General features: G+C 66.3%; 52 protein-coding genes and 3 tRNA genes (2 of these 55 running past the window's edge). 20 read left to right on the top strand and 35 right to left on the bottom strand.

Translation table 11 applies throughout. From position 1 onward, the window contains the following. Positions 1-237, top strand: the final stretch of a protein-coding gene (locus AC3EO7_RS19985; protein WP_431962642.1) for an ESX secretion-associated protein EspG. 483 nt of this gene lie to the left of the window's left edge; only the last 237 of its 720 coding nucleotides appear in the window; its start codon lies beyond the left edge, outside the window; it ends in the stop codon at positions 235-237. A gap of 25 nt (positions 238-262) precedes the next feature. Here AC3EO7_RS19985 and AC3EO7_RS19980 read toward each other — a convergent pair whose 3' ends face one another. Together AC3EO7_RS19980 and AC3EO7_RS19975 are read right to left on the bottom strand one after the other, a co-directional pair. After that, on the bottom strand, positions 263-421 hold the full coding sequence (locus AC3EO7_RS19980) for a hypothetical protein (RefSeq protein WP_431962640.1): 159 nt from the start codon (positions 419-421) through the stop codon (positions 263-265). A 204-nt stretch (positions 422-625) separates the two neighbouring features. Then, entirely contained in the window at positions 626-1,276 is a 651-nt protein-coding gene (locus AC3EO7_RS19975; protein ID WP_431962638.1) for a peptide deformylase, read from the bottom strand. A 256-nt stretch (positions 1,277-1,532) separates the two neighbouring features. Here AC3EO7_RS19975 and AC3EO7_RS19970 point away from each other — a divergent pair, with 256 nt between their 5' ends. Next, positions 1,533-2,021 (top strand): FBP domain-containing protein, encoded by a 489-nt coding sequence (locus AC3EO7_RS19970; RefSeq protein ID WP_431962636.1) that lies wholly within the window; start codon positions 1,533-1,535, stop codon positions 2,019-2,021. Positions 2,022-2,244: 223 nt separating this feature from the next. On the opposite strand, the gene AC3EO7_RS19965 is transcribed toward AC3EO7_RS19970, so the two are convergent. Next, positions 2,245-2,321, bottom strand: a tRNA-Pro gene (locus AC3EO7_RS19965). 46 nt (positions 2,322-2,367) lie between these two features. Beyond that, a tRNA-Gly gene (locus tag AC3EO7_RS19960) sits at positions 2,368-2,438 on the bottom strand. A gap of 708 nt (positions 2,439-3,146) precedes the next feature. Here AC3EO7_RS19960 and AC3EO7_RS19955 point away from each other — a divergent pair. Then, entirely contained in the window at positions 3,147-4,103 is a 957-nt protein-coding gene (locus AC3EO7_RS19955; RefSeq protein WP_431962634.1) for a diguanylate cyclase domain-containing protein, read from the top strand. A 59-nt stretch (positions 4,104-4,162) separates the two neighbouring features. On the opposite strand, the gene AC3EO7_RS19950 is transcribed toward AC3EO7_RS19955, so the two are convergent. Further along, positions 4,163-4,963: an Fpg/Nei family DNA glycosylase gene (locus AC3EO7_RS19950; protein ID WP_431962632.1), complete on the bottom strand. Its 801-nt coding sequence runs from the start codon at positions 4,961-4,963 to the stop codon at positions 4,163-4,165. A 14-nt stretch (positions 4,964-4,977) separates the two neighbouring features. After that, positions 4,978-5,451 (bottom strand): ribose-5-phosphate isomerase, encoded by a 474-nt coding sequence (locus AC3EO7_RS19945; protein ID WP_431962630.1) that lies wholly within the window; start codon positions 5,449-5,451, stop codon positions 4,978-4,980. A gap of 509 nt (positions 5,452-5,960) precedes the next feature. Here AC3EO7_RS19945 and AC3EO7_RS19940 point away from each other — a divergent pair. Then, complete coding sequence (locus AC3EO7_RS19940) at positions 5,961-6,899, top strand: M48 family metallopeptidase (protein WP_435592057.1); 939 nt, start codon at positions 5,961-5,963, stop codon at positions 6,897-6,899. A gap of 44 nt (positions 6,900-6,943) precedes the next feature. Here the strand turns inward: AC3EO7_RS19940 and AC3EO7_RS19935 are convergent, their stop codons facing one another. Next, positions 6,944-7,585, bottom strand: coding sequence for a mycothiol-dependent nitroreductase Rv2466c family protein (locus AC3EO7_RS19935; RefSeq protein ID WP_435592045.1), 642 nt, complete (start codon positions 7,583-7,585; stop codon positions 6,944-6,946). Positions 7,586-7,765: 180 nt separating this feature from the next. Between AC3EO7_RS19935 and AC3EO7_RS19930 the strand changes: the two genes are divergently transcribed. The 4 genes from AC3EO7_RS19930 (at position 7,766) to AC3EO7_RS19915 (ending at position 11,465) form a co-directional block, all read left to right on the top strand. Next, on the top strand, positions 7,766-8,998 hold the full coding sequence (locus AC3EO7_RS19930) for an NAD(P)/FAD-dependent oxidoreductase (protein ID WP_435592044.1): 1,233 nt from the start codon (positions 7,766-7,768) through the stop codon (positions 8,996-8,998). 106 nt (positions 8,999-9,104) lie between these two features. After that, positions 9,105-9,506, top strand: coding sequence for a YciI family protein (locus AC3EO7_RS19925; RefSeq protein ID WP_431962622.1), 402 nt, complete (start codon positions 9,105-9,107; stop codon positions 9,504-9,506). Then, positions 9,503-10,735: an RNA polymerase sigma factor gene (locus AC3EO7_RS19920; RefSeq protein ID WP_435592043.1), complete on the top strand. Its 1,233-nt coding sequence runs from the start codon at positions 9,503-9,505 to the stop codon at positions 10,733-10,735. The genes AC3EO7_RS19925 and AC3EO7_RS19920 overlap by 4 nt, the downstream gene beginning before the upstream one ends. A gap of 190 nt (positions 10,736-10,925) precedes the next feature. Beyond that, entirely contained in the window at positions 10,926-11,465 is a 540-nt protein-coding gene (locus AC3EO7_RS19915; RefSeq protein WP_431963565.1) for an NUDIX hydrolase, read from the top strand. A gap of 31 nt (positions 11,466-11,496) precedes the next feature. On the opposite strand, the gene AC3EO7_RS19910 is transcribed toward AC3EO7_RS19915, so the two are convergent. After that, entirely contained in the window at positions 11,497-12,327 is an 831-nt protein-coding gene (locus tag AC3EO7_RS19910; RefSeq protein WP_435592042.1) for a phosphoribosylaminoimidazolesuccinocarboxamide synthase, read from the bottom strand. Between the two features lie 633 nt (positions 12,328-12,960). Between AC3EO7_RS19910 and pepN the strand changes: the two genes are divergently transcribed. Further along, a complete protein-coding gene (gene pepN, locus AC3EO7_RS19905; protein ID WP_431962616.1) occupies positions 12,961-15,567 on the top strand; it encodes an aminopeptidase N in 2,607 nt (868 codons plus the stop codon). A gap of 265 nt (positions 15,568-15,832) precedes the next feature. Here the strand turns inward: pepN and AC3EO7_RS19900 are convergent, their stop codons facing one another. The 7 genes from AC3EO7_RS19900 to AC3EO7_RS19870 all read right to left on the bottom strand — a co-directional run bounded on the left by AC3EO7_RS19900 (position 15,833) and on the right by AC3EO7_RS19870 (position 20,596). Then, positions 15,833-16,033: a DUF6186 family protein gene (locus AC3EO7_RS19900; RefSeq protein WP_431962614.1), complete on the bottom strand. Its 201-nt coding sequence runs from the start codon at positions 16,031-16,033 to the stop codon at positions 15,833-15,835. Further along, the gene (locus AC3EO7_RS19895; protein WP_435592041.1) at positions 16,030-16,446 is read right to left on the bottom strand and encodes a hypothetical protein; all 417 of its coding nucleotides are present in this window, start codon (positions 16,444-16,446) and stop codon (positions 16,030-16,032) included. The genes AC3EO7_RS19900 and AC3EO7_RS19895 overlap by 4 nt, the downstream gene beginning before the upstream one ends. 249 nt (positions 16,447-16,695) lie before the next feature. Beyond that, positions 16,696-17,499 carry an NAD(P)H-binding protein gene (locus tag AC3EO7_RS19890; protein ID WP_435592040.1) on the bottom strand — a complete coding sequence of 268 codons (804 nt, stop codon included), beginning with the start codon at positions 17,497-17,499 and terminating at the stop codon, positions 16,696-16,698. Between the two features lie 143 nt (positions 17,500-17,642). Continuing rightward, entirely contained in the window at positions 17,643-18,107 is a 465-nt protein-coding gene (locus AC3EO7_RS19885; protein WP_431962608.1) for a DUF5130 domain-containing protein, read from the bottom strand. Next, complete coding sequence (gene ctaJ / locus AC3EO7_RS19880; RefSeq protein WP_431962606.1) at positions 18,094-18,372, bottom strand: aa3-type cytochrome oxidase subunit CtaJ; 279 nt, start codon at positions 18,370-18,372, stop codon at positions 18,094-18,096. The genes AC3EO7_RS19885 and ctaJ overlap by 14 nt, the downstream gene beginning before the upstream one ends. Before the next feature lie 102 nt (positions 18,373-18,474). Continuing rightward, positions 18,475-20,106 carry a glycoside hydrolase family 13 protein gene (locus AC3EO7_RS19875; RefSeq protein WP_435592039.1) on the bottom strand — a complete coding sequence of 544 codons (1,632 nt, stop codon included), beginning with the start codon at positions 20,104-20,106 and terminating at the stop codon, positions 18,475-18,477. An 85-nt stretch (positions 20,107-20,191) separates the two neighbouring features. Continuing rightward, positions 20,192-20,596 carry a globin gene (locus AC3EO7_RS19870; protein WP_431962602.1) on the bottom strand — a complete coding sequence of 135 codons (405 nt, stop codon included), beginning with the start codon at positions 20,594-20,596 and terminating at the stop codon, positions 20,192-20,194. 238 nt (positions 20,597-20,834) lie between these two features. On the opposite strand from AC3EO7_RS19870, the gene AC3EO7_RS19865 reads away from it, so the two are divergent. Next, positions 20,835-21,551: an HNH endonuclease gene (locus AC3EO7_RS19865; protein ID WP_431963563.1), complete on the top strand. Its 717-nt coding sequence runs from the start codon at positions 20,835-20,837 to the stop codon at positions 21,549-21,551. 3 nt (positions 21,552-21,554) lie between these two features. Here AC3EO7_RS19865 and AC3EO7_RS19860 read toward each other — a convergent pair whose 3' ends face one another. Then, positions 21,555-22,121, bottom strand: coding sequence for a helix-turn-helix domain-containing protein (locus tag AC3EO7_RS19860; RefSeq protein WP_435592038.1), 567 nt, complete (start codon positions 22,119-22,121; stop codon positions 21,555-21,557). Between the two features lie 79 nt (positions 22,122-22,200). On the opposite strand from AC3EO7_RS19860, the gene AC3EO7_RS19855 reads away from it, so the two are divergent. Both AC3EO7_RS19855 and AC3EO7_RS19850 read left to right on the top strand, forming a co-directional pair. Next, positions 22,201-23,025, top strand: a complete 825-nt coding sequence (locus AC3EO7_RS19855; RefSeq protein WP_435592037.1) for an AzlC family ABC transporter permease — start codon at positions 22,201-22,203, stop codon at positions 23,023-23,025. Beyond that, positions 23,022-23,333, top strand: coding sequence for an AzlD domain-containing protein (locus AC3EO7_RS19850; protein WP_435592036.1), 312 nt, complete (start codon positions 23,022-23,024; stop codon positions 23,331-23,333). The genes AC3EO7_RS19855 and AC3EO7_RS19850 overlap by 4 nt, the downstream gene beginning before the upstream one ends. Before the next feature lie 208 nt (positions 23,334-23,541). Here AC3EO7_RS19850 and AC3EO7_RS19845 read toward each other — a convergent pair whose 3' ends face one another. The 7 genes from AC3EO7_RS19845 to AC3EO7_RS19815 all read right to left on the bottom strand — a co-directional run bounded on the left by AC3EO7_RS19845 (position 23,542) and on the right by AC3EO7_RS19815 (position 33,732). Further along, positions 23,542-24,207, bottom strand: coding sequence for a DUF8185 domain-containing protein (locus tag AC3EO7_RS19845; protein ID WP_431962594.1), 666 nt, complete (start codon positions 24,205-24,207; stop codon positions 23,542-23,544). 45 nt (positions 24,208-24,252) lie between these two features. Then, positions 24,253-24,678, bottom strand: coding sequence for an acyl-CoA thioesterase (locus AC3EO7_RS19840; RefSeq protein ID WP_431963561.1), 426 nt, complete (start codon positions 24,676-24,678; stop codon positions 24,253-24,255). Positions 24,679-25,078: 400 nt separating this feature from the next. After that, on the bottom strand, positions 25,079-30,028 hold the full coding sequence (locus AC3EO7_RS19835) for an NAD-glutamate dehydrogenase (RefSeq protein WP_435592035.1): 4,950 nt from the start codon (positions 30,026-30,028) through the stop codon (positions 25,079-25,081). 462 nt (positions 30,029-30,490) lie between these two features. Further along, positions 30,491-32,167 (bottom strand): energy-dependent translational throttle protein EttA, encoded by a 1,677-nt coding sequence (ettA, locus tag AC3EO7_RS19830; RefSeq protein ID WP_431962590.1) that lies wholly within the window; start codon positions 32,165-32,167, stop codon positions 30,491-30,493. A 113-nt stretch (positions 32,168-32,280) separates the two neighbouring features. Continuing rightward, positions 32,281-32,667 carry a single-stranded DNA-binding protein gene (locus tag AC3EO7_RS19825; protein ID WP_435592034.1) on the bottom strand — a complete coding sequence of 129 codons (387 nt, stop codon included), beginning with the start codon at positions 32,665-32,667 and terminating at the stop codon, positions 32,281-32,283. 390 nt (positions 32,668-33,057) lie between these two features. Beyond that, positions 33,058-33,519, bottom strand: a complete 462-nt coding sequence (locus tag AC3EO7_RS19820; protein ID WP_435592033.1) for a hypothetical protein — start codon at positions 33,517-33,519, stop codon at positions 33,058-33,060. A gap of 66 nt (positions 33,520-33,585) precedes the next feature. Continuing rightward, the gene (locus tag AC3EO7_RS19815; RefSeq protein WP_435592032.1) at positions 33,586-33,732 is read right to left on the bottom strand and encodes a hypothetical protein; all 147 of its coding nucleotides are present in this window, start codon (positions 33,730-33,732) and stop codon (positions 33,586-33,588) included. A 553-nt stretch (positions 33,733-34,285) separates the two neighbouring features. Between AC3EO7_RS19815 and AC3EO7_RS19810 the strand changes: the two genes are divergently transcribed. From AC3EO7_RS19810 to AC3EO7_RS19785, 6 genes are all read left to right on the top strand, one after another. Beyond that, entirely contained in the window at positions 34,286-34,615 is a 330-nt protein-coding gene (locus AC3EO7_RS19810) for a hypothetical protein (protein WP_435592031.1), read from the top strand. Continuing rightward, entirely contained in the window at positions 34,605-35,105 is a 501-nt protein-coding gene (locus tag AC3EO7_RS19805) for a DUF6879 family protein (protein ID WP_435592030.1), read from the top strand. The genes AC3EO7_RS19810 and AC3EO7_RS19805 overlap by 11 nt, the downstream gene beginning before the upstream one ends. After that, positions 35,102-35,950, top strand: coding sequence for a helix-turn-helix domain-containing protein (locus tag AC3EO7_RS19800; protein WP_435592029.1), 849 nt, complete (start codon positions 35,102-35,104; stop codon positions 35,948-35,950). The genes AC3EO7_RS19805 and AC3EO7_RS19800 overlap by 4 nt, the downstream gene beginning before the upstream one ends. A gap of 667 nt (positions 35,951-36,617) precedes the next feature. Continuing rightward, entirely contained in the window at positions 36,618-37,595 is a 978-nt protein-coding gene (locus AC3EO7_RS19795) for an AAA family ATPase (protein WP_435592028.1), read from the top strand. A gap of 2,213 nt (positions 37,596-39,808) precedes the next feature. Beyond that, positions 39,809-40,588 (top strand): hypothetical protein, encoded by a 780-nt coding sequence (locus tag AC3EO7_RS19790; RefSeq protein WP_435592027.1) that lies wholly within the window; start codon positions 39,809-39,811, stop codon positions 40,586-40,588. Positions 40,589-41,734: 1,146 nt separating this feature from the next. Continuing rightward, complete coding sequence (locus tag AC3EO7_RS19785) at positions 41,735-41,977, top strand: hypothetical protein (RefSeq protein WP_435592026.1); 243 nt, start codon at positions 41,735-41,737, stop codon at positions 41,975-41,977. Positions 41,978-42,045: 68 nt separating this feature from the next. Here AC3EO7_RS19785 and AC3EO7_RS19780 read toward each other — a convergent pair whose 3' ends face one another. The 6 genes from AC3EO7_RS19780 to AC3EO7_RS19755 form a co-directional block, all read right to left on the bottom strand. Next, entirely contained in the window at positions 42,046-42,411 is a 366-nt protein-coding gene (locus AC3EO7_RS19780) for a hypothetical protein (protein WP_435592025.1), read from the bottom strand. Further along, positions 42,408-44,105, bottom strand: coding sequence for a recombinase family protein (locus AC3EO7_RS19775; RefSeq protein WP_435592024.1), 1,698 nt, complete (start codon positions 44,103-44,105; stop codon positions 42,408-42,410). Before AC3EO7_RS19775 ends, AC3EO7_RS19780 begins: the two co-directional genes overlap by 4 nt. Before the next feature lie 14 nt (positions 44,106-44,119). After that, a complete protein-coding gene (locus AC3EO7_RS19770; protein WP_435592023.1) occupies positions 44,120-44,284 on the bottom strand; it encodes a single stranded DNA-binding domain-containing protein in 165 nt (54 codons plus the stop codon). 177 nt (positions 44,285-44,461) lie between these two features. Continuing rightward, positions 44,462-47,014 (bottom strand): beta-glucosidase family protein, encoded by a 2,553-nt coding sequence (locus AC3EO7_RS19765; protein WP_435592022.1) that lies wholly within the window; start codon positions 47,012-47,014, stop codon positions 44,462-44,464. A 106-nt stretch (positions 47,015-47,120) separates the two neighbouring features. Beyond that, positions 47,121-48,098, bottom strand: a complete 978-nt coding sequence (locus AC3EO7_RS19760; RefSeq protein ID WP_435592021.1) for a serine/threonine dehydratase — start codon at positions 48,096-48,098, stop codon at positions 47,121-47,123. Positions 48,099-48,150: 52 nt separating this feature from the next. After that, positions 48,151-50,193 (bottom strand): bifunctional copper resistance protein CopD/cytochrome c oxidase assembly protein, encoded by a 2,043-nt coding sequence (locus tag AC3EO7_RS19755; RefSeq protein ID WP_435592020.1) that lies wholly within the window; start codon positions 50,191-50,193, stop codon positions 48,151-48,153. Between the two features lie 91 nt (positions 50,194-50,284). On the opposite strand from AC3EO7_RS19755, the gene AC3EO7_RS19750 reads away from it, so the two are divergent. Continuing rightward, positions 50,285-50,659, top strand: a complete 375-nt coding sequence (locus tag AC3EO7_RS19750) for a DUF4345 family protein (RefSeq protein WP_431962582.1) — start codon at positions 50,285-50,287, stop codon at positions 50,657-50,659. 102 nt (positions 50,660-50,761) lie between these two features. Beyond that, a tRNA-Arg gene (locus AC3EO7_RS19745) sits at positions 50,762-50,835 on the top strand. A 699-nt stretch (positions 50,836-51,534) separates the two neighbouring features. Here the strand turns inward: AC3EO7_RS19745 and AC3EO7_RS19740 are convergent. From AC3EO7_RS19740 to AC3EO7_RS19715, 6 genes are all read right to left on the bottom strand, one after another. Further along, positions 51,535-52,029 carry a flavin reductase family protein gene (locus AC3EO7_RS19740; protein ID WP_435592056.1) on the bottom strand — a complete coding sequence of 165 codons (495 nt, stop codon included), beginning with the start codon at positions 52,027-52,029 and terminating at the stop codon, positions 51,535-51,537. A 243-nt stretch (positions 52,030-52,272) separates the two neighbouring features. Further along, positions 52,273-53,028: a sterol desaturase family protein gene (locus AC3EO7_RS19735; protein WP_435592019.1), complete on the bottom strand. Its 756-nt coding sequence runs from the start codon at positions 53,026-53,028 to the stop codon at positions 52,273-52,275. Between the two features lie 391 nt (positions 53,029-53,419). Then, positions 53,420-54,643 carry an acyltransferase family protein gene (locus tag AC3EO7_RS19730; RefSeq protein ID WP_488186279.1) on the bottom strand — a complete coding sequence of 408 codons (1,224 nt, stop codon included), beginning with the start codon at positions 54,641-54,643 and terminating at the stop codon, positions 53,420-53,422. A gap of 71 nt (positions 54,644-54,714) precedes the next feature. Further along, entirely contained in the window at positions 54,715-56,406 is a 1,692-nt protein-coding gene (locus AC3EO7_RS19725; protein ID WP_435592017.1) for an FAD-dependent oxidoreductase, read from the bottom strand. Positions 56,407-56,453: 47 nt separating this feature from the next. Then, entirely contained in the window at positions 56,454-57,053 is a 600-nt protein-coding gene (locus tag AC3EO7_RS19720; protein WP_435592016.1) for a class I SAM-dependent methyltransferase, read from the bottom strand. Between the two features lie 83 nt (positions 57,054-57,136). After that, positions 57,137-57,671, bottom strand: partial view of a type I polyketide synthase gene (locus AC3EO7_RS19715; RefSeq protein ID WP_435592015.1) — the 3' end only. It continues 7,208 nt past the right edge of the window; the window shows 535 of its 7,743 coding nt (coding positions 7,209-7,743); its start codon lies off the right edge, out of view; it ends in the stop codon at positions 57,137-57,139.

Here is a 57,671-nt window from a genome sequence, read left to right as displayed (position 1 = left end):
GCGCTGCGCGCCGCCGCCCTGCGCCAGACGCTGCACCGGCCGATCGACGCCCGCGGCTTCATCACCGTCACCGTCGCACCGGAAGACCCGATGTCGCCACCGACCCGCCACCGCACCTGGCTGGACTTCACCGACGACGGACGCTACCTGCTGACCACCAGCACCGATCTCACACTGGCCCCCGTCACCCAACCCGCCCTCGCCGGCCACCTGACGCGGTTGGCCGCCATCCGCTGAGGGCGGATCGCGCGCCGCGTGCGGCTCAGGAGTCGCCGATTCCGAGGTCTTCTCGTGCTTGGCCGAGGAAGGACGCCAGGAACTCTTGGACCCCGGTGATCATCCGGTCGATCTCGGTGATCAGCGCGGGGCCGTCTTGGCGCAGGCCCTCATCGCTCCCACCGGGCCCGCCGAAGTTTCGCACGTTGAATACTTTGAGGTGATCCATCGTGAAAGGCCGATCCGGCGACACCGGGTGGCCGGGTCATCTCGGTGGCGGTTCGGCACCGACGTACGGGTGCCTTGACTGAGCCCGCGCCGCAGGGCGGCTCGGCGTATTCGAGGATACCCCGCCAGAACGCCGACACAGGCGGTCGAAAGTGTTGCACGCGAATCCGTTACGGGTGACTCACCCAGGGAGGTCGAAGCCGAGGGATTCGGCGGCGGAGTGCGGGGTGGGGTGCGGCCAGCGGGTGGCGACGGCGTCGTTGGTCGACAGGGAGCGGAGTTCGGCGCGGTCCAGGTAGAGGGTGCCGTCGAGGTGGTCGGTTTCGTGCTGGACGATGCGGGCGGGCCAGCCTCGGACGATCTCGTCGATCGGGTGGCCGTGTTCGTCGTGGGCGGTGAGGTGGATTTCGGCGGGACGGGCGACGACGGCCTGCCAACCGGGGACGCTGAGGCAACCCTCGAAGAAGGCGGCCTCGGCCGGGCCGGTCGGCCGATACCTCGGGTTGATCAGGACGCGGAATGGCACCGGCCGCCGCTCACGGGCGGCGCGGACCTCGTCCGAGACCTCTGCGAAGTCCTCGATCACGGCCAGGCGCAACGGAATTCCGACCTGCGCGGCGGCGAGGCCGACGCCCGGTGCAGCGTGCATCGTCTCGCGCAGTGCGGCGATGAACCGCGCCAGCAGGTCGTCGTCGAGCTGTCCGTCGAATGGTGCGCTCGGCCTGCGCAGCACGGGGTCGCCCGCCGCGACGATCGGCAAGGGGCCGTCGACGGAGAGAAGTTGGGCTACCCGAGCCGCCAGCGGCCGCGCATCATCGAAAGGGACCTCCATGCCGCCAGCATCGCAACCGAGCGGGATCGGTTCCGCGCCGGGGCAGCCGATTCGCGGCCACGAAGCGATCCGGGCCGGAGCGGTGCGGGCCCGATTCCTCCCCGGCTCGCGACGGAAGACATGGGGCTCGGCCGACGCGCCCGCGGTCTCGCGGTGCGCCGCGTCCCGCGCCGGAAAATCCGTTGTTCGCGGGCGCCGGGGTCCGTAACGTCGCGTCGGTTTGTCCGCTATCGACCGAAAAGGAGTCGACACTGTCATGAAACCTGTCACCGAACGCGACATCAGGTCGTCGTTCGTCAACTGTTCCAAAGGAGACGCGAAGCGGTTGTCCGTGCCGCGCGACCTCGAGGAGCGCCCATGGGACGATCTGGATTTCCTCGGCTGGGGTGATCCATCGCTGCCCGGCCGCTGCTACCTGGTGGTTCCGCGAGACGAGCGGCTGATCGGCGTCGCACTGCGCCACGAGACGGGCGGGACCGGCAAACCGCAGATGTGCGCGATCTGCCTGACCACGCACACCGGCGGCGACGTGGTCCTGATGACCGCGCACAAGGCGGGCGACTCCGGCCGCCGCGGCAACTCGATCGGCACCTACATGTGCACCGATCTGGCCTGCTCGCTGTACGCGCGCGGGAAGAAGCGCCCCGCCCTCGGCAGCCGCTACCGCGAAGACCTGACGCTCGACGAGAAGATCGACCGGGTCCGCGAGAACATCGACGCCTTCCTCACGCGGCTCTACAGCTGACTCACGGTCGCCCACCCGAAAGGAGGTAGATGCCATGCGCCGACACTCGTTACCGCGCATCCCGACAGCGCCCCGAGTCCCCCACTCCCCCATCGAAACTCGGGGCGCCCGGGATTCCTCTCCGATCGAGACGCGCCGACAGCGACCGGACCGCCCCGTCCGGAGAGGAATCCCAGCCACATTCACCGAGCCGGACACCATCGGGGCCGGGAAGGTCGAAAGATGGTCGGGGTGACAGGATTTGAACCTGCGACCCTCCGCTCCCAAAGCGGATGCGCTACCAAGCTGCGCTACACCCCGTGGCCTCGCGGTGGCGGGGCCACCGACGAGTATGAATCGTTCCTTGAGCGGGTGACGGGAATCGAACCCGCACCATCAGCTTGGAAGGCTGAGGTTCTACCATTGAACTACACCCGCAGGCATACGACATCGATGGGATCGCCACGATGTCGTGTGCACCACGCACTGTACCGAATCCGGTTCCGGAAACGCCAATCGCCCCCGTCCACACGGCGCCCTTCGAGCCGTCGGCCCTGATCATCCAGTGCGCGATATTCCGAAGCCGAGCGAGCCGTCCCCGGGAACGGCGGTCCCACGCCGAACCGATACCGACCCACCCCGCGCGCACCAGGATCCGGGCAGGCCGCACGAAGGTCCCGCACGGAACGGACCGCGAGCCGACCGACACGACACGCCGACCCTGGCGACACACCGGAAACATCACCGACGCCGACCACCCCGATCCCGACATCTCGAACCACGCGGCCCGCACTCCGCCGGAGCCCGAAGAGCCCACCCGAGCGGGTGATTCAGCACACTCCCGGCGTGTCGACGCGCGACTCACCAGCGAACCCGAACCGTCGTGTAACGCCAAGGCCGCTGTAACGATCACACATCAGATCGCCATTCGCGAGGCATCGAAAACTCGTTGTAAAACGCCGTTTTTCAGTGCCGGGTGGCTTGCTAGGATCCTTTTTGCCGGACGGGGGTATCTGGAAAGGGGGCGGTGAGCGTGCACCGAGCGAGGTGGACAGAACCGCGTAGCAGTAGTGATCGGGGTGAAGCCGGCACCTGTGTGCACACAGGGCACCCGGGTACCGACGTCGCCCGCGATCGGTGAAGACGATGGCGACCGACATCGAACCGCCAGTCGCCGCGATGTGTCGCGCCTGGGCACGGGCCGTGTGCTCCGAGCCGGGCTCGCACACGACACCGCAGCAGCTGGAACCTGTTCTCATCGAGCTGGTCGAACGGCTGCTGTATCTGGCCAAGCACGAACCCTTCCCCGTGCCGGAGGCGCGGATGCTCGGCGCGCGCCTCGCCGAGCCGCCCTTCGAGCGGACCAGGATGCTGGCCCAGGCCAGCCGCTGGCTGCTCGGCTTCCCGTCGGGCAGGCCGGGCTCGCTGGTGGCGACCCGCTGGCCGTTCGTGGCCAGCCAGGCCATCGACAGCTACGCCCAGGCCTTGCAGGAGCGGGCGCTGGCCCAGCAGGAGCAGAGCCTGTCGGCCAAGGTGTCGCTGCGCGTGCAGGAGATCGCCGCCTTACAGCACCGGCTGCGCCACGAGGCCACCCACGACGCGCTGACCGACCTGGCCAACCGCACCCTGCTCCAGGATCAGGTGCGCAGGATGGCCACCGACCCGAACAGCTGCGTCGGCCTGCTGCTGATCGACCTGGACCGGTTCAAGCAGATCAACGACGGCTACGGGCACGCGGTGGGCGACGAGGTGCTGGTCGAGCTGGCCAACCGGCTGCGGGAGGTGTGCCCGCCGGACACGGTGATCTGCCGGTACGGCGGTGACGAGTTCGTGCTCGCGGTGAACCGGGACGGCAAGACCCTCACCGAGATCGCCAACCGCATCGTGGGTGCGCTGCGCGACCCGGTGTGGTCGTCGGCGGGCCCGGTGCCGGTCTCCGCGAGTGTGGGCACCGCCTACAACCCGCCGGGCGCCCCGTGCGACTTCACCGATCTGCTCCGACGCGCCGACCGGGCGATGTACACGGCCAAGACGGCGGGTGGGCGACGGTTCGCGTTCTCCGATTCCGACGAACCGGAGGTCGACGCGGCCGTCGCCGGCTGAACTCGGCAACCCGTGGCGCCCGCGGGCGCACCGGGGCCCGGCAGACGCGCGGAACGCGCTCAACTCGGCTGGCAGGCAGGGCACCAGAAGAGGTTGCGCCCCTCCAGCACCGCGTGAGCAACTGGTCCGGCACACACTCGGCAACCCGCGCCGGGGCGGCGGTACACATAGGTGCGCGGACGATCGGGGGCGTAAGACGGCTCGCCGTGGTCGTGTTCGGGGCGCACCACGTGCATGCGCCCGGTCGCCACACCGACCGGCATCAGCTCGACCAGATCCGCCCAGAGGGCGCGCCACTCTTCGGCACTCAGATCGACGCCGGGACGGTAGGGCGAAATGCCGTGCCGGAAGAGCACTTCGGCCCGGTAGACGTTCCCGACACCGGCGATCACGCTCTGGTCCATCAGCAGCGCGCCGATCGGCCTGCGAGAACGGCGGATTCGCGCGTAGGCGCGATCCGGGTCGGCGTCGGTGCGCAGCGGGTCGGCGCCGAGACGGTCGGTCAGCGCCTCGACCTCCGGCGGGAGCAGCACCTCGCACGCGGCGGGGCCGCGCAGGTCGGTGCCGACGCCCGCGCCGCCGATCATCCGCATCCTGACCTGTCCGACCGGCGCGCCCATCGGCAGCTCCGAGTCGTAGAACTTGCCGTAGAGCCCGAGGTGCACGTGCACCGCGAGCCCGGATTCGTAGTGATGGAGCAGGTGTTTGCCATGCGCCTCCGAGCGCACGAGCCGTTGCCCGTCCACCAGGGCGGCGCCGTCGGCGAACCGGCCCTGTGGACTCGACACCCGCACCACACCGCCCGCGAACACCTGCTGATGCTGGCTCGCCAGGCGGTGCAGCGTATGCCCTTCAGGCATCTGCCGACGCGACCTCAGTACGCCGGGACGGCGGGGGCGACACCGGTCTTCTCGTACTCGGCCAGGATGTCGATGCGGCGCTGGTGACGCTCCTCCTCGGACCACGCGGTGGCGACGAACGCGTCGACGATGGCCAGCGCCTCCTCGGTGGAGTGCATGCGGCCGCCGATGCCGATCAGCTGCGCGTTGTTGTGCTCGCGGGCCAGCTTCGCGGTCTCCACGCTCCAGGCAAGGGCACAGCGGGCGCCGGGCACCTTGTTCGCGGCGATCTGCTCGCCGTTGCCGCTGCCGCCGAAGACCAGGCCGAGGCTGCCCGGGTCGGCGACGGTGCGGCGCGCCGCCTCGATGCAGAAGGCGGGGTAGTCGTCCAGGGCGTCGTACTCGAGGGCGCCGCAGTCGACGACCTCGTGGCCCGCCTGCTGGAGATGGGCCTTGACGTGATTCTTCAGTTCGAAACCGGCATGGTCGGCACCCAGGTATACGCGCATGGCTGCGATTGTGTCAGGCCACGCGACGGCGAATCCGAGAGGGCACCGTCCGCGATTAACACCGGGGCCGCGCTGCGCGAATCTGCTGACACGGGAGGTGTCCGCGGGCGCCGACCAGGTGTGTCCGACTGCACAGCGTCGCTGGCCCCTCGGACGCGAGAAACCCGTCCCCACCGATGAATAGAGTGCACCTCATGCAGCCGCACGAACCGACGCCGCCGGACCGAGCCGACCAGCCGGAGCCACCGAACGCGCCGCCGAGCGGGTGGGGGCACACGCAGCAACCGTCGCAGCACGGCACGGCGACGCCACAGCACACCGGCGCCCACCCGACCTACGGCACGTCATCTCATGGCGCCACACCGACGTCGCCCTACAACGACGCGCCTTCGGCGCCCTACACAACTGGGTCCTCGACGCCCTACGGCACTGGGTCTCCGACGCCCTACGGCGTTGGGTCGCCGACGCCCTACGGCGGTGTGCCCTCGACGCCCTACGGATCCGCGCCGATGACGCCGTACGGCGCTCCGCCGCCCGTACCGCCGCAGAGCATGCCGCGTGGCCTCTCCCCGTTCGGGATGCCCGCCCGGCACAGCTGGGAGATCCCGCTGCTCGTCGTCGTGGTGGTGTGCACGGTGGTCGCGTACCTGATCGCCATCCTCATGCTCGTCGTCACACTCGCCGACGGCGCGGTGCCGAGCGACTATCTGCTGCTGCTGGTGTTCGCGCCGCTGCTGGTCTGGGCGGGGCGCGGTTTCAACTACGCGACACAGCGGGTGAACGGCGTGCGGATGTCGCCGACGCAATTCCCCGAGGGCTATCAGATGGTGGTCGACGCGGCCGCCAGATTCGGCATGGCGAAGGTGCCCGACGCCTATGTGGTGCTCGGCAACGGCCAGATCAACGCCTTCGCCTCCGGGCACGGCTTCCGGCGCTTCGTGGTGGTCTACAGCGACCTGTTCGAAATCGGCGGCAAGGCACGCGAACCCGACGCGCTCGCGTTCATCATCGGCCACGAGGTCGGCCACATCGCCGCCGGGCACACCTCGTACTGGCGACAGCTGGGCATGTTCCTCGTGCCGTTCCTGCCGATCCTGGGCAGTTCGCTGATCCGCTCGCAGGAGTACACCGCCGACAACCACGGCTACTGCAACCGGCACACCGGCGCGGCCGCCGCGATGGGCACGCTGGCGGCGGGCAAGTACATGAACACCTTGGTCGGCTTCGACGAGATGGCCGATCGCGCCGCCACCGAGAAGGGCGGATTCGTCTGGTTCGTCAACGCCCTGTCCTCGCACCCGGTGCTGACCTGGCGGATGTGGGCGCTGCGTGATCGCAGCAGGCACGGCAGGCTCTTCCTGCGCCCCAACCCGCAGCCCCCGATGGGCGCCGCGCCGTACAGCCCGTACGGCGAGGTGCCGAGCCTGCCGCCGAAGCCGGTGCCCTGAGCCGACGACCGGGCGCCGCGAGTACGCGGCGCCCGGTTTCGCGTTCAGTCGAAGACGGGGTCTTCGGTCCTGGTCCGCTTGAGCTCGAAGAAGTGCGGGTAGGAGGCCAGCGCGACGACGCCGTCCCAGACCTTGCCCGCGTCCTCTCCGCGCGGAATGCGCGAGAGCACGGGACCGAAGAACGCCACGCCGTTGACATGAATGGTCGGGGTGCCGACGTCCTTGCCGACCTTGTCCATGCCCTCGTGGTGGCTCTTGCGCAACGCCTCGTCGTACTCGGTGCTCTCGGCGGCCTGCGCGAGCTCGGCGGGCAGGCCCACCTCCGCGAGCGCGTCGGCGATCACCGCGGCCAGGCTCTCCGTGCGGGTCGGGCGCTCGTATTCGGCCTTGCGGTCGTGGATGCGGCTGCCCATCGCGGTGTAGAGCGGCGCGAGCACCTTGTCACCGTGATCCTTGGCGGCGGCGATGGCGACGCGCACCGGGCCCCAGGCACTGTTCATCAGCTCGCGGTACTGCTCGGGCAGATTGCGGCCCTCGTTCAGCACCGCCAGGCTCATCACGTGGAAACGCGCCTCGATGTCGCGGACCTGCTCGACCTCCAAGATCCAGCGGGAAGTGATCCAACACCAGGGGCACAGCGGGTCGAACCAGAAATCGGCGACGTTCTTCTCGGCCGTGTCGGTCACGGGTCGTTCCTCTCGATCGCATGCAAGAAGCACGGCGCGCGAGCGCCGTTATCCGGAACCAACCACGGCGCCCGGCGATTCGTTCCCGGTCCGGATCATGTCCGGATACCGCGTTGCGAAACCCCCGCCGACAGTAGGCTCGAGTGGGCACGCGTTCCCTCCCCTGAGAAGGAGTCCGCCATGACCTCGGATCGGCGTTTCGTGATCGTCGGCGGCGGGCTCGCCGCGGCCAAGCTGGCGGAAGCCCTGCGCGACAACGACTTCGACGGGACGATCACCCTCGTCAGCGCCGAGGAACATCTGCCCTACGAACGACCTCCGCTGTCCAAGGAACACCTGTTCGGCAAGAAGCAGCTCGCCGATTTCACCGTCGATCCGGCCCAGTGGTACCGCGATCACCACGTGGAGCTGCTGCTCGGCACCACTGTCACCGGGATCGATCGAGACGCGAAGACGATCACGCTGCCGGACGACTCCACCCTCGCCTACGACAAGCTGGCGCTGGCCACCGGATCGACACCGCGCACCCTGCCACTGCCGGGCGCCGACGCCCCCAACGTCTACACGCTGCGCTTCATCGAGGACTCCGACACTCTCATCGAGCTGTTCGGCCAGAGCGATCGGCTCGCCATCATCGGCGCGGGCTGGATCGGTCTCGAGGTGGCGGCGGCGGCACGCGCCGCCGGGGTCGAGGTCACCGTGGTGGAGACCGCCGAACAGCCACTGCTCGGCGCGCTCGGGCCCGAGATGGGCTCGGTCTTCGCCGATCTGCACCGCGCGCACGGCGTCGATCTCCGCCTCGGCGCCCAGGTCGAGGCGATCACCACGCACGAGGGCATCGCGACGGACATCGCCGACGGGCTGCGGCTGGCCGACGGGACGACCGTCGCCGCCGATGCAGTGCTCGTCGCGGTGGGCGCCAAGCCGAATATCGAGATCGCCGCGGCGGCGGGGCTCGAGGTGGACAAGGGCGTGCTCGTCGACGCGAGCCTGGTCACCAGCGATCCGGACATCGTCGCCGTCGGCGACATCGCCGAACAGCAGCATCCCGGACTCGACCGCCGCATCCGGGTGGAGCACTGGGCCAACGCGCTCAACCAGCCCGCTGTCGCGGCCGCGACCATGCTCGGCAAATCCGCGACCTACGACCGGCTGCCTTATTTCTTCACCGATCAGTACGACCTGGGCATGGAGTACACCGGCTACGCCGCGCCGGGCGGGTACGACCACGTGGTGGTGCGCGGCGATCTGGACGGGCGCGAGTTCGTCGCGTTCTGGCTGGACTCGCAGAACCGGGTGCTGGCGGGCATGAACGTCAACGTGTGGGACGTGACCGACCGGATCAAGGAGCTGATCACCGCGGGCGAACCGGTCGATCCCGACCGTCTCGCGGACACCTCGACTCCCCTGTGATCCAGATCACCGAGGACCGCGCGCGTGACGTGTCGAAGCGCGGCGCTCCGTTCCGACCTACCTGCGAGAGCGCCGAAGGGGCGCGCCGATACGCGAGGAGCCGACCGTGAAGTACATGTTGCTCAAGACCTACAGCGAAGCCGCCTTCTGCGACACCCCGATCTCGGAGTGGGCTCCAGAGGACATCGAGGCGCACATCGACTTCCAGCGCGCGCTGGGCGAAGAACTGGCCAAGTCGGGCGAACTGGTCGACGCGCAGGGCTTGGCCGGACCGCAGGAGGCGCGGGTGGTCAGCGCCGACGGCCGCTCCGCCCCGGTGATCACCGACGGCCCGTTCCCCGAGACCAAGGAATTCCTGGCCGGGTACTGGATCGTCGATGTGGACAGCCCCGAACGCGCGTTGCAGATCGCCGCCCAGGCCTCGGCCGCGCCCGGCCCCGGCGGCAAGCCGATCGGCGAGTACATCGAAGTGCGCGCGGTGATGAGCGCTCCCGCCGCCGAACAGTGACGATCACGCCCGGCGCCGAGGCCCTGCTGCGCGAACTCGCACCCCGGGTCCTCGGCGTCTTGGTGCGCCGGTTCGGCGACTTCGACGCCGCCGAGGACGCGGTGCAGGAGGCCATGCTGGCGGCGGCGACCCAGTGGCCCGCCGAGGGACTGCCGGACAATCCGCGCGGCTGGCTGGTCCAGGTCGCACAGCGCAGAATGGCGGACGCAGTGCGCGCCGAGGTGTCCCGGCGACGCAGGGAGACAGCGGTTTTCGATCGCGAGGCGCCGGGCGCCGAGACCGTCGACCGGGACGACACGCTGGCGATGTTCTTCCTGTGCTGCCACCCGGCACTGTCCTCGGCGAGCGCGATCGCGCTGACGCTGCGGGCGGTCGGCGGACTCACCACCGCGGAGATCGCGCGCGCCTTCCTGCTGCCGGAACCGACCATTGCCCAGCGCATCGCGCGGGCCAAGAAGCGCCTCGCGGGGCTGGATCGTCCGTTCGCCCGGCCCGGCGATGCCGAATGGCGGGAGCGCCTCGGCTCGGTGCTGCACGTGCTGTATCTGATCTTCACCGAGGGACACACCACCACCTCCGGCGCCGAATTGCAGCGCACCGACCTCTCCGGCGAGGCGATCCGGCTGACCCGCGCCGTGCACCGTCTGCTGCCCGACGACGTCGAGGTCACCGGCCTGCTGGCGCTCATGCTGCTCACCGATGCCCGCCGGCCCGCCCGCGTCGGACCGCACGGCGAGCTGATCCCGCTGGCCGAACAGCAGCGCGGCCGCTGGGACCGGGCCATGATCACCGAGGGCGTGCGGCTGATCACGGGCACCCTCCCGCACGGACTCACCGGCTCCTACCAGGTGCAGGCGGCCATCGCGGCAGTGCACGGGCAGGCGCTGCGCGCCGAGGACACCGACTGGCCGCGCATCCTGGCCCTCTACAACCTGCTCGAACGCATCGCGCCGAATCCGATGGTCAGTCTCAACCGTGCGGTCGCGGTCGCGATGGTGCACGGTCCGTCCGGGGGGCTCGAACTGGTCGACGCCCTGGACGACTCACTCGGCGCGGCCGGGCACCGGCTGGACGCCGTGCGCGGGCACCTGTACGAGATGGCCGGCGACCACGCGGCCGCCATCGCGCACTACACCGCGGCGGCCGGGCGCACCACGAGCCTGCCGGAGCGCGACTATCTGACGCTGCGCGCGGCGCGACTGCACCAAGCGTCGGCGGCGCGGCGCTGATCGCGGCCGCCCCGCGAACCGATCGGACAGGGCGTGACGAACGTGTCCTCCGAGCTGGTCAGCGGCGCGGCACCAACATCAACGATCGCGGACGAACGTGACCTCCGGACTGGTCGGCACCGACGTGGGCGATCCCGGCGGAGCCTAAATGCGCTGTACTGCGGCACGATTCTCGCGGGTCGAAGACCGCATGCTGCGATCCGGCGGGCAGACTGCTGGTGTGACAGCGACATTCAGCGCGGGCGTCCTGCTGTTCCGCCGCACGGAAGCGGGTGATCCCGAGGTCCTGCTCGGCCACATGGGCGGGCCGTTCTGGGCGCGCAAGGACAATGGCGCCTGGTCGATCCCGAAGGGCGAATACGTACCGGACGCCGAGGACGCGGCGCTGGCGGCTCGCCGCGAGTTCACCGAGGAGCTGGGTCTACCCGCGCCGGAAGGCGAATGGGTCCCGATGGGCGAGGTGCACTACAGCAGCGGCCGCAAGCGGCTGCTGGCCTGGGCGGTCGAAGGCGACCTCGACCCGGCCGAGGTGAACCCGGGCACCTTCGAGATGGAATGGCCGCCGCACTCCGGCCGACTCGTCGCCTTCCCCGAGATCGATCGCGCCGAGTGGTTCGATCTGGCCGCCGCCCGCGACAAACTGGTCAGCGGGCAGCGGCCCTACCTCGACCGCCTCGCCGAGCATCTGCGCGACCGAGACCCGGACCGGCCCCACGACGCGCGGCCCTGAGCACGCAGGACCGGCGCGTGCCTGGCGACGCTCAGGCGGACACCCACTTCTCGCCGGTGATGAGCTCGTACGCCTCCTGGTACTTGCGCCGGGTGGCGTCCACGATGTCGGCCGGAATCTCCGGGCCGGGAGGCTCCTTGTCCCATCCGGTCGAGGTGGACCAGTCCCGGACGAACTGCTTGTCGAACGAGGGCTGCGGGCGACCCGGCTGCCACTGGTCGGCGGGCCAGAACCGTGAGGAGTCGGAGGTGAGCACCTCGTCGCCCAGGGTGAGAACGTCGCCGTCCCAGCCGAATTCGACCTTCGTGTCCGCGATGATGACGCCCTTGCCCGCAGCGTGCTCGGCCCCGCGCAGGTAGATGTCGAGGGTGCGGGCGCGCAGCTGCTCGGCGACCTCGCGGCCCTCCTGGTTCACCACGTCGGCGAAGGTGATCGGCTCGTCGTGACCCTCGGACGCCTTGCTGGTGGGCGTGAAGATCGGCTCGGGCAGCTTGTCGCCGTCGCGCAGGCCGGGCGGCAGCGCGACGCCGGACACGGTGCCGGTGCGCTCGTACTCCTTCAGGCCCGATCCGGTGAGGTAGCCGCGGGCGATGCACTCCACGTGCACCATCTTCAGCGGCTTCACCCGGACGCCGCGGCCCGCGAATTCCGCCGGGACGTCGGTGGTGGACAGCACGTGGTTGGGCACGTCGGAGAAGAAACGGAACCACCAGTTCGACAGCTGCGTCAGCAGCGCGCCCTTCTCCGGGATCGGCGTCGGCAGCACCACGTCGTACACCGAGACCCGATCGGAGGCTACGAGCAGCAACGTGTCGCCGTCCTCGTACAGGTCGCGCACCTTACCGGCGTGCACATGCTTCAACGTGGAGCCTCCGAATCCCTCGATGTGTGTCTGCGCTGCACAGGAACGATACCGCCGCGCTCCGCGCGGGCCGGTGCCGCCGCCTGCGCCGACCAGCCGTACCTCCGCATGCGCTGCGGCCGTGCACGGTTCGAGAACGGACCGCGCCCGCCTGCGCCCACTAGCCACACCGCCGCATTCCCTGCGGCCATACACGGTTCGAGAACGGGACCGCGCCCGCCTGCGCCCACTAGCCACACCTCCGCATGCGCTCCGGCCATACACGGTTCGAGAACGGGACCGCGCCTGCCTGCGCCCACTAGCCACACCTCCGCATTCCCTGCGGCCATACACGGTTCGAGAACGGGACCGCGCCCGCCTGCGCCCACTAGCCACACCTCCGCATACGCTCCGGCCGTGCACGGTTCGAGGACGAAGGCGTCCGCCTGCGCACATCAGACGCACCTCCGCATTCGCCACGGCCCGCGCGGTCCGAGGACGGACTACGCGTCCGGCCGCGCGCACTAGGGTTGGCGAGAAAGTTCCGCGCGGGCGGACCCGCCCGGTGGCATTGTGGACGCTGTCGCGCTCCCGGTGGGCGATCCCGCCGCGAGCCCGCACCGTGCCGTGTTCGTCGAAGAGCGAAGGAGTTCCATGTCTGCCCCGAATCTCACCCGCGACCAGGCGATCGAGCGTGCCGCCACGGTCGTCGTCGAGAACTACCGCATCGAACTCGATCTCACCGACCGGGCGACCAGCGCCGACGCCGCGGTCGACGAGACGTTCGGCTCGAAGACCACCGTGACCTTCACCGCGACACCGGGTGCGAGCACCTTCATCGACATCGTCGCGGCGGGCGTGCGCTCGGCGGTGCTCAACGGCGTCGCGCTCGACGTCTCCGACTACGACGAGTCCAAGGGCATCGCGCTCACCGCCCTGGCCGAACGCAACGAGCTGGTCGTCGAAGCCGACTGCGTGTACTCACACACCGGCGAGGGCCTGCACCGATTCGTCGACCCCACCGACGACAAGGTCTATCTGTACTCGCAGTTCGAGACCGCCGACGCCAAGCGCATGTTCGCCTGCTTCGACCAGCCGGACCTGAAGGCCACCTTCGACATCACCGCCACCGCGCCGGCCGACTGGGAGGTCGTCTCCAACGGAGCGGGCAGCCGCGAGGAGGTCGGCGCTGGTTCGTCCGGGCCCTCCGTCGCTGTGCACACCTTCGCCACCACGCCGCGGATGAGCACCTACCTGGTCGCGATGATCGCGGGCCCCTACGCGAAGTGGACCGACTCCTACACCGACGAGCACGGCTCGATCCCGCTCGGCATCTTCTGCCGCGCCTCGCTGGCCGAGCACATGGACGCCGAGCGCCTCTTCACCGAGACCAAGCAGGGTTTCGGCTTCTACCACCGCAACTTCGGCGTGCCCTACGCGTTCGGCAAGTACGACCAGCTGTTCGTGCCGGAGTTCAACGCGGGCGCGATGGAGAACGCGGGCGCGGTGACCTTCCTCGAGGACTACGTCTTCCGGTCCAAGGTGACCCGCGCGTCCTACGAGCGCAGGGCCGAGACCGTGCTGCACGAGATGGCGCACATGTGGTTCGGCGACCTGGTCACCATGCGGTGGTGGGACGACCTGTGGCTGAACGAGTCGTTCGCCACCTTCGCCTCGGTGCTGTGCCAGTCCGAGGCCACCGAGTACACCAACGCGTGGACCACCTTCGCGAACGTGGAGAAGTCCTGGGCGTACCGGCAGGATCAGCTGCCTTCCACGCACCCGATCGCCGCCGACATCCCGGACCTGGCGGCGGTGGAGGTCAACTTCGACGGCATCACCTACGCCAAGGGCGCGAGCGTGCTCAAGCAGCTGGTGGCCTACGTCGGGCTGGAACCGTTCCTCGCCGGTCTGCGCGACTACTTCGCCGAACACGCCTACGGCAACGCGACGTTCGACGACCTGCTGAGCGCACTGGAGAAGTCCTCCGGACGCGACCTGTCCACCTGGGGCGCCCAGTGGCTCAAGACCACCGGCCTGAACATCGTGCGGCCCGATTTCCAGGTCGATGCCGACGGGAAGTTCGCTTCCTTCGCGGTGATCCAGGAGGGCGCGGCTCCCGGCGCGGGCGAGCGGCGTGTGCACCGGCTGGCGGTCGGCGTCTACGACGATCAGGACGGCAAGCTGGTCCGCACCCACCGCGTCGAGCTGGACCTCGACGCCGCCGAGCGCACCGAGGTAGCCGAGTTGGCCGGCGTGCCGCGCGGCAAGTTCGTGCTGGTCAACGACGACGACCTGACCTACTGCTCGGTGCGCTTGGACGCCGACTCGCTCGACGTGCTCGTCAACCGGATCGCCGACATCGCCGAACCGCTCCCCCGCACGCTGGCCTGGTCGGCGGCGTGGGAGATGACCAGGCAGGCCGAGCTCAAGGCCCGCGATTTCGTCGCCCTCGTCCAGCGCGGGGTCGGCGCGGAATCCGAGATCGGCGTGGTGCAGCGGCTGCTCATGCAGGCGCACACCGCGATCGGCAGCTACGCCGACCCGGCGTGGGCGGACTCGGTCGGCTGGCCCGCATTCGCCGACCGGCTGCTGGAGTTGGCGCGGGAGGCCGAGCCGGGCTCGGATCACCAGCTCGCCTTCGTCAACGCGCTGACCGGCGCGCGGCTGTCGGCCTGGCACACCGAGGTGCTGCGCGAACTGCTCGACGGCGACCCGGCCGCGCTCGGCTTGGCCGGGCTCACGGTCGACACCGATCTGCGCTGGCGCCTCGTCACCGCGCTCGCCGCGGCGGGCGAGATCGACGCCGAGGGCGTGGCCACCCCGGCCATCGACCGTGAGCTCGCCAACGACCCGACCGCCGCGGGCAAGCGCCAAGCCGCGGCCGCGTCGGCCGCGCGGCCGATCGCCGAGGTCAAGGAACAGGCGTGGAACACGGTGATGAACGACGATTCGGTCCCCAACATCACCGCGCGCGCGATCGTCGGCGGGTTCGCCCCGGCGGGCCAGGGCGGGCTGCTCGGCTCGTTCGTGGAACGCTACTTCGCCGAGGTCCCGGCCGTGTGGGAGCGCCGTTCCAGCGAGGTCGCGCAGACCGTCGTCGTCGGCCTCTACCCGGCGTGGGAGATCACCGACGACGCGGTCGCGGTGGCGGACAAGTTCCTCGCCGAGAACCACCCGCCCGCCCTGCGCCGCTTGGTCTCCGAGGGCAAGGCGGGCATCGAACGCTCGCTGCGCGCCCGCGCCTTCGACGCCAGGTAGCCCCGGTCGTCCGGTGGGGATGCCGCGCATCCCCACCGGACGAAACCCGCCCGCCCCGAAATCGACCGCACACACCGTTCCGACACCTCACAGCATCGACACCTGTGAGGCGCTTGATCCGCATGTGAAACCACCTGGCGGCAGTGCGTTCATCCGCCACGACGAGCCCTTGCTCGGAGCCGAATCGACACCCACACATCTTGTCGACGCGTCACACCGTCGACACCTGTGTGAGGCGTGTGATGCCTCTGTGCGACCGACCTGCTCAGCGCGCCAGGAAGTGCCAGCCGAGCCATGCCCAGCAGAGTGCGGCGATGATCCGCACTGGTCGGCGGGCAAGGGCTGCGGTGGCCACTTCGGTCAGCGGGGCGATCAGGTCGCGGCGCAGGTGCGCGAGCGCGGTCAGGCCGAGGGCCAGCGCGAGCAGGACGGCGAAACCCGTGACGACGACGGCGCGTTCGGTCATCGCGTCACCAGCCACCAGCCGACGGCCAGCCAGATCAGCCAGCCCGCGAAGCGCAGCGGGCCCTGTTCGAGTGCCGGGTCGAGCAGCGTCGAGAGGGTCGGGTGCTGGTCGCTCGGTTTCGTCCAATCCGGTTGGCGCACAAACGCGTACGCCTCCCAACCGGCGGCCGCGAGCAGCAGCGCGGACCAGACCGCCGTACCCCGGCGCACCGCAGCGTCCTTCGGCTCGGCAGAGGTCGGGGACCGTATCGCCCGGACCAACACAACCGCGCCCGCGAGGAGCACCAGGACGGTCGCAGGCCAACCGAACGGCCGGGTCAGCGCTCCGCCCGCCGCCAGCACGATCGAGCAGACCGCCAGCAGGGCGCGCCTTCCGCTCGACGGAGGCGCGGCGGACGTCGACTCCGCTGCCACCGTCGCAGAATACGACCGCGTCGGTGGCCGAGTGCGCGGGTCAGCGGAAATGAACGATCTCGCCGACCGCCCGAGCGTGGCCGTGCCCGTCGAGAGGGCGCGACCCGGCAAGAAGGGGACGACGCCGCCCTCTCGTTGCGGGGCGCCCGACCCCGGGAGGATCTCGGCGGCAGAACAGCACTTCACCGGTCGAAAGCGGGTGCCGTGGAGACCGACCGCGACATGGGCGCGACCGTGATCGCGCCGCCCTCAACGGAACAGTTCGACGTTGTCCCGCGCCCACTGCGCGAAGGTGGTGGCCGGTGCGCCGGTGACGTCCGCGACGGTGGTCGTGGGCCGCTGGGGATGCTCGACCATGCTTGCTATCCCGTCGACGTACCACTCCGCGTAGGGCCCCATCGCCGGTTCGAGCAGGCGGATGGCCTCGTCGCGCGGGGCCTGCACGACGGTGAGGTCCCGCCCGAGGGCAGCGCCGATGCTGCGGATCTTGTCGGCCCTGGTGAGCGTCTCCGGGCCGGTCAGCTCGTAGGTGTTGCCCGCGTGCCCGTCGGAGAGCAGCACCTTCGCCGCGACGCGGGCGATGTCGTCCATGGCGATCGGCGCGTTCGCGGCCGCCGGGTGGGGATCGCGGATCTCGCCGGAGACCTTGATCTGTTCGACCCATTGGGCGGCGTTCTCGCTGAACTCGCCCGCGTACAGGTGGGTCCAGTCCAGGCCGGAGCTCTCGACGGCCTTCGCGATCGGCTGCCAGTCGGTGTCCGCGTCACCGGACAGGTCGACGATGTGCCGGATGCCCGCCGCCTTCGCCAGCGCGACGACCTCGTCCACCGTCTCCAGCACCGGCGCGAGATACAGGCGGTCGACGCCGTCGAACGCGGCGGGCAGCGAGGACAGCCGCCGCAGATAGCCGTGCGCGACCTCCACGCCCGCGGGCAGTCCGGCTCGCTCGGGGTGATTCGACAACGCCCTGACGTCGGTGGCGCCGCCCGCGAGCAGGTGATCGACCACCTTCCGGCCGATGTTGCCGGTGGCTCCCGTGACAAGAATCTTCATGCATCCACCGTGCCTGCGCCCCGGAGTTCCCGACAACCCCCAATTCACGAATCCTTCAGCGCCGCAAGCACACCCGGAAACGCCTGCGGCGCGCTCACCCGAATTCGGATGAGCGCGCCGCGAGCACGCTGGTGACGTGTGGGTCAGCGACCGATGGCGGCGGCCATCACGCGAACCGCGGAGATCAGACCGTCGATCAGCTGACCCTGCCGGATCGAGCTGAGCGCGGCGGTGAGGCCGAGCTGGCAGACGCGATCGTTCGCGCGGTCGGCCACCTCGTGGCCGGAGCGGACCTCGATCGCCTTCTCGTTGGGCGAGACGGCGATGAGCACCGAACGCGCCGCCTCGGGGGTCGAGGGGAAGAGCGCGTCCGCGCCCGCGGCCGTGTCGGCGCCGAGATCGCCGACGTAGACGTTGAAGCGCACCTTGGTCGCCCTGGTCGCCTCGGTCAGCACGTTGTCCATGGCGAGCCGCTCTTCATCGCTGAACGGGGCTTCCTTGAAGACGTCGCCTGCCTCGTGCACACCGGACACGCGTCCGCTGCTGGTGAGGGCGTACCCGTGCGGGAGGTCGGCCTCGACCACCGCGGGCCAATTAGAACTTGCCACTTGCCCGGCCTCCGATCAGCTCAACCTGGGCAGATTCGATAGCCGCATGGCTGCCATGCGACTGAGTGGTGTCGTGGTGGCCGTGTCCGGTCACCTCGTCGGTCGCACTCCACAGCACCGGCGCCGCGGTCCACTTCTGACCCAGTTCGAAGTGAACCGGCTTCTCGCCGGGCAGCGGCTTACCGAGAAACGACAATCCGGCGATCGCCGCGTAGATCACCAGCGGGATGCCGACGAAGATCAGCACTGTCTCGAGAATGCTCACGGCCTTACGGTAGACGATGCTGTGTAGTAGACGCTCGACCGGTCGTCCACTCGCCCCGTGTCGAACCCGGCCGCGGCCTCCCGTTCACCGCTCGACCCTGCCTCAGACCAGCCAGGCCGTCGCGTCGGGCGGCAGCTGCCCGTTCGACAGCGGTGCGCTGGCCAACAGCAGTTCGCCGGGCGGCAGCGGGATCGGCGCCGCGCTCGCGTTGAGCACGCAGACCAGCCCGCCGGGGCGGCGGAAGGCGAGGCACCCCGCAGGGCTGCCGTACCACTCGATCCGTGGACCCGCGAATTCCGGTCGCAGACCGCGCAATTCGATCGCCATCCGGTACAGCGAGAGGGTCGACCCGAGTTCCTCCAACTGTGCCTCCACGCTCAACCCGGCCCACTCCGGCGGGATCGGCAGCCAGGAGCGCTCGGCCGCGGTGAACCCGAACGGCGGCCGCTCGCCCTCCCACGGGATCGGCACTCGGCAGCCGTCGCGCCCGCGTTCGGTGTGCCCGGACCGCTCCCATAGGGGGTCCTGCAAAACGTCCTCGGGTAGATCGTCCACGTTCGGCAGGCCCAGTTCGGCGCCGTTGTAGACGAACACCGACCCGGGCAGGGCCAGCTCGACAAGGATCATCGCCTTGGCTCGCGCCAATCCGGTCGCGCCGCCGCCGTACCTGGTGACCTCGCGTTCGACGTCGTGATTGGACAACGTCCAGGTGGGCGCGGCGCCGACGGGGGCCACCGCGGCCAGCGAGTTGTCGATGGCGTGGCGCACCGCGTCGGCGCTGAACGGGGTCTCGGCCAGACGGAAGTTGAAGGCCAGGTGCAGTTCGTCGGGTCGCACGTACTCGCCGAAGCGGGTGTTGTCGTCGACCCAGACCTCCCCGATGGACACCGCGTGCGGGTATTCGTCGATCACCTTGCGGATGCGCCGGTGGATGTCGTGCACGCCGGGGTTGTTGAAGCGCGGGTCGCTGTCGTCGTGGATCAGCATCTTGGTGGAGACGGTCTCCAGGTCCGGCAGGCCAGGCGGTTTGGCCATGCCGTGCGCCACGTCGATGCGGAACCCGTCCACCCCGCGGTCGAGCCAGAAGCGCAGCGTGTGCTCGAAATCCGCGACGACCTCGGGGTTTTCCCAGTTCAGGTCGGGCTGTTCGGGCGCGAACAGGTGCAGGTACCACTGGCCTGGCGTGCCGTCGGGCTCGGTGACCCTGGTCCACGCGGGGCCTCGGAAAATGCTCGGCCAGTTGTTGGGTGGTTCATCGCCGTGGGGTCCGCGCCCGTCGCGGAAGATGTAGCGCGCCCGTTCCGCGCTGCCCGGCGCGGCGGCGAGCGCCGCGTGGAACCAGGGGTGCTCGCGGCTGGTGTGGTTCGGCACCAAATCCATGGTGACCTTGAGTTTCCGGGCGTGCGCCTCGGTGACGAGCTGGTCGAAGGCGGCCATGCCACCGAAGAGCGCGTCGATGTCGCGCGGGTCGGCGACGTCGTAGCCACCGTCGGCCATCGGCGAACGCATCACCGGGCAGATCCACAGCGCGTCGATGCCGAGCAGTTCCAGATAGCCGAGCTTCTCGCGGACGCCACCGAGATCACCGATGCCGTCGCCGTCGGAATCGGCGAAGGACCTCGGGTAGACCTGGTAGAACACGGCGGATCGCCACCACTCTCGGTCACTGCGATCCGCAGGCGCCTGCGCGGCGGGTGTAGCTGTCACGTTCGCAATAGTGCCAAAGAGAATCATCGAATTCCCCTCGGGCGAGGGCATGTCCCACTATCTGGCTAATTCACAGCGAATCGATCTCCGCGCCCCGGGGCCGCGCAGCGGCTCACATCGGCGCGTTCACCAGCGAATACGCCGCCATCTCCAGGTATTCGAGCAGTGCCTTGCGGCGCAGGTCGTCGAGGACGTCCGGCTCGATCTCGGCGACGGCGATCCGCATGCAGCGCAGCCAGGCGTCGCGTTCGAGCGGGCCGATGGTGAACGGCATGTGCCGCATGCGCAGTCGCGGGTGGCCGCGTTCGTCGGAGTAGGTGCGCGGACCGCCCCAGTACTGTTCGAGGAACATGCGCAGCCTGCGCTCGGCGGGGCCGAGGTCCTCCTCCGGGTAGAGCGGGCGCAGGATCTCGTCGGCGGCCACCTCGCGATAGAACACCGCCACGATCCGCCGGAAGGTCTCCGCGCCGCCGACCGCCTCGTAGAACGACGTCGTGGTCTGCTCGCCCGAACTCATCAGGTCCTCTCGATTGGTCGAATCCCGCACTCCATTGTGCCCGTCGCGAAGCGAGCCGCCACGGCAGGACGGACCGCGCGACGGCGGTCCAGATAGCGGAGCGGCGGCTCTTCAGCGGCAGTTGACCCAACATTGTGCGAAATCACCGTGCAATGAGGCGGGTTCCATGGTCATATTGGTGGCAGTCTCCGCGGAGATATCACATGATCTTGAAGCTGACGAAATCGGGGTCACCCACATGAAGCAGCGGCATGGCCGGTCACACGAGGCCAGGACCCACCGACAACTAAAGCCCGCCGACGTCCACAATCGTGGGTCGGGGGCTACTCCGCTGCACATCTTGTCCGACCATCATCCGGGAACGCCGCATCGCCCCGGTGAGCCTCCTCGCGCCGATCACGGCCACCACCTCACGCCGGTCCAGTCCGAGACCGCCAACTGGTTGAAGCGCCGGGTGTTGCTTCTGAACGCCACCTACGAGCCGCTCACCGCGCTGTCCGCCCGCCGTGCCGTCGTCCTGCTCATCTGCGACAAAGCCGACGCCGTGCACCACAATCCCGAAGGACCGGTAGTCCATTCCGCCGGGGCCGAGGTGGCTGTTCCCTCCGTCATCCGACTGCGCACCTACGTGCGCGTTCCCTATCGCGCCCGCGTCCCGATGACCAGGGCCGCGCTCATGCACCGCGACCGCTATCGCTGCGGATACTGCGGCGGCAAGGCCGAGACCATCGATCACGTCATCCCGCGCAGCCGCGGCGGCGAGCACTCGTGGGAGAACTGCGTGGCCAGCTGCGCGCCGTGCAACCACCGCAAGGCCGACAAGTTGCTCAGCGAGCTCGGCTGGACGCTGCGTTCGCCGTTGATCTCCCCGCAGGGCCCGCACTGGCGGCTGCTGTCCACGACTTCCGACCTGGATCCGCTCTGGTTGCAGTACCTCGGCGAAGGGGCCGCCTGAGGTTCAGCCGTACTCGATGACGAGCGTCGCCCAGGTTCCGGGTTCGAGCGCCTCGAAGACGTGCGGCGCGTCACCCGGGTACGCGATGTAGTCGCCCGGTCCCAGCTCCACCGGAGCCTCGATCGGCCCCACCAGAGCCCGGCCCGTCGCCAGCAGCACATGTTCGACGACGCCGGGGATGTGCGGATCCGATTCGCGGGGGTGGCCGGGTTCGGCGGTGATGCGGAAGAGGTCGCGGCGGGCGTTCGGCATACCGGACGCGAGCAGCGTCGCCCGGTACTCCGACTGCTCGGCCGCGACGACGGGGCCCTCGCCCGCGCGGATGACGTGAACGGCGGGCCGCGGCGGGTCCAGCAGCCGCGAGAACGGCATGTCCAGCGCGACGCACAGCGCCCACAGTGTCTCGAGGCTCGGATTGCCGCTCCCCGATTCCAGTTGCGACAGCGTCGATTTCGCGATACCCGCCCGGTTGGCCACCTCGCTGAGGGAGAGCCCGGCACGGGTGCGCTCGCGGCGCAGCGAGGCGGCGATGACCGCCTGCGGCGTCGTCGTCGTGTGGTTCTGCGCCATTCCCAGCTCCCGTCGAGTCCGAACCGCCCAACAGAAAACCATATTGACGAACCGGCCTGCCATGTTCACTATAAGCTACATGCGTTCGATATGGCGAACACTGGATCGGGACACGTTGTCCGGCATCGCGGCGGTCTGCCTCGCGGTCGGCGTCATCGGCGTGTCCTACGGTACGACTGCGGTGGCCGAGGGTTTCCCGGTGTGGCTGCCCATTCTGCTCGGCACCGTCGTGCTGGCGGGCGGCGCGGAATTCCTGTTCATCGGCATCGTCGCCGCGGGCGGCAATCCGATCGCCGCCACCCTGACCGGGCTGCTGGTCAACGCGAGGCATCTGCCCTACGGGTTGTCGGTGCCCGACGTGGTCGGCACCGGGTGGCGGCGCCTGATCGGCGTGCACGTGATGAACGACGAGGCGGTCGCGATGGCGCTCGCCGAATCCGGGCCCGACCGCCGCCGCGCCGTCTACTGGGCCTGCGGGCTCGGCGTCCTGCTCGCCTGGCCGGGCGGCGCGGCGCTCGGCGCGTTCATCGGCACGGTGGTGCCCGACACCTCGGTCTTCGGCCTGGACGCGGTGTTTCCGGCGGTGCTGCTTGCCCTGGTCGTTCCCGCGCTGCGCGATCGGACCACCTGCGGCGCGGTGTGCGCAGGCACCGCCGTCGCGGTGCTCAGCGCGCCGTTCCTGCCCGCGGGTCTGCCGGTGCTGCTTGCGCTCTCCGGAGTGGTCGTCGCCGCGATCGATCTCGGACGAACCGCCAGGGACGCGCCGGGTTCCGTGAGCACCGGCAGCCCGGCATGCGCTGGGCCAACGCCAGTGCCGCGCGCCCCGGACGACGAGCGGGCCGACAACGAGACCGATATGCCGAACGACGACCCGTGCGACTGCGGAGTGAGGGAATCCCGATGATGCTGGCCGCCGGAGTGATCGCCCTCGCCGCGGGCACCTACGCGTTCCGCTGGGCCGGACCCGCGCTGCGCAGCCGCGTGCGCTTCCCGGAACGCGCGCGCCAACTGCTCGAGATCGGCGCGGTCGTGCTGCTCGCCGCGCTGGTGGCCGTGACGACGCTGCCGTTCGGGACCGGGCACGTCGGCGTCGCGCTGCCCGCCGGGGTGGTCGTCGGTGGTGTACTCGCGTGGCGGCGCAGTCCGCTGCTTGTCGTCATCTTGGCCGCCGCGGCCACTACCGCCGCGCTGCGGCTCGTCGGAGTTTCCTGATCTGCCGCACAGGCTCGGCGACACGCCTGCCACGCCGCGGCACTAGAGGCGCAGCCGACACCAGCCCGGCCCGGCGGGGTCCCCGCGTGGCGGCGCACTGCTGCTGGTCGCCATCCTGGCGGCCGCGGCGACGGCCGAGGCGCTACCGGCCCGCTGCCCATTGCTCCCGCGTCGTCTCGCCGACGGCGCTGTCCTCGTTCGCGGGCGTTCAGCTGGGCAGCAGCGGGATACTGCCCGCGCGGCGGCGGGCGACCGAACCGTAGCGCGCGTCGAGACGCAACCAGGTGGCGGTCGCGCGCACGCGGACGATCTCGGCGGGCGGGATGCGGCGGGACTCGGCCTTGTCACCGGAGTGCGGGATGAAATCCATGGCGGTGAGCGCGAAGACGACGCGCATCGGCACCTCCACCGCCGTGTCGGCGGCCGAGACAGTGAGCACGGTCTGGTCGAGCAGCGAGGCGGGCGGCCCGTGCTGGCTGCCGTGCTTCTTGGCCAATTCCGCACCGCGCTCGGCCAATTCGACGAGCGTGCGAGCGGGCACATCGTCGACGTGCGCGAATCCGGCGACCGGCGGCAGCGCACCGCGCCAGGCCGAGTCCATCGAGTACCCCAGGTCGATCGGGCTGCCCGTACTCAGCCCGGCCAGCACCGAGTCGGCGCCGACGGTCACATCGTCCACGCCGAGTTCGGCGATCACCGTGCGCACCGCGAGCGCCTCGAAACCCGTAGCCACCCAGGCGGATACATAGCGCTCGCCGCGGCGGCGCAGCCGCACCACCGCGGCGGGGTCGAGCCGCACCACCCTGCTCAGGAAGGTAGCGAGGTTCTCCCGTTCGGCCGGATCGGAAACGTGCAGCACCCGCTGCTCTGCCATCACAACCGTTCTGTCGTCAGCGGACCGGCGCTCAGCACGTCGCGGTCACTTGTCCATCCACTCGGCGAGGTATTCGCGCTCCGGCTCGGTGAGGCGGCGCAGGCGCTGGGTGTCGATGTCGAACGCGGCGAGCTGGGTGGTGGCGACCACGGCGGGCGGCGAATCCGGCGCCGCGCCGTTGGCCCGCACTTCGTAGCCGACCGTGAAATCGACCGCGCGCAGCCGCTCGATCCACATCGCGATGTCGAGCGGGGTGTCCTCGTGGCGCAGCTGTCCGCGGTAGCGCACGTGCAGGTCGGCGAGGACGCAACCGGACCGCATCGCGGCGGTCGGGCGGCCGTCCTCGAACAGCCACGGGATCCGCGCCTCTTCCAGCAGCGTCACCATCCTGGCGTGGTTGACGTGCTGGAACACGTCCATATCGGACCACCGGATCTCTACCTTGGCGTGAAAACGCTTGGGCAGCAGCACGGAACCACCGTGGGCCTTCCTGTCACCGTTCAACGAATTCGTCACTGTGTGGTACCTCCGGTGGACGCCCAGTCACTCACCAGGACGCACACGCTGCGGCGCCGCAACAGGCAGACGAGGCGAGATCGTGGGTCTGGAAAATCCGACAACTCCGACACTGCGACCCGGGGCGCGCCCGGACCGAGACCGATCTTCGACAACCAGTATCGCAATCTCGGCCGGACGAGTCCTGCCGGGGGCGGTCGGCGGGGGTCTCACCGTCTCGGCGCGACCCCCGCCGCGTGCCCGTGTCGATGCGGCCGGACACCACCCGTTCCCGGTCCGCGCATGGCCCGGAACCTACGTGATCGACGCCGCCGGACGCCGTCCGTGCGCGGCCGCGGCGAAGGCGGAAGTACGCCTAGCGCGGCACCTCCGACTGCGCGCCGACACCGCTGACCATGCTGCGCACCTGCCGCGCCGCCACCGACAGCGTCGCCAGGTCGTGCGCGCCGGATTCGAACAGTTCCGACAGCGCCGCCCGGGCGCGCCCCAGCCTGGACTGGTTCTTCGACTCCCAGTAGGCGATCTTCTCGTCGGCGGTCTCCTCCGGTTCACCGGCGGACAGCACGTCGAGGGTGAGCGAGCGCAGCGAACCGTACATGTCGTCGCGCAGCGCCAGCCTGGCCAGCGCGTGCCAGCGATCGCCGCGCTCCAGGTGACTCACCGCCTGGAGCAACCAGTCGATCTTGAGGTGGTCGTTCAGCGCGTAGTACAGCGCGCCGACCTCCTCGCCGTCGCGGTCGGTGATGTCGGCGATGTCGAGCACGTCGAGCAGCGGGAACATGTTCAGCAGGTCGAACACCTCGGTGGCCAGGTCGGTCGGCGCGCCGCGCGCGATCAACTCGGCGGACTGATCGGTCAGCGTCGCCACGTGGTGGCCGCGCAACCAGCCGGGCACCTTCGAGGCCAGCTCGCGCACGCCCCGGCTGTACCGGTTGATCTCGGCCCCGACCGCGACCGGCTGCGGACGGTTGCTGAGCAGCCAGCGCGAGGCCCGGTCGAGGGTGCGCTTGGTCTCCAGCTCCAGTTCGTCGCGCACCGAGATCGGGATGTCGGCCGAACGGATCCGCGCCCACATGGTGTGCAGATCGAAGATCTCGGTGGTCGCGGCGAAGGCGCGCACCGCGTCGATGGTCGTCGCCCCGACCTCTTCGGTCAGCCGGAACACGTAACTGATCCCGCCGTAGTCCACCACCTCGTTGGCGATCATGGTGGTGACGATCTCCCGGCGCAGCCGGTGCTTCTTGATGGCGCCGCCGAAACGGGCCCGCAGCGGTGTCGGGAAGTACTCCGGCAGCCGGGCCGCGAAGTGGGCCATGTCCGGCAGATCCGAGTCGAGCAGGTCAACCTTGAGCGAAAGCTTCACGTGCGCCATGAGATTGGCCAGTTCCGGCGAGCACAGGCCCCCGCCGTCCTCTTGCCGCCGTTTCATCTCCGCGTCGGAGGGCAGCGCCTCGAGCTCGCGATCCAGGCCGCGGCGCTGTTCCAGTTCGTCGACGAGCCGCATGTTGACGTTCATCATGCGCGGCGCCTCGAAGCGCGACATGCCCATCAGGAAGTTCTGGGACACGTTGTCCCGCAACACCATCCTGGCGACCTCGTCGGTCATCGACGCCAGCAGCGGATTGCGCTCCTCTTCCCGCAACAGCCCGCCGCTGACCACGCCGTCGAGCAGGACCTTGATATTGACCTCGTGGTCGGAGCAATCCACGCCCGCGGAGTTGTCCAGCGCGTCGGTGTTCATCTTGCCGCCGTGGCTGGTGAACTCGATGCGACCGAGCGCGGTGGCGCCCAGGTTGCCGCCCTCGCCGATCACCCTGACCCGCAACTGGTTTCCGTTGACGCGCACCGCGTCGTTGGACTTGTCGCCCACGTCGGCGTTGGATTCGGTGCTCGCCTTGATGTAGGTGCCGATGCCGCCGTTCCACAGCAGTTGCGCGGGCGCGAGCAGGATCGCGCGCACCAGCTCCGGCGGGGCGAGCGATTCGACCTCGTCGCCGAGGCCGAGCGCCGCCCGGGCCTGCGGGCTGATCGGCACGGACTTCACCGTGCGATCCCAGACGCCGCCGCCCGCGCTGATCAGCGAGGCGTCGTAGTCCGCCCACGAGGACCGCGGCAAGGCGAACATGCGCTGCCGCTCCCGGTACGACCGCGCGGCATCGGGATTCGGATCGAGGAAGATGTGCCGGTGGTCGAACGCCGCGACCAGGCGGATGTGCTCGGAGAGCAGCATGCCGTTGCCGAACACGTCGCCGCTCATGTCGCCGATGCCGACCACGGTGAAATCCTCGGTCTGGGTATCGATGTCCATCTCGCGGCAGTGGCGCTTCACGCTCTCCCACGCACCCTTGGCGGTGATGCCCATGGCCTTGTGGTCGTAGCCCGCCGAGCCGCCGGAGGCGAACGCGTCGCCGAGCCAGAATCCGTAGCTCTGGGCCACGTCGTTGGCGATGTCGGAGAAGGTCGCGGTGCCTTTGTCGGCGGCGACCACCAGGTAGGTGTCGTCGGCGTCGCGGCGGATCACCCGGGCGGGCGGCAGCACCCGGCCGGTGGTCAGGTCGACGTTGTCGGTGAGGTCGAGCAGGCCGGAGATGAAGGTGCGGTAGCAGGCGACGCCTTCCGAGCCGAGCGCCTGCCGGTCGGCGACCGGGTCGCCGGTCGCCGCGGGCGGCTGCTTCACCACGAATCCGCCCTTGGCGCCGACCGGGACGATCACCGCGTTCTTCACCGCCTGCGCCTTCACCAGGCCCAGGATCTCGGTGCGGAAATCCTCCAGGCGGTCCGACCAGCGCAGGCCGCCGCGCGCCACGGGACCGAACCGCAGGTGCACGCCCTCGACCCGGGGCGAGTACACGAAGATCTCGAATTGCGGTCGCGGCTTGGGCAATTCGGCGATCTCACGCGGCTCGACCTTCATCGAGACGTAGTCGCGCGACATGCCCTCGGCGTCGGTCACATAGTAGTTGGTGCGCAGCGTCGCCTTGACGAGGCCGAGGATCGCGCGCAGGATCCGGTCGGCGTCCAGGCTCACCACTTCATCGATGCGCGCGCGCAGCTGGGTCTCCAGCTCGGCGGCGTGCTCGGCCGAGACGATGTCCGGATCGAACCGCGCGGTGAACAGGTCGACGAACAACCGCGCCACATCCGGCGAGGTCAGCAGCACCCGGGCGATGTTGGCCTGACTGTACGGAAAGCCGGCCTGCTGAAGGTATTTCGCGTAGGTGCGCAGGATCGACACCGCTCGCCACGGCAGCCGCGCCCGCAGCACCAGCTCGTTGAGCCCGTCGGCCTCGGCGCGGCCGTACCAGACCGCCTCGAAGGCATCGGTGAAGCGTTCACGCAGCCCGCGCACCTCCGCCTCCAGCGCGTCGGCGCGCGCCGGGGACTCCAGCAGTTCCGCGTCCAGATCGCGGTCCAAGGAGCTGCGCAGCAGTTCGGGGCGGGCCAGCAGGCCGAAATCGTAGATCCAGCGCTCCACGCTCGCGCCGCCGGGCGCGGTCGGCTCCAGCTGAATCTGGTAGGGCCGCTCGTCGACCACCTCGACGCCGAGGCTCTGCAACACCGGAAGCACCTGGCTCAGCGAGATGCCGGTGCCGCCGATGTAGAGGGTGAAGCGCCACGAGCCGGGCTCCGACTCCGGCTTGCGGTAGAGGTGCTGGGCGATGGCGCCCTCCGCCAAGCGCTCCAGCCTGCCGATGTCGCGCAGGGCGCGGCCGGGGCTGAAGTCCTGCTTGTACCCCTCGGGGAAGGCCGCGGCGTAGCGCTGCACCACGGCCGGGTCGAGCACCGTCGAGGTGCTCACCTCGTCGTTGAGATGGTCGTCCCACGTGTTGCTCGCCTCGGCGAGCAGGCGCTGGATGCGCAACCGGTTGGCTTCGGAGGTGTCAGCGACGACGGGCGCCTCGCTGGGCACGGCGGGCGCGGTGAACTCGGCGTCGGGCATCCGCACCGTGAAATACACACTGGCGAGCTCGCTTTCGCTCACCCGCGCGGAATAGTCGATGGAGACGCCGCCCAATTCGCGGACCAGGATCTCCTGCATCTCCAGCCGCACCCGGGTGGTGTAGCGGTCGCGCGGCAGGTACACCATGCAGGCCACGAAACGGCCGTAGGTGTCCAGGCGCAGGAAGAGCCGGACCTGGCGGCGCAGGCCCACGTTGAGCACCGCGGTGGCGGTGCGCCGCATCGTCTCGTTGTCGGAGGAGAACAGCTCGGTGCGCGGGAAACTCTGGATGACCTCGAGCATGGCCTGGCCGGAGAAGGAGTCCAGATCGAAACCGCTCTCCTCGATCACCGCGCGCACCCGGCGACCGATCATCGGGATGTCGAGCACGTTCTCGTGCATAGCCGTCACGGTGAACACACCGATGAACAGGTGCTCGCCGATGATCGCGCCGGACGCGTCGAAATCGGCGACCCCGACGAAATACGGGTACACCGAACGATGCACGGTGGCGGGCACCAGACCCTGGATCAGGGTCAGCAACGGTCGATCGGCGCCGTTGACCGGTACCCGGAAATCGGTGCCGACGTCCGGGCGCAGCACGCCGAGGCAGGTGCCGGGCAGCGGATTCGACACCGTCTTCTCGCCCTCGGTGCTGAGGCGGTACCGGGCGTAGCCGAGCACCGTGAAATTACCCTCGCCGAGCCAGCGCAACAGATTGGCGCAATCGACCAGATCGGTCGCGGGGAACGGCGCGACACCGGATTTCGCCGCCTTCTCCAGGTCGTCGGCCAAGGCGCGCTGGACAGTTTCGATGGCCTCGGTGTCACCGATCACCTGCCGGACGTCGGCGACCACGTCCGGCATGGAGTCTTCGATCCGCTCGAGCTGAGCGCGGCTGGTCGACGGGTGCAATTGCAGGTGCATCCAGGACTCGCGCAGCGGCATCGAGCCGTTGGCGTCGACCTCGTGCGGCACCGCCCTTGTCAACCGGCCGTCCGCGTCGCGCTCCACCTCGAACATCGGATGGATGACCTCGCTGACGCTCACCCCGATCCGGCTCAGCGACGAGGTGATCGATTCGACCAGCAGCGCCATATCGTCGGTCACGACCTGGACCGCGGCGCCGAGCCCGGACCCGTCGTCCGGGTGATAGACCCGGACCAAGGCGCGCCCGGACTGGCGCGTCATGGCCAATTCCAGGTGTCGCCGGAAAATCTGGGTGATGCCAGTGATCGCACAGTCCACATCGCCCGCGTCGACGTGGCGGAAATACGCCTCCTCGAGGGGAGCGAGATCACCGCGCAGCGCCTGCGGCAAACTCGCGACCCACGCCGCACCGGACAATTCGGACGAGACCGTCATTTTTTCGCCAACTCCCTCGGATTCGGTTCCGCAACAAAGTGACGCCGGTCCGAGGGTAACTGTGCCGTGCTGGCGCGGGGGTGAATTCCCTTCCAATTGCAGGGTGTTCACCGATACCGAGCGTTCGCCGCTGAATTGCCGAGGTCGATGATCTCGGCACAGCACCCGATCGGACCGGCAACGTCACGTAGACGCGATCGCGGTGGGAAGGACCCATTGCCCGGACAGCGCCTGCGCATGCACGGTTCCTACCCTATACGCGTCAGCGGACTAAGTCCTTCTGAAATCGCGCATGGTCGAAGCCGAGACGAAAGTGCGCCGCAGCCGGTTTCGCGGGCGAGAGGGAGAGGACCGAATTTCCTTCGATCGAGCGCGGGCCCGCGGGTTATTACTCCGCAGTTTCTTCGATGAAGCGGCCGTGCGTCGGGGCGATGCGCGCGGCGATCGCCCCGACGACGGGTGTCAGTCGCGGGTGAGCTTGCGGTGCGTCACCCGGTGCGGGCGGGCCGCCTCCGGGCCGAGACGCTCGATCTTGTTGGCCTCGTACGCCTCGAAGTTGCCCTCGAACCAGAACCACTTGGCCTCGTTGTCCGAGTCGCCCTCCCACGCCAGGATGTGCGTGCAGGTGCGGTCCAGGAACCAGCGGTCGTGGGAAATGACCACGGCGCAGCCGGGGAACTGTTCCAGCGCGTTCTCCAACGAACCGAGAGTTTCCACGTCGAGGTCGTTGGTCGGCTCGTCGAGCAGGATCAGGTTGCCGCCCTGCTTGAGCGTCATCGCCAGGTTCAGGCGGTTGCGCTCACCGCCGGAGAGCACGCCGGCCGGCTTCTGCTGATCCGGTCCCTTGAAGCCGAACGCGCTGACGTAGGCGCGCGAGGGCATCTCCTGGTTGCCGACCTGGATGAAGTCCAGGCCCTCGGAGACCACCTGCCACACGTTCTTCGTCGGGTCGATGCCCGCGCGGTTCTGGTCGACGTAGCTCAGCTTGACCGTCTCGCCGACCTTCACCTCACCGCTGTCGGGCTGCTCGAGTCCGACGATGGTTTTGAACAGGGTGGTCTTACCGACACCGTTCGGACCGATGACGCCGACAATGCCGTTGCGCGGCAAGGTGAACGACAGATCCTTGATGAGCTGGCGATCGCCGAAGCCCTTGTCCAAGTGCGAGACCTCGACGACCACACTGCCCAGACGGGGACCGTGCGGGATTTGGATCTCCTCGAAGTCCAACTTCCGCATCTTCTCGGCCTCGGCCGCCATCTCCTCGTACCTGCCGAGACGAGCCTTGTTCTTGGCCTGGCGAGCCTTGGCGCCGGAACGCACCCACGCGAGCTCTTCCTTCAGCCGCTTCTGCAGCTTCTGGTCCTTCTTGCCCTGCACCTCCAGGCGCTCGGCCTTCTTCTCCAGGTACACGGAGTAGTTGCCCTCGTAGCCGTGGGCCCGGCCGCGGTCGAGCTCGAGGATCCAGCCCGCGACGTTGTCCAGGAAGTACCGGTCGTGGGTGACGGCGAGAACCGCGCCCGAGTACTGGGACAGGTGCTGCTCGAGCCACAGCACCGACTCCGCGTCGAGGTGGTTGGTCGGCTCGTCGAGCAGCAGCAGGTCGGGCTTGCTCAGCAGCAGCTTGCACAGCGCGACGCGGCGGCGCTCACCACCGGAGAGGTTGGTGACCGGCTCGTCCGGCGGCGGGCAGCGCAGCGCGTCCATGGCCTGCTCGAGCTGGGAGTCCACGTCCCACGCGTCGGCGTGGTCCAGGTACTCCTGGAGCTTGCCCATCTCGTCCATGAGCTCGTCGGAGTAATCGGTGGCCATGAGCTCGGCGATCTCGTTGAAGCGATCGAGCTTCACCTTGACCTCGCCGAGGCCCTCCTCGACGTTGCCGCGGACGGTCTTCTCCTCGTTCAGCGGCGGCTCCTGCTGGAGGATGCCGACCGTCGCGCCCGGCGCGAGGAACGCGTCGCCGTTGTTCGGCTGGTCCAGTCCGGCCATGATCTTCAGCACGCTGGATTTACCGGCGCCGTTGGGGCCGACGACGCCGATCTTGGCGCCCGGAAGGAAGTTCAAGGTGACATCGTCGAGCACGACTTTGTCGCCGTGCGCCTTGCGAACCTTCTTCATTTGGTAGATGAACTCAGCCATACGCGGAAGCCTATCGGTCTCGGGAACAGTGGAACGAAGCAGAGCCACTCACGGCACGCGGGCATCCTCGCGCCGGATTCACCGTGCTCGCACCCGACGTTCTACGGGCGGGATCAGGCGTCGACGGGCTCGGGTGCGGCGCTTCCGGAAGGTGCGGAAGCCACGGTCGCGGCACTCTCCCCCAATTCCTCGCCGACGCGTGCACGGTCTTCAGCGCTGGATCCGACACAAGTATTCCGCATCAGCGAGCCGGGCCCGCCGCCGGTCTCCGATCGACGGCTGACCCGCGCGGTGCAGCGGGACAGATCGGGGCCGACCGCGGTGGCCCGCATCTCCAGATCGCGCCGCTCGATGCCCTCCTTGGTCCGGTACTCATGCGAACGCAGCTGCCCGTAGACGAGCACCGGGTCGCCGCGGCGCAGCGACGCGTCCACGCCGCCGACCAGGCGACGCCAGCAGGTCACCGTGAGGAACAGCGTGCCGTCACCGCCACTGCCCACCCATGCGTCCTAGTCAAGGCTCCTAGCGTCCATGCCGTCGAACGGAGAAAGGCCCCGGTTTCCCGGGGCCTCTCGGTGGAGCTATGCAATTCCCAGTGCCGCCCGCATCCAGTCCCGTGCGGTGTTGAGATCATCGCCGGGGATGGCACGGGTTGCGTAGGTCGGCTTGCTGATCCAACGACGCGAACGCCATCCGAGCATCGGGCGCACTGTCCACCAACCCATCTCCCGGTTCAGCATGTGGCCTCCACGCGTGTACTTCGGGTTCAGCCAACGCCGGGGCCGGGGTCGTGTCGCTGCCCTCCACAGGCCGGTCAGGTGATCGCGCATGGTAACCGGACCGTCGTAGTCGGCATACCGCCGCCCGTTCGGCAATCTCATGTCATCCGCCTATTTGCAGTCGTCGGCCGAAACATCACGCGTACCGGAAATGGTGTCGATAGGGCCGTATGGCCTGCCCTGGATCGTACCCACCACCTGGGCGTACATGCGCCACACTCCAGGCACACACGGAGCCGTCGCGGTGTGGGTCTGACGCGACCACGGCACCAGCCGAGTTCGGACGTGCTGACCAACGGATTCCCACTGACCGGAACCACTGAGCCGCTGCAAGCTCAGGTAGTAGTCGTGCGTGAGACCCGGATCGCCTTCGCGGGGCATGTCGCATTTCGCCCAAGCGTCTGCATGAACGTCCGGCGGTACGACTGTCGGCCGGGTGAAGATGAACCCGTTGTCACACAGCTGCCGTCGGGCCTCGGTAGGACTGACACTCGCGACGTTGCCTGTGCCAGTCAGCAGCATTGCGCTTAGCACCGCGACGATGACGAAGGTTCGAGAAATGTTGTAGTGCAAGGGATTCCCCCATCCTTTACTACCTAAGCGACCAGTGCCGCTCAGTGCTTCCGTAAGCAGCGGGCTTCAGTCGGTACCCGCGTCCTCGTGTTCGATCCGTTCGCGGATTGCCTTCACAGTGCGGTCCTTCGGTATCCGCTCAGGCCACACCAGCGCGGCTATGAACGCCGCTGCCGGTAGCCCGAACACCAATACCCAGCCGAGGGTGATCACGGCTGACGCTCCGCAGCGTCCAGCCACTCCGCAAGCCTCTCCAAGGACCCAGAGCACACCACGGCGTGACGGTTGGACATCTCCCACCCGTACGGCCAGTGGTTCACGCGCCGAATCGTGAGCGAGCGGACCGCAGCGCGGGCCGACAACGCTTCCAGCATCGGCCGGATTACCTCACTCATGCGGCCCCCGCTTCGGGTGCTCCCACTGTTTCAGCGCTTCGGCTACGCGCTGGATCAACTCCGGCCGCGCATTCCTGATCGGATACGGACGCTTGGCGTTCGGTGTGCGTTTCGGCAACGGCACGGTTTCCCTCCTGTTCCCGTTGGCAAGCACCCGGCACCGAGGAAACAGCCGAACCGATGACCTAGTGACTGGAACTCACCCGGTGCCGCGTGCTTGGACAGAGACGCTAGGGAGCCACAGAGCACGACGGCCAGGATCATGCACAACCGTGCACGGACTTCATATCGCCAGTACAGGGAATGCATCAATGGGCGATAATCGAGCTGGTATGTGCAGCATTGTGCACGAATCCGGAGGAGGGCACGTCATGCGGTTACGGTTCCTTGGCAAAGGTGGCAGCACGAACAACGGGTGTCCGTCGTTGTACGCCACTGATCAGGCGAGTTACCTGGTTCAGGGTTGGGTGACGGACAACCCCGATACGGTCGAAATCCCGCACCTGCTAACGGGGTTCGCTGAACCGGATACGTTCATCGGGTCGGCTATGACCGACACCGGCCGGGGCACGTTCACCCTGTCCGGCAGACCAGTGACCGAGCCTGAGACGCTGGCTCAGCTCGACCTTGCCGAAGACGAATCGGCTATCGAGGTCCCCAAGCTTGAAAGGACGTTCTACGGTGCTGCTAGTGCCCGATGAAGGGTTTCCGGATCTACTTCGGACCTGCAAGCGGGAGGCGTTTCACCTCGAGGTGCTCGACTCGTACGCCGAGCCAAACGAGCACGAACCGCTTCGGCGGTTTCTGGCAGGCGAACCAGACGACTACGCATGGTTCCAGCCGTGGACAGAGCTAGTACAGGAGACGACCAGCCGGGGCGTAGCGGTGACGCGGGTACGTATCGTCACGGAGCCCCACACCGACTACACCCGCTTCTCTATGCGAGTAGCCGAACTCAACACCAAAGCAGGGGAAGGCATCAGGTATCTGCCCCGGCATCTGGCCGGGGAGGTGCCACCAGATGATTTCTGGCTGTTCGATGACGAGAGAGTTATCTACTCGGCATTCGGGGAATCCGGAGGTTGGTCCGGAGCGGTAACCACCGATCCGAACATTGCCGCTTATTGCCGGAGGTTGAAAGAACGGTTCTGGTCGCTGGGTGTTCCGTATTCGGAGTACGTCACACGGTGACTGGTTCCGTTGATCAGCAGCGCGAATCTCTCGGGGCACGTCTTCGGGAGATTCGCTTTACCGCTGGACTGTCCGGCGCTGAGCTTGCGCGCCGTAATGGCTGGGATGCCAGCAAGGTTTCTAAGATCGAGTACGGCCGGATACGTCCGTCTCTGGATGACATCTCGGCGTATTGCCGTGACTGCAACGCGGAAGACCAGTTAGCAGACCTGCACGCCACCCGTCAGAACATAGATACCGCGTACCTCGAATGGCGGAAGATTCTCGGTACCGGCACCAAGCGCCGTCAGCAAGCCTCGATCAAATGGGAGTCTGAGGCTCAGATAATCCGGTCGTTTGAGCCTGTTCTCATTCCTGGTCTGCTCCAGACAGCCGACTACGCTACCGGCATTCTGCGGAAGGTTATCGAGTTCCAGCAGATACCCAATGACTTGGATGAGGGCGTATCCAAACGGATGGAACGTCAGCAAGTCCTGTACCAGCGTGACCACCTGTTTCATTTCGTCATCGCTGAGCAGGCGTTGTATACCACTGTTGGTGATGATCAGACCATGATCGGACAATTGGATAGGTTGTTGGCGGTTCAAGGAATGCCACGGGTGACACTGGGAATCATTCCGTTCATGGCACCCTTCGAGACTGCCACAACCAGTTTTCTGATGTTTGACAACAAGACGGTTCTTGTTGAGGGGATAACCGCAGAACTGAACATCACGCAGCCCCGAGAGATCAAGGTGTATCACCGAACGTTCGATGTGCTGGCCGGTCAGTCCGTGACCGGTGAGGCTGCTCGCGCGCTGATCAGGACCGCCTTGGAGCGGCGGCGCGGCCCCGAAGGACGCTAGCGGTCCTTAGGTCGGTTCTAGCTACCTAAGCCAGCACGTCTGAAACTTTTTCAACGAAATTCTTCAGCCTCGGCGCACGGCTAACACCAGCAGAAACACGCTTAGCTGGACGCTTAGCCACAGCTAAGCCCCAGGTTAGAGACCTAAGCACCGGTTGACACGTTAACTTCCGCCGCTACTCTCAAACTGTGTCCATCGGACACAGTGAGGCGAGGAACCTCCGAGTGAAGGGCAGTACGTCACCCGGCAAGCCAGACCCACGGGACAGCAGCGGACACGCGCAACTACGGCGGAAGTGCGACGGCTATAGCCCGATTCAATGACCACGACGAAAGGCCACTAATGGCAGCAACAGCACGATGCGTTACCGATATCGAATCATTCGGCGGAGATACGCTCGAAGCACTGATAGACCTCGAGGATTCGGGTTCGCTATCGATACTCACGCCGTATCGACCCGGATACGGAAGCGCTCACCTGAGTTATGCACACCAGCACTTCGGCGGGCGAGCCGACAAGGAATTAGAGACAACGTACATTCTCCCGAACGGTGCAGTTCGGGTATTGACCTGCTGGCAAGCCGTATAGCCATCACACATGAAGAGCCCCGGAGATGTCCTTAGCACCTCCGGGGCATAGCAAGTCTACCCCACGAGAGAGAAACCGAATGACCTACGAGTTCGATACGACAACATACACAGAGGCCCTGAAATTGGCTGATGAGGGAGAGACCTGGGTGGTAGAGAACATCATCGGGGCAGGGACGACACTCATCTACGGTGAAGCCAAGGTAGGTAAGTCATTCTTGGTTTCAGCGCTGATCAAGTCGCTAGCAATCGGCACCGAATTTCTCAATAAGCCAGTACCGCAGGATCGGGCGTTTTCGGTCGCCGTCTGTTGGACAGACGACATGGGAGCGCAGGAGTACAGCACCCGCATCCGAACGGTGATGCCTGCGGATGAAGCACCGGATGTACGTTTCTACCACCTGCCGATTATGCGGACTCCCGATATGTGGCAGGCGCTCTACGAGCGCGTCATGTCGGATGGGCATAACTTCGTTGTAATTGACAACCTTGCCCAAACACTGAACGGAAGCATCAACGACGATGCCGAGGTACGCAAGTTCTTCGATGGGGTTCGTCTGTTTGTCCGCGCAGGTATCCCGGTCGTCATCGTGGCTCACTCGTCGGACAAGGCAGGGGTTAACGGATTCAAGCCTGAGACGCCGATGGGCTCGGCGTATATTACTCAGGCGGTTCGGTGGAGGGTGTTTGTCAGACGGTCTAAGCGGGGCAACGTGACGCTTAAGCTGATGGGCAATCACGCTGAGCCGTACGAAATGACGCTGTACCACGGTGCCGGTGCTCGATTCGAGGTTATCGACGTAAAGACAGCAGAGGCTCTGAAAGCCAGCGCCGAGGGGGCCGCTAGGGCACGGGGCAAAGCCACCTTGGACCACAACGCGGAGGTGGCCGATTGGATCGTTGCCAACTGCCAGGGTCTTAGCGTTATGGATGTTGCTCGGAAGCTAGAACCCGAGTTCGGAGGCAAGGTCAACTCGTACAAAAGGTGGCTCAATCAGGAAGGCAAGCTTGGTATGCTGTTGGAGCGCGATGGAACCACTTGGAAGCGGCGCGGATAGTGGATATCCGCCGTATCCAGCCCTCAGGAAATCAGCAGGTCAGAGGCTGTGGATATGGATATGGATACCCCCTATAGAGGTGTTCGTACCTCACACCTCATACCCCCACTTAAACCCTTCCAGGGCCGCGAGCGGCCCGCAGTAACAGGAGAATCTATCTAGCCGGGGCTCTGGTGGCCCCGGCCTTTAGAAGCTAGCTAGAAAAGCTTCCAAATCTTTAGATATCTAGCTGGCGGGGCACGGCCCCGCTCGTTCTAGATATGTTAAAGCTCAAATCTATAAGCTTAGCTAGCCGGGACTTGTCCCGGCTTCTAGAAGTAAATCCAGCTGTCTAAGCAAGCCCGGCGATAGCCGGGTAGTCAATTAATCCATTAACAGTTTCTGAGCCGCCTGTCAGCCATCAGGCGGCTTTCTTTATACCTCGGAGAGAAGTAATGACTAAGCGTTGGATGTCAGCCGACGAGTGGCTAGCCCTACAGCCTGAACCACCCGATGATTTCGGGTGGTTGTGGCAAGAGGGCACCGGTACCCCACCTTTGCCTCAGTCGTCACTGTGCAAGCCGATCAGCGCAGAGGAGTGGCGAGAAGAAAAGAAGCGGGGTGGCTGGGGTGTGGAGAAGGTTAGCAAGCCCCGTAAGGCTGAGTGTGTGTTCTGCCGGTCGGTGTTGGATCAGTCCTCGGACAAACCCCGGTTGGTGTGTGGTTCCGAGGATTGTCAACGCAAGCTGAAAACCGCGCAGAAACGACGGCAGCGTAAGCGTGGTAAGCCGAGTGAGGTTCGTGGTTGCGGTCGTTTTGTCTCCGGTGATACTGCCGTGGATTACCCACGGGCTGAGTCCGGTTTATGCCGGACGAAGAACCGTGTAGCCGTGTCCTATTTCACTCCTAAGTAGCTGCGAATTTGTCTCCTTTTCTACCTATTGGTAGAGCGGTAAGAACAAGCACACCCCTGGCGCTTGCGCCCTCAGCTAGGTTCTCTGCTCTATTCGGGTCGAACGGTCTTAGGTTCTCTCCTAGTTCGAAGTTAAGCCCCGGTGTTCTCGCACCGGGGTTTTTCTTTGGCCTAGATATGACAGGTCCTATCAATCGAGAAAGGTTAAACCATGAAGCTGGTGTGTTCCCGAGGACACCCGACAGACAAGCCCGGCGACCGATACGCATCCGGCCACTGCAAGAGATGCCACCGAATCAAGTTGGCCGAATACCGTGCCCGATGCAGAGCGGCACTCCAAGAAAAGCGATCCGCGGAGTGCGTCAAGTGAGTTCTGAGTGGTGCGAGTGCGGCGAACGATTGGAGACACGACGCGCTAAGAAATGCCGCACTTGTCGGCTGTCTCCGCTTGCTGGTTCGTCTCAGTGCCCGTACTGCCGGACTTTGTACATGACACATTCCGGCGGTACCGCCTCTGAGATTAAGCATCATGCGACTGGAGCGTGTAACAAACGTGGCTAGAGCTGGTTACTACAACCCCGGTTTCTCTGAGCATTGGCGTGCTCGGACGCCAGAGGCTAGGGAAGCGGCTTACCGGCAATGGCGAGCATCTGCATCAGGTGAGTATGCAGCCTCCCGCCGAGCCTGCACAGAGGAAGAAATCAAACGGATGTGGTGCCGGAGGTACTCACGGCCCGAGCCGCGAGAGCTGTGGAGAGATCCTAGGAGAGATATTTATGGGTAAGCAGAAGCATGACCAGGGTTGGAAGAAACGTCAGACCCAGGGGACGCGGAAAGTCTCCGCTAACAAGTCGGCTAGAAAGGCTCTACATGATTTGTCTGTGAAGCAGCGAACCAATGGCTGAGGTTGCGGTACTCCGAAATAGTCGATTCCGCACCATGTTGGCCCAGCATCGTGTGTGCGACGAAACCGGGGAGTCTAAACCTTACCATATTTACGTCAACCCGAGTGAACTTCGGGAATTGCTCGACAAGCTCACAGACGAGCTTGAATACCTAGAACAGAATGGGAAGTGACCATGGATATTAAGCGGATTCTGATGGAGGCGCTGAACACCTCCGAGACTGATGCGGACGACAACCAAAGTACGGCTGTGTCCCGTCGTGACCTTCGGCAAGCATTGCTCGATATTGCGGCTGAACAAGGTTTCGAGACCAGGAACCACGCGCCTAGTCCTAAGGCTATTGCGTTGAACGACGATGAAGCCTTGACACGCCGGGCACTGGGCCAGTAATCAATCCGAACAAAGGAGAAAACCTAATGAGCGTTGACACACATTGGGATATCAATATCCGCACTCTGACGGACGCCGGGGTTAAGCTCCCGGATGAGTACCGCGAGATTCAGCGTCGAATGACAATCGTACTCGACGGCCCGAAGCAGTATCGAGCAAAGCTAGTTGCGGCTATTGGCAATCCTGGTTCGGATGTTTCAGATGAGGAACTGTCCGAGCTTCGCGCTATGGCTATCGCTGAGGCTGATAATGGTTACGGTATTGCCGATGAAGTCACCCGCGCGGGTTATGCTAAGCTGAAGGAAATCTATGCGGGAATTGCTGACGATGTTTGGTCCAAGCTGGCTGCCGAGTTCAACACAATTGCGGTTCAGTTCGCCGATGCGGTGAATACTGTTGATCCGTCCCTGGGTATGGCTGACGTGTTCACCATGTCCAAGAAGGCTCAGGAAGCCTGGACCAACGGAAACTCACTTGCCCATGAACTATCTGCCCTGGTGCCTGCACTTCATACCGCCGCACAGCTAGCCGGTTCTCCGGTTGGTTCTCGGTCTGGCCTACTCCGATACCTGGTAGACCACGAGGGTTTTTATGGTGAGGACGTTGTACCGCTGGGGTTCGATTGGCTGGCACTGATCAAGCTTGGTTTGCCGATTAGGGCCGTTACCAACCTTGAAGATGCCAAGCCCTGGACTGAGCGTGAGCCGGAGCCCGCACCGGCTAAGCCGGTTTACGTTGATCCTTTCACCCGTGACCTTATGGACGGTTGGGACTACCTAGGTACTGAGGCAAACCCGCTCGCATGACCGGGTGGAGGCTTAACGGTCTCGAACCCTCAGGACGGCTAACCGGGTTTGACTTCGGCGTAGGTGAGTCCACTCAACCAGCCGAGTGTGTTCGTCTGAGTGTTCCTGGATTTCGAAGTCGTGAATACCTGCATTCGATGAGGAAGCTCGGTAGAGCTACAGACGATTGGGGCACGCGGGCACATCCAGCGCCAGCCGAGAACTGTGTATGTGGCTGGTGCTTGTCTACCACGTTGTATCCGCTGTGGATGATATCGGCAGGAGAACATATAGCGCCTGCACTGCCGGGCGCTGTTCCAATACCGGTATATGGCCCGTTGTCCCGACTGGATAATCGTCCGTTGCTTATTAACTGCGAGGGCTTAGGCCTCGAGTACGTAGACGCTGAGGATGTAACCCGTGAGTCGTTTAGATACTCACGGCTTAGGTTCACTGGCTTAGCTCTGGTTCGTGAAGACACGGACCCCGAGTTAGTTAAACAGTTCAGGCTTTGGTATCCAGGCGCACTGCGTGGCACCTTCACTGTTAACAGCGGGGGTATACAAGCGGATTGGGGCTCTAACCCTGTGCCTGATGAGTACCGCCGTGCCGAGGAAGCTGCACGGTTCGACAGGCCGTTTCCGTACCAGTTCGGAATCCTGCCTTTCTAAGCCCTCAGAATATCTAAGGGTATACCAGAGTTGCCCCGACACGTGAAAAGCCCGCAGCATTGAAGCTAGCGGGCTTTATTCATGTCCAGGGTTCCAATCAAGGCATAGGTACCCCAGGGACATGCTCCCCCTCCCCCTATGTCAGGCCCACCCCAGGGCACCGGGCGCGTACCCCCGTTCATTTCCAGAAAAAACCCGCAACCTGCGGGAGAAAATCCGCCCACTGGTACCGAGCGAAGACCTTTACCAAACCGTTATCTACAGAATCGGAAGACATGGACACAGGATATTCAAGCAATGGTTATGAGGCGCTAGGCGATAGCGCTTTGATCGGCAAGGCTCGGGATTACGGCCAGCGCTACCGCAAAGGCGACCCCCGAGCCGCTTCCGAGCTTAGGAAGATCTTCCGAGGGGCTAAACGCCTTAGGATTCTGGATCAAGCCGAAGCTTATGCCCAGATTCGTCTAGTTGATCTTCCATGAAATGAGGTGAGTAAATGAGTGACCATCTGAGCCGATTGCGCGATGTACGCGACAACCTAACTCGAAGGATGAATACCGCGCCGGATTACGCGGCGGCGGGACTGGCTAAGACGCTTGCGGAGGTGCTAGAGCGCATCGAGGAGCTAGAAGCACCGAGTCGACCTAAGCCCAAGACGCCGCTAGATGAGGTCATGGAGCGGCTAGCGGCTAAGCGTGTGCCGGTAGCCGATGACGGAATCAGTCAGCGCAGCGTGTAACACGAAAATGCCCCCTTGCCAGCGGATCGGTTCCGCAAGCTTGGGGGCTATTTCTGTTGGTCCAGGACTCAGCGATGGAAACCGATGCACGCAGCACAGTCGCCGGGTTCCGCCATCTGATGTTTCGCATCCAGATCGTGGAAGTGATTACATATCCCGCAAGCCTCGAACACGTCAGAGTGAAGCTCACAGTCCATGATGTCGGCCCGCCTATCGGGCGTGGTGTAGATCTCTGCAATGAGCTCCCCGAACATCCAACCTGAATCTTCGAACGTCTCCGACCATGCCAGCACTAGCCCGTGCTGGCGGATGTGCTCTCGAACCGGCTGGAACAGTACGTCTTGGTCTCGAACGATCGGAGACCTGAACACATTGATTGCCGTTCCACTGGTCTCCGCGATGATGTACATCGCTCGGTCAACAAGCCGTGTCATTTCGGGTTCTCCTTGCCCATCTTGGACCATGTTTCGGTTCCGTCCTCTTCCGTGGTGAACGACCATCCCTCTGCCTCGGTGCGCGTGTAGCGCTCCCCATCCCGTGAAGTCTCGTCTACGTACCCGGCTTGTGTACGTTCCGACCATTCCCGATAGCCGTCTCCGGTGTCGCCGGTGTCGAACAGGTTCATCTCATACTTCGAATACACCTCGAGCCGGAAACCGGCATCCCTCAACATGTCCCGACGACCAATCGCATCCAACCGCGCCCAGGCGTCTGCGTACGTCTCTCCGGTCGTCTCGACTTCGTACCTCGGTGCAGTGACCGGGGAAGCCTCTAGGGCCGCCCTACGGGCCGTGAGGCCCTTCAAACGCTCGATGTACTGCGCCCGGTCCTCCGGCGTGACGATCAGACCCGCGTCGGACTCATCCCGTAGACGCTGGATTGCGTCCGTCACCCGTTCCAGCTCTGCCCGGTTGTCACTGCCGGGGACGAGCACGCGCCGGGTAACCGGGCGCGGGCCGTAGTGGTCTAAGAACGCTTCCTCTAAGAACGGCAACACAACGTCAGCACGAACCAGGACTTTGCAGCGCTGGTCGGGCTTGTTCCCACACCGGAAGTACCCGTCATGCCGAATCTTCTTCGTCGGAATGTGTTGGGACAGTGGGCGTTTGCACTTGCCGCAGAACCCGACACCGAGGATCGGATTGTCCGAATTGACCCGCCTCTTGCCAGACTGCCGACGTTTCACAACCTCCGTTTGGATGCGGTCCCACTCGTCATCAGTAAACGACGGATCTGCCATCTGGATCATGGAACCATCCGCAGTCAGGACCGGATTCCCGTCCGAAGCCACTTTGATGCCTTGCGTGCCATGGCTGGTGAGAATCCCGAGAAGCGCTGAATGCGTCCACGGTTCCCGGCGTAGCCGAGGCTTACCCGACTCGACACGGGACCGCTCCAAGCTAGTCAGTACCGCAGACCCTTGGCACGGACCCGGACATTCCTCGTTCCGCAGTTCGTGAGGGCACTTGTTCAGATGCGAGATGATCGACGTCAGAGAGTCCCCGGCGAACAGCCGGGGCTTGATCTGGTCGTGGAGCACTTGCTGTGCTGCTGGGTCCTGGACGATGCACCGGCCCTTGCCGGACGGGTGAGGGGCGGTTTTGAACCCGAACCGTGGGATGCCGTACGCCCATCGGTCGGTCTGCCGGATGATCCGGTGACCATCTTTAGTGCGGGTGCTGAACCGGTTCAGCTCAAGCTGAGCGAAGAACGAACCTATGTACACGAACAGCTCAGCAAGCATCCCCTCAATGCCCGGCTTCGGGTTCATGTAGTTCAGGACTAGCCCGTCTTCGGCGAACACAAGGATTTTCTTGTGTTCCTCGCACCACTCCGCAACCTTCAACATGTGCCGGGTAGACCGGAACGCACGGTCGATCTTGGAGAACACCAAGATGTCGAACGAGTCGGCGGACTCTTCCTTGAACCAGCGTCCCAGGTCCGGCCGATCGAACGGCGAGACTGAGGCGGACACGTCGAGGTCTTCAAACGCGCCGACAACCGTCGCGCCCTGTGCTTCTACCCAGTTCCCGCCGGTCTCGTGCTGGGCAAGGTGCGAAACCTTGCCCTCATCCTTCAACACCGACACCCGAGCGCCGACGACGGCGCGTAGTCCCGCGTAACTCATGTGGGCAGTATGAACTACAGGGTTCCGTTGTCGACCCATTCCCCCGTCGCGAAGTCGAGCCTGCGCGAGTTGCTGGCCATCCGGAAGGTGAGCACCTGTTCGCCATTGCTCAGGTCCCGCTTGACCGGGTGGGTCACCACGGTACCGACCACCGTCGCCATCGCTTCGTACATGATCACGCCCCTTCACCTGTCGGACCCGGTGCGGATGCTCCGGGTGTCTCCTCCCCCTCCGCGAGGGCGTATCCAGCCTCGCCCCGGCACAGGGTGTGAAGGAACCCCCTGTTTCGCGCCTGTGGACAACTCACCCGTGTGTGGACATCCGGCGCTTCGCTCGTGCCGCCGCACCGGCACCGGCTACCGGTCCGCGCCGACCACCGCCGACGCGCGCAACGGGAGATCCACCACGCTCGTCCCCGCGTGCACGGTGAACGCACCCGGCTCGGTCCGCCAGCCCCCGTCCCAGTGCGCGAACACCCGCGGTGGCAGGGCGATTCGCACCGGCACCGACGCTCCCGCCGCCGCGGACACGGTGGCGAACCCCGCCAGCCACCGCACGGGCCGCTCGATCGCGGAATCGGGACGGGACAGGTACACCTGGACAACCTGTTTCCCGGCCCGCCCGCCGGTGTTGCGTGCGGTGAGCGTCACCGCCACCGTCCCGTCCTGCTGCGGCGCGGACGCCGCGAGATCGGCGAGTTCCCAAGTGCTGTAACCGAGCCCGTGCCCGAACGGGTAGGCCGGAGTCACGCCGGCGCGCAGCCAGGCGCGGTAGCCGATGTGGATGCCTTCGGTGTAGCGCAGCACCCCGTCCTCCGGCGTGGTCGAGAGGACGGGCACGTCGGCCTCGGTGGCGGGCCAGGTGGTGGGCAGCCTGCCGCCCGGTTCGGTCCGGCCGAGCAGCACGTCGGCCAGCGCGTGGCCCGCCTCCTGGCCGCCGAACCAGGTGAGCAACACCGCCGACACCTCGTCGCGCCAGGGCAGCAGCACCGGTCCGCCGGAATTCACCACCACCACGGTGCGCGGGTTGGCCCGCGCCACGGCGCGCACCAGATCGTCCTGCGCACCGGGGAGCGCGAGCGTACTGCGGTCGCAACCCTCGCTCTCGGTCTGCGAGCCGGTGCCGACCACGACGACGGCGGTGTCGGCGGCGCCCGCCAGCGCGGCCGCGTCGGCGATCGCGTCCCCTGGATCGATCTGCGCCGCCTCGGTGCCCAGCGTGATCGCGACCAGACCCGCTGCCACGGCATCGTTTTCGAGCTGCTGGCGCACGGTGACGGTGAGCGGCCGTGCACGGTCGGCGGCTACCGGCACCGCGGCGACACCAGGGCTGAGCAGCGCGGCGCCGAGTGGTTCGCCGCTGCCGACGAGCAGGGTGTCGATGACCTCGGCGCCGTCGATCTCCATGCGTATCCGGCCCACCCCGGCGATGCCGAGCCGGACCGCGGCGGGTTCGTCGGGGCCGGGCCGGTACACCGTGCTCAGCTCGAGCGTGGCCGCACCCGCGGGCACCGTGCCCAGGTAGACCAGCTGTGCCGCGTACCGCTGCTCGCTCAGCAGCTCGCCGCCGTCGGCATCGAGGAAGCGGGCGCGCAACCCGGGTTCGCCGGTCTGCGGATCGGTCATCGAACCGAGCGGGAGCGCGTGGATGCCGGTCTGCGTGGGCACGCCGGGATGCACCGTGACGGACGCGTCCGGCAGCGCGGCGCGCAGCCCGTCCACCGGACCGATCACCTCGGCGGGGACCACCGTCGCGCTGCCGCCGCCCTGCGTGCGCGGCCAGATCGCCGCCTCACCGATCACCGCGAGTGAACCGGGACCCGAACTCGGCCAGGGCAATTCGCCGGTGTTGCGCAGCAGCACCATGCCCGCGGCCGCGACTTCGCGGGCGAGTTCGCGCCCCTCGCGGTCCGAGACGTCCGCGCCCGCAGGCCCGTTCGGAACCGAATTCGGTTCCCGCGCGGGGATATTCCGCAGGGCGACACCACCGTGCGACGCCACAGCGGCGGTGTCGAAGCCGTTGTCGCGCAGGGCGGAATCCGACAGATCGAGCGCGCCGACCCGCTGCGCCAGCCGCAGCAGGCGCAGCGCCTTCGCATCGATCGCGGCCTCCGGCACCGCACCGGACAGCACCGCCGCGACCAGCTTCGCGCCCCACGGCCCCACCGGGCCCGGCATCACCAGGTCCTGGTCGGCCTTGGCCGCGGCCTCGGTGCTGCGCACCGCCGTCCAGTCCGACACCACGACGCCGTCGAAACCCCACGCGGTGCGCAACGGCGTTGTCAGCAGCGGGTTCTCCGACATGGTGACGCCGCGAACGGAGTTGTACGCCGACATCACCAGCCACGCGCCCGCCCGTACCGCCGCCTCGAACGGCGCGAGATACAGCTCGTGCAGCGCGCGATCGTCCAGCGCGACGTCGGCCGTGTAGCGCTCGGTCTCGAAGTCGTTGGCCACGTAGTGTTTCGGCGTCGCGGCGACGCGGTGTTCCTGCACCGCGCGCACGTAGGCCGCGGCCAGTTCGCCGGTGAGCAGCGGGTCTTCGGAGTACGCCTCGAAGTGCCTGCCGCCCAGGGGGCTGCGCTGCAGATTGATCGTCGGGCCGAGCACCACGTCGACGCCCTTGCGCTTGGCCTCGCTCGCCGAGGCGGCGCCGTAGCGGCGGGCCAGGTCCAGATCCCAGGTCGCCGCGAGCGCTGTCGCCGAGGGGAGGTTCAGCGAAGGGTCGCGTTCGTCCCAAATCGGGCCGCGCACGCCCGAAGGCCCGTCGGAGAGCATCATCGACCGCAGCCCGATCGCGGGCTCCGCCACGGTCGACCAGAGGTCGGCGCCGGTCAGCAGCCGCACCTTCTGTTCCAGGTTCAACGCGCCGACCAGCGCGCGCAGGGCTTCGTCCACCGTGTCGAGCATCAGGGCTCCTCCTCGGATCGTCGGCCGGGCCTACCTGCACCTTTCGCCAAATCTACGCGTCAGGGCCGTGGGCGACCCGGCTTCGCGACACCGCGCGAGGACGGGGTCAGAGGGCGGCGAGGTCGGTGTTGCCGCCGCACAGCACGACGACCGGCCGTTCTCCCGGCGCGGGTGTGTACGCGCCGCTCATGATCGCGGCCAGCGCGCTCGCGCCCGCCAGCTCGACGACGATCCGGAATTCGCGCCACAGATACTCGCGTGCCGTGGCGATCGCCTCCTCGGCGACCAGCAGCGAGGGCACGTCGTAGCGCCGCGCGATGTCGAGGGCGATCTCCCCGACCCTGGTCGCGCCGAGCGCGTCGAGACCGATGCCCGGCCTGCCGACATCCACCGGCCGGTTGGCGAGCAGCGCGGCGTGCAGTGCGGGCATGCCGACCGGCTCGACGCCCACCACCTGCTGACGGCGCCCCACCGCCGCCGCGATCCCGGCGACCAGCCCGCCCCCGCCGACCGCGACCAGCACCGGCGGTTTGCCGCGCACCTGATCCTCGAGCTCCAGACCGACCACTCCGGCGCCCGCGACCACCGCGGGCAGGTCGTAGGCGTGCAACTGCAGCGCGCCGCGCTCGGCCGCCAGCTCGGTGGCGTAGCGGGCCGCCTCCGCGTAGGTCGTTCCGTGCCAGAGCACCTCGGCGCCGTGCGACCACATCGCGGCCACCTTGGTGTGCGGCGCGGACTCGGGAACGACCACCGTGCACGCCTTGCCGAGCCAGGCCGCCGACAGCGCGGCGGCGATCCCCGCGTTGCCCGCCGACGCGATGATCACCTGGTCGGTCCGCGTCGTCGCGGAGAGCAGCGCGTTGAGGCAGCCGCGCACCTTGAAAGTGCCGCCGTGCTGCAGGGATTCGAGTTTCAGCGTGACCGGTACCGGACCGTCGGGCCCCGCCACCGAGGTGTGGAAGACCGGCGTCTTCCTGATCCGTCCCGCCAACCGCCGCCGCGCCGCGCGCACATCGGAGCGATACACCTGCCTGCAGTGCTCGGCGACCGCCACGCCGCCCCCACCGTTCTCACTCGGATTCAAGACCGCACCCCGCGGTCGCACGGCCGGGGCAGCCCCGGCGGCGCGGTCTCACTCACTTGCGTACCTCTCCGTCACGTTTCGCCAGTTCGGCGAACATGGCGTTGTGGGCGGCCAGGTCCGCGTCGTTGTCGCGGTCGGCGGCGCGGTCGATGCGCTTCGCCATCCGTTCGTCGCTGCGCGACCACTGGATGAGCAGTGCAAGCATCACCACGACCAACGGCACTTCGCCGCTCGCCCAGGCAAGGCTACCGCCGGTGCGCTGATCTCCGAGCAGGTCGCTGTTCCAGCCCAGATCCAGGCTGCGGAAGAACCAGCCGCCCATGACCGTCGTCATGCTCATCAACGCGACGCCGAAGAACGCGTGGAAGGGCAGCGAGCCGAACACCATGCCCAGTTTGGTGAGCGGTTCCACCTGGCGCGGCTTGGGATCGATGCCGATCACCACCCAGTAGAAGAGGTAGCCGCTGAGCAGGAAGTGGATGTTCATCAGCAGATGGGCCGCGTGCGAGTCGACGAAGGTGTCGTAGATGCCGCCCATGTACAGCGCGTAGAAACCGGCGACGAAGATCACCGAGGCCACGATCGGATGGGTCAGGAAGCGCGACACCGGATTGTGCACGGCGGCCATGATCCACTCCCGGGGACCGGGTGCGCCGGTGCGTCCCGCGGGCGGCAGCGCACGCAACGCCAGCGTCACCGCGCCGCCGAGGGCCAACAGGATCGGCGCGAGCATGGACAGCGCCATGTGCTGACCCATGTGCACGCTGAACACCGCGGGCGAATACCGCCCGATCCCCGACGACGTCGCGAGCAGCAGCAGCGCGCAGCCGGACAGCCACGCGATGGTCCTGCCGACCGGCCACGAATCGCCGCGCGAGCGCAGCCGCCGGACGCCGAGCAGATACAGCACCGCCAGCACGATCGCCGCCGTGCCGAAGATCAGGTCGAAGCGCCAGTCGAACAGCAGCCGCGCGACCGTCGGCGGGCCCGCGAGGTCGTAGCCGAGTTCCACCTCGGCGGGCGACGGCACGGTCGTCGGCGGTGGCGGCGGCGTGCGGCCGAGCCCGACCGCCAAACCCATGGTCGCCGCGAACACCAGCGCCTCGACCGCGCCGAAACGAATGAGGGCGGCGCGATCGCTCGGGTTCGCCGCTAGTGCGGGCACGGCGGCGCGGCGCTGGAAGTAGCCGATGACGCCGAGGACGATCAACGCCACCGCTTTCGCGAGCACCAGACGCCCGTAGGTGCTGGTGAACAGTTCGTCGAAGGGCACGCGCACCCACGAGTTGATCACGCCGCTGACGCCGATCACCACGAACGCGATGGTCGCGGTGAGCGAGAACCTGCGGACCGCGACGTCGGTGTGCGCGCCGCCGCGCAGCGCGTGCGCGAGCACGGCGAACAAGCCGCCCACCCAGACCGCCGCCGACACCAGGTGCAGGATGAGGCTGTTGGTCGCGATGTCGTGCGAGCCGCCCGAGGACGAATGCCCGGTCAGCGCCAGCGGCATCATGGTCACGATCGCGCCGCCCAGCAGCAGCGGCGTCCAGCCCCAGCGCAGCGCGAGACGGCAGCCGATCGCCACGATCAGCGCCAAGATCACCGTGGTGCGCCAGGCCTCGGCCAGATCCACCTGCCCGATCGCCCGCCACAGCTGTTCCGGACGCCAGACGTCGGAGACGGGCTGGCCCGTGGTGTCCGACACCGTCAGCGGGACCAGCAGCGCGGCGCAACACGCCCAGAGCACCGCGAAATTCGAGGCCCGCCGCAGCGCGCGGTAGCCGCCTACGTCCAACAGTCCGTCCGCTTGCGGCGGCACCAGGAACGCGGCGAACAGCAGCGAGCCGACGGTCAGCGCCGCGGCGAGATCGGCCAGCGCGCGGGTCGCGGGCAGCCCGTAGGTGGTCAGCGGACCCGGATCCGGGATGCCGAGCAGGCTCAACGCCTGCGCCGCGGAGAGGCCGACCACCAGCGCCGCGACGACGGCGGCGAGGGCTCCCGCGAATGCGGTCACGACGGCGAAGTTGCCCGCCGAAGCCGCCCGCTGGACGTCCGGCTCAGCGGGTGCGAGGGGCGGGTCCTGCGGTGACGACATACGACTCAGCGTAGTTGTGTCGGTCGGGCGTGGGCGGAGCGGGCTCGAGCCGCTCGATGGAGATAAGGTAGGCGCGAATCACGGAGGTGGGATGTCGGTCGTGCTGATTGCCGTCGTGGCGCTGTTCTTCGCCGCCATGGGCATTTACGGACTGTTTCGCCCGGGCCAGCTCGCCGACACGGTCGGCATGCTCGCCGATCGAGCCGACGCGCACGCCGAAGTCCGCGCGGTCTACGGCGGCTTCGGCATCGCCGTGGCCGTTGTCCTCGGGCTGGCTGCCGCCGATGTCGGCGACCTCAGATTCGGGGTGTGCATCGCGGTGGCCGCCGCGTTGGGCGGGATGGCGTTCGGCCGGATCTGGTCCTCGTTCACCGAGCCCGCGTCCGCTTTCTACCCGGTCTGGTTCTACTTCATCGTCGAAGTGACCTTGGCCACCCTGCTGACTCTCGCTGTCCTGCTCGACTGAGGTATAGGGAATATTGCTGACGCTAAGAATCTAGTTTCTGGACAGTCGCTATAATTTCCGCGCTGGACACCACCGCCGATATCGGCCATGGTGGAAACCGCTGCCTCCGTAGCTCAGTTGGATAGAGCAAGGGCCTTCTAATCCCTAGGTCGCAGGTTCGATTCCTGCCGGGGGCGCACACATGAGCAGCCCTGTGGCCCGCACGTCGATGCGGGTCATAGGGTTGTTACCCGAACCGGGTGACGGTCAAACACCGCCGCGAGCCGTCGCCGCTGACCCTCCGTCGGCCAACTCCGATGAAGTGCGCCGGACCCAGGCGATCGGCCCGAGCCGCCTCCCAACGGAGCCCTATTGCAGCGCCCGCCACTCGATGCGGTCTGCGAGATCCGGATTGCCGAAGACCACACTGGCGCGGCAGCAGGCCGAAGCTCTCCGCGAAGCCCTGCAGTGGTACGCCTCACAGCACCCTCCCGACTCCGCTGACCGACCTCCCGCATCCACGTGCCGCCGAGCCGCGGCGACCCCTACTCCCTGCCTGACACATATAAGACCATTCGGTCTGCATGTTCGATGTAGTCGAGTAGGGCAAGATCAGGGGAATACAGCGGTACCGGCTCGCCGCAGCCATCGGGCAACCATCAACGTTCTGGAGTAGGACCGGGCGATGGCCGAGCTCGCGGTGCCGGTCGGTCCGGCGTCGCCGAGTCCGCCACCAGCACTGCCGATCTGGTACGCATCCAAGAATTTGCGGCTCAAGCCATCCGTCGGCACCGAATCCTGGTCGGCATGGCCTCTTACCCACCGAACTCGGGCAGTTGATCGACGCCGTCGGTGCCACCGTCTACACCTTCGTCTTCCGGCGTTACTGAACAAAACTACCCGTGGCTCGACGCGGTCGGGTCACTCGGCGGCAAGGGCACAGCGCCGTGGTATTTCCCGTTCTGATAGATGAGAGGCGCAGGCAATAACTTGCCATCAGACGGTACCGATAGGTCCCGTACAAGTCCAAGAATTATTGTGTGATCACCAGCTGGAATTCTTTGCTGGACGCCAACTCGGAGCCAGACTCGAGTTCCCGCGAGAAGTGGTTCTCCGGAAGCCAGATGCGACCATTCCGTCTCCGGCGAGAATCGCTCGGTAATTCTGCCCGAAAACCGCTCCGCAAGGTGTCGTTGCTGGTCGCTCAAGAAATGTATGAGGACAGAATCGGTCAGTTGCATTGCTCGCAGACAGGTGGATCTATTAGAGATATTGAAAGAAATCAGCGGCGGCTCGAGCGAGACCGAGGCCACGGAGCTTGCCGTGAATCCAGTCGGCCCGGATGCGGAGTTCATAGTGATGATGGTTACCCCAGACGAGTGAGCCCGCATTGCTGTTCGAAACAAGTCGCTCGTGATCAGCAGCGAGTTGCTCCCGAAAGCCCTCTCCGAGTTCGATCCGTGCGTTGATATATGCATTTCGATCCCTGGTCATTCTATTCCGTCTGGCCCGGTAACGAAACGGGCCACCGCCTGGAGCACCAAGCCCGCTACTCCCGCTTTTCGTGGTCGTCGCCTGGTCACCATGGGCACCACGACGTTCCAATCGGCTGATTGAAAAGGCGCTACTCAGCTTCAGCCTGGACGGCCCAACACGTGCCGCAGCCGGGCTGACCAGTTGCTCGAACTCCGAACGTCCCTCACAAGGGAGACGAGCTCACCATAGTTGACCACTAAGGGGTTGAATGAGTCAACATCATGAACCGTTCCATAAAGAACAGGCTCACGCTCGGCGGTAAAGGTTCCAAAAATGCGATCCCACAAGATCAGGATCCCTCCGAAATTCCGATCCAGATATTGAGCGTTCGAACCATGATGCACGCGATGGTGTGAAGGCGTATTGAAGATGAACTCCACAGGCCCCGGCAACACGCCGATACGCTCCGTATGCACTGGTATCTGATAAAAAAACACCATTACGTACGAGAGACCGATCATCCAAGCAGGAAAACCGATCATCGCCGCTGGCACAAATGCCAGACCGCGCAGGGTAAATATTCCTGGATACAGCCATGGGCGACGCATTCCAGTCGATAGATTGAAGTATCGACTGGAATGATGCACGCTATGTGCGACCCAAAGAATTCGAATCTGATGATCGGCCCGGTGCGCCCAGTAGTAGCATAAATCAGTTACCACCAGGCCGAGCGGCCATACCCACCAGCCTGATGGAGACAAATGGAAGGGGGTGACCGATTCTGCTGCCTGCGCAAAAGAGAATGGTATCAGGAGCTTCGTGAAACCACGAGTCAACATGTCGGCAGCAAGCGTTGCCAGGCTAGTCGCGGTATCCCTCCACTCGTAACCTTTATTTGAATTGTTCTTGTACACAAATATCACACCCTACAAAATCGGGAGGCAACCGACCGGAGCCAACGAGTTGATCGACAAGGAAATCTCCCCGAAGGGAGCGCGCCCGGTCCCCTTTGTCACTGACCCGCATCCCTCCTGGAGGATATTCGCCATGTCCAGGGTCGGCGAAGGGCTTACTCGGCACTGCTCCCGTCGTACACGCCCCCCAGCCGTAGCCAGGCATTCGACGGCGCCATAAATCTAGGTCGGTACGTTTACAAGAGATATCCACCCGCAGACTTCTGGCCGACGAACTCGTATGTGAGGCCGTCGATTCGGCGGACAATCCTAACCATTCCGAGATCCTTTCTAAGCCCTCATCTATTGCATTCATCGACAAAGGCCGTATCCCGCGTCAGGCTTGCGTACATTATTCCGTACGGGTCGATCTGCCCGAACCGATCGGATACCGACGTCCGTTCAGCAGCTCGCCCACAAAAGTGGGCCGCACCAAAAAGTGATAACTGACCAACAGTGTGAACAATGTCGCGACGAGGATCATTGCGAACTTGACACTCCAATGCAAGGGCCAGCCCTCTACGACCACCTGCAGTGCCATCACCAGCGGTACGTGGGTGAGATATATCCAGTAAGAGGCGGTGCTCAGGTACCGGCGCCATGCGCTGAATCCGGACATGAGACGCTGCGCGAGACCGACGAGTGCAAGCACCCATAGCCAGCTCGCCAGGCAATACCCAAACGCGTACAGAAGTTTCGAACCACCCTCCATGGGCACCATCGTCAGCGAGCCGTCCACCGTCGCAAGAAATGCGCTGGGTACGAACCTTCCAGTCGCTGACACCGCTGTGGTGGCGATGATCGCGAGCAGCAGATATGTTGGCCAACGCGCCCGCCAGGACAGTAGAACATGCATGTTCTTATGCGCGAACCACCCGAGCGTGAAAGCCGTCCCGTAGCCGATGAGTACCGGCGGCTGTGGTACGAGATCCATTACCGGTGCTGGATATCCGCCCCACAGGAACCACGGTGAATAACAGAGGAATCCCAGCGTCACCGGAACCGCCAGCACCAGAGGCTCGATATGCAACCGGGTGATCCCGTTGAAAACGGCTTCCACGGAGGCCCGAACGAACTGACCGGCCCGCGGAAATATAGTGAACAGTCCGTACAGCCCCGTGGTGATCAGCAGGAACCAATACAGGAGCCAAAGGAACCAGAAGTGCGCCAACGGGAACGGCACGACATTGTGTTTGTGAACGACGCTGTGCAGATGGCCGGTCCGCTCCCGCACGATGACCAGAACGGCTATCAACGGCAGGACGGCCAGCCAGGCGAACAGCAGCGGAAGCAAAATACGCTTGGCACGCGACCGTAGAAAGTCACGGCTGCTCGAGTTGCGCCGCAACTGCATCCGGGCGAAGAATCCGGCAAGCATGAAAAAGGTTGGCATGTGGAACATATGAATAATGAATGCAAGCAATCCCAGGAAGTGACTTGGGCTGCGATCTGCCGCCACCCACCCCGCATACGCGAATCCGGGGATGAATGACAACGTGGTATGGAAGGCCACCCCGCCCAACTGCACCATTCCGCGCAGCGCGTCCAGAGAATGCAGTCTGCCAGATAGTTCCACCGGCGCCTCCTCGGCCGCCGGCGAAGGCACTGTACTCATAGAGATCTCGATTCTGAGCCGGAATGCGCCGCTTAGCTGACCGCCTGCGCACCCGATTCGCGGACTGTCGACTCGAAGATCTCTGACAGCTTTTGCCCGCTGTCCCAGTCGAGATTCAGCACACCGCAGAACGCTTCCTCACTCCACGGGCGGCCCGTCAGCTCGCAGAGCCGGTGCACCAGCGTGCCGCAGAAGATCGCGTACGCGCGGACATCCTCCTGCGCCTCCAGTTGCCAGTCCCGTGGTTCGTACACCTTGGCCATCAACGACGGGTCCTGGTCATAACCGGCGGAATCGAGGTACGCCCCCTCGTTGTGGTCGTAGTACTGCCCGGCCTGGTCGAGTATGGCAACGAATTCCTCGGTCAGCCGGTCCGCGGCGGTGAGCAGCCGCGACAGCTTCCCGTTCATCACGACGTTCTCGCAGTCGCAGCCGACGGGGTGAGTACGGGAGAACTTCAACACGATGCGGTGGTCTTCGAGCGCGTCGGGGACGATGCGGTTGTAGTAGACCCGGGTGCGCAGGGCGATCCACGCCGACCACGCGTCGAACGAACCGCGGAAGAGATAGCTACCGGGCGTGTTCAACAACTTCTCGTACCGGCTGCGGAGCCGAATATCGAAATGGAACACCATGCCGTCGATCTCGTCGCGTTTCCCGGCCATATCCGAGCCGATGTATTCACCGATGAGCTTGTTGTTCTCGGTGAACAGCCAGGATGTGGTGGCGAACATCGGATCCAGCATCGTCCCCGCGTTCCCGGTAAGGAACCAGCGATCAGCGGAGAACTGCAGTTTGGACAACCGAGCGAAATTGTCCCGACATCCGAAACTGAGCTGCCGCGCACCCTCGCCGAGCAGGTCCGCGACGGCCCGGTGGCCGCGCAGGAAGGCGGTCAACTCGGCGCCACTGCGCACGGGCGGCTCGACGTGGCGGCGGTCGTACACCACACCGACGCTGTATTCGGTCGCGCTGATCGGTTGGTACCAGATCCAGTACCCCCGGTACAGGAAATACCCCATCGCGCCGCTACGCCCCCAGTGTGGCACTCGGCGGGCCCACGCACCGTCTTCGGTGTCGAAATCGTCCAGGGAATGGCAACCGTCGAAGCGAGCCCAAGCGGCGGCGATCGGATTGCGATCATCGGTGGCGACCAGGTCGAGCATCCGGGTCAGCGGTGAACGTTCTCCGGCTGCGTCCACCAACCATCGGCAGTGGATCGTGCCCGCCGAGGTGCGTACCAGATGGCCGTGTTCGGCATCGAGGGTGATGGCTTCGGCCGGCGATTCACCGGGCTCGCAGTGCAGCACCCGGGTGCCCAGCATGACCCGCACCCCGCTGGCGGCGTTGAGATCGCACAGTGTTCGCTCGACCTCGGGCCGGTTGATCAGGTAGGTGGGAATCGGATGTGGGCGTCTACCGCCGATTTCCGACATCTGGACCAGCGGCAGGTCATGGTCCGGGGAATCGAAGAAGAACCGCAGACCGGACCCCACAATCTGGGTTTTCCGCAGATGCGGGCCCAGTTTCAGCATGCGGTTCGCGTAATTGGTGAACTCCTCACCGGAGTATTCGTCCAGGCCGGACGGAAATTCTGTCGCCTCCTCGACCACGACGATGTCCAGCTCCGGATACTGCAGGCGCAATTGCCGAGCGAGTGAGCCGCCCGGCAGCCCGGCGCCGATGATCAGGACATCGCAAGTGATGTCAGCGTCGATGGTCATATTTCCCCCAGGGGTCGAAGAGTGTGCGTGAGCGGGCGATGCGTGGGTCAGGATTCGCGGCGGGGACGCCGCGCAGCGAACAGCGCGACCGATCCGGAGCGCCGGATATCGACGTCGTGGAAGCGGGTGAGCAGCTCGTCATACAGGTCCGCCGTGCGGTCGGTCGTGTTATGGAAATGGCCGCGCAGGTTGTACTCGCGCAGCAGGTATCGGGCGATGGCATTGTGCGGGCCGTCGGACTCGGCGACCACCGTGGCACCGAATACAGTGCCGCCGGGAGCGAGCAGCGGCATCAGATGGTCGAAAACCACGCATTTGTCGGCAATGGTGCCAGGCAGGCAATGCAGCAGATAGGTCAAGCCGATCGAATCGAACGGGGCGATTTGCGACTGTATCTGTTCCAAGACGTTCTGCTCGTGGATCTCCGGGGTATACCGACTTGCCGCACGCGCTGCGCAGTTCAGGGAATGGCGGTTGATATCCATCAGCCCGATCCGCGGCTGCGTGGCTGGGTAACGGCAGTTGGCGACGTAATAGCCGGTTCCGACACCGACGTCGAGATGACTGGCGCTGACGTGTTGGTTGTAGTGATCCAGCAATCGCGAGGTCGGGCAGCGCCAGGCGAACCGGTTGCTGAAACCGAGCACGAAGAACCGGTAGTAGGCGAGCCCGCGCGGTGTGTAGGCCGCCTGGCCCTCGGCGATGCTCGCTTCCGTGATGTCAGTACTACTCACGAGATATTTCGTCCTTCTCGATCAATGAGGTGGCTGGTCAATAGCTGACCGATGGTGGCAACGTGCGGCGGCTCCAGCATGGATACGTGATCACCCGGTACGCGATGGGTGAGCAGCCCGCCGCGGGCCAGCGGCACCCACGCCGTGTCCGGCCGCGGCGGATCGATGTGCGGACGGCGTAGTTCCGCCAAGAAGTACAGGATGAGGCCCGGGTAAGGCTGCGGGTCATAGGCGTGCATAGCGGCCGTGTTGGCCCGATACACGGCGGTCACCTGGGCCCGGTACGCCTCGGCATGGTCGCCGGAGAGTTCGCGACCACCAGGTTCGGTGCCGGAGCCCTGGTCCGGGGGCATCTGACCAGGCCCAGGGGTGTCGAACAGGGCCAGCAGTTCGACGTCTTCACCGGCCGTACGCAGGCGGTGGGCGAGTTCCAGGGCGACCAGGCCACCGAATGACGCACCCGCCAGCCGGTACGGACCGTGGGGTGTTATTTTGCGCAGCTCGGCCAGATAGGCCTGCGCCATATCCTCG

It is taken from the genome of Nocardia sp. bgisy118 (genome assembly GCF_057708605.1).
Note: the sequence above shows the minus strand (reverse complement) of the source record. Positions and strands in the feature narration are given on the sequence as shown.

Bases quoted from the DNA above. Each gene is read 5' to 3' on its own strand.
- AC3EO7_RS19975 (WP_431962638.1), bottom strand. From the start codon at position 1,276: ATGGAGGTCCCTTTCGATGATGCGCGGCCGCTGGCGGCTCGGGTAGCC.
- AC3EO7_RS19970 (WP_431962636.1), top strand. From the start codon at position 1,533: ATGAAACCTGTCACCGAACGCGACATCAGGTCGTCGTTCGTCAACTGT.
- AC3EO7_RS19955 (WP_431962634.1), top strand. From the start codon at position 3,147: ATGGCGACCGACATCGAACCGCCAGTCGCCGCGATGTGTCGCGCCTGG.
- AC3EO7_RS19950 (WP_431962632.1), bottom strand. From the start codon at position 4,963: ATGCCTGAAGGGCATACGCTGCACCGCCTGGCGAGCCAGCATCAGCAG.
- AC3EO7_RS19945 (WP_431962630.1), bottom strand. From the start codon at position 5,451: ATGCGCGTATACCTGGGTGCCGACCATGCCGGTTTCGAACTGAAGAAT.
- AC3EO7_RS19940 (WP_435592057.1), top strand. From the start codon at position 5,961: ATGACGCCGTACGGCGCTCCGCCGCCCGTACCGCCGCAGAGCATGCCG.
- AC3EO7_RS19930 (WP_435592044.1), top strand. From the start codon at position 7,766: ATGACCTCGGATCGGCGTTTCGTGATCGTCGGCGGCGGGCTCGCCGCG.
- AC3EO7_RS19915 (WP_431963565.1), top strand. From the start codon at position 10,926: ATGCTGCGATCCGGCGGGCAGACTGCTGGTGTGACAGCGACATTCAGC.
- pepN (WP_431962616.1), top strand. From the start codon at position 12,961: ATGTCTGCCCCGAATCTCACCCGCGACCAGGCGATCGAGCGTGCCGCC.
- AC3EO7_RS19900 (WP_431962614.1), bottom strand. From the start codon at position 16,033: ATGACCGAACGCGCCGTCGTCGTCACGGGTTTCGCCGTCCTGCTCGCG.
- AC3EO7_RS19890 (WP_435592040.1), bottom strand. From the start codon at position 17,499: ATGAAGATTCTTGTCACGGGAGCCACCGGCAACATCGGCCGGAAGGTG.
- AC3EO7_RS19875 (WP_435592039.1), bottom strand. From the start codon at position 20,106: ATGATTCTCTTTGGCACTATTGCGAACGTGACAGCTACACCCGCCGCG.
- AC3EO7_RS19870 (WP_431962602.1), bottom strand. From the start codon at position 20,596: ATGAGTTCGGGCGAGCAGACCACGACGTCGTTCTACGAGGCGGTCGGC.
- AC3EO7_RS19865 (WP_431963563.1), top strand. From the start codon at position 20,835: ATGAAGCAGCGGCATGGCCGGTCACACGAGGCCAGGACCCACCGACAA.
- AC3EO7_RS19860 (WP_435592038.1), bottom strand. From the start codon at position 22,121: ATGGCGCAGAACCACACGACGACGACGCCGCAGGCGGTCATCGCCGCC.
- AC3EO7_RS19855 (WP_435592037.1), top strand. From the start codon at position 22,201: ATGCGTTCGATATGGCGAACACTGGATCGGGACACGTTGTCCGGCATC.
- AC3EO7_RS19850 (WP_435592036.1), top strand. From the start codon at position 23,022: ATGATGCTGGCCGCCGGAGTGATCGCCCTCGCCGCGGGCACCTACGCG.
- AC3EO7_RS19845 (WP_431962594.1), bottom strand. From the start codon at position 24,207: ATGGCAGAGCAGCGGGTGCTGCACGTTTCCGATCCGGCCGAACGGGAG.
- AC3EO7_RS19835 (WP_435592035.1), bottom strand. From the start codon at position 30,028: ATGACGGTCTCGTCCGAATTGTCCGGTGCGGCGTGGGTCGCGAGTTTG.
- ettA (WP_431962590.1), bottom strand. From the start codon at position 32,167: ATGGCTGAGTTCATCTACCAAATGAAGAAGGTTCGCAAGGCGCACGGC.
- AC3EO7_RS19810 (WP_435592031.1), top strand. From the start codon at position 34,286: ATGCGGTTACGGTTCCTTGGCAAAGGTGGCAGCACGAACAACGGGTGT.
- AC3EO7_RS19795 (WP_435592028.1), top strand. From the start codon at position 36,618: ATGACCTACGAGTTCGATACGACAACATACACAGAGGCCCTGAAATTG.
- AC3EO7_RS19790 (WP_435592027.1), top strand. From the start codon at position 39,809: ATGAGCGTTGACACACATTGGGATATCAATATCCGCACTCTGACGGAC.
- AC3EO7_RS19785 (WP_435592026.1), top strand. From the start codon at position 41,735: ATGAGTGACCATCTGAGCCGATTGCGCGATGTACGCGACAACCTAACT.
- AC3EO7_RS19780 (WP_435592025.1), bottom strand. From the start codon at position 42,411: ATGACACGGCTTGTTGACCGAGCGATGTACATCATCGCGGAGACCAGT.
- AC3EO7_RS19775 (WP_435592024.1), bottom strand. From the start codon at position 44,105: ATGAGTTACGCGGGACTACGCGCCGTCGTCGGCGCTCGGGTGTCGGTG.
- AC3EO7_RS19765 (WP_435592022.1), bottom strand. From the start codon at position 47,014: ATGCTCGACACGGTGGACGAAGCCCTGCGCGCGCTGGTCGGCGCGTTG.
- AC3EO7_RS19755 (WP_435592020.1), bottom strand. From the start codon at position 50,193: ATGTCGTCACCGCAGGACCCGCCCCTCGCACCCGCTGAGCCGGACGTC.
- AC3EO7_RS19750 (WP_431962582.1), top strand. From the start codon at position 50,285: ATGTCGGTCGTGCTGATTGCCGTCGTGGCGCTGTTCTTCGCCGCCATG.
- AC3EO7_RS19740 (WP_435592056.1), bottom strand. From the start codon at position 52,029: ATGCGGGCTCACTCGTCTGGGGTAACCATCATCACTATGAACTCCGCA.
- AC3EO7_RS19725 (WP_435592017.1), bottom strand. From the start codon at position 56,406: ATGACCATCGACGCTGACATCACTTGCGATGTCCTGATCATCGGCGCC.